We start from the raw sequence: 56,529 nt of genomic DNA, 5'->3' as shown, positions 1-56,529 counted from the left end.
ATTCCGGTCGCCGCGTTCACGGTGAATCAGTACCAGACGCTGCAGGGCCGCCTGTCGGCGCTGCGCTGGTCGCCAACGCTGCGTTTCATCGGCGTGGGCGGGCTCATGTACACCGCCAGCTCGGTGCAGGGCTCGTTCGAGGCGCTGCGCAGCATGAACGCCGTCACCCATTTCACCCACTACACGGTGGCCCATGCGCACCTGGGCCTGTACGGTTTCGTGAGCTTCGTGTTCTTCGGCGCGATGTACTTCGTGATGCCGCGCATCACGGCGCGCGAGTGGCCCTACCCGTGGCTGATCACGGCGCACTTCTGGCTCGCCAGCGGCGGCTTCGCCTTGTACTTCGTGAGCCTGACCACCGCGGGCTGGCTGCAAGGTGTGGCGATGTTGGACGCAGCGCGGCCCTTCATGGACTCGGTGGCGGTGACGCTGCCCTACCTGAAGGGGCGCAGCCTCGGCGGCGCCTTCATGGTGCTGGGCCACATCGTGTTTGCCGTGCACTTCGTCACCCTGGCCCTGGGCTTCGGGCCGAATCGTGACCAGCCGGCGCTGTTCCGGCACCTGTTCCGCAAGGCGGCTACGGCATGAACAACGAGATCAAGCTTGTCTCCGGCGCCATGGTGATGCTGGCGCTGTCCACCAGCGCGCTGGTCGTCCTGCCCTACCTGCAGGTGCACGATGCGCCGCCATTGCCCGGCCTCAAGCCCTACATCAGCGCCGAGCTGCGCGGCCGCGAGGTCTACATCGCCAACGGCTGCGTCTACTGCCACTCGCAGCAGCCGCGCGCCAAGGCCTTCGCGCCGGACTTCTCGCGCGGCTGGGGGCGGGCCACCGTGGCCGGCGACTACGCCTACGACCAGCCGCACCTGCTGGGCACCATGCGAACCGGGCCGGACCTGATGAACATCGGCGTTCGCCAACCCAGCGAGCAGTGGCACCTCGGGCACCTGTACCAGCCGCGCGCCTACATGCCGGGCAGCATCATGCCGAGCTACCCGTTCCTGTTCGAGGCCAAGGCCCAGGCGGACAGGGATGAGGTGGTCGTGAATCTGCCGCCGGGCTACGCGCCCGCCGGCCAGGTTGTGGTGGCGCGCCCCCAGGCCGTGGACCTCGTGAAGTACCTCCAGTCGCTGAATCGCAGCTACCCGGTGATCGCGGCACCCGCGGTGAAGCCATGACCATCGCCTTGCAGGAAGCGCCCCGATGAAGCCCGCCGAGATCCACCCCCAGCAGCAGCGCGAAAACCCCGAGCCGAAGGAAGGCGCGAACCCGATGCCGTGGTTCGTCATCGTCCTGACCGCGCTGCTGCTGGGGTTCGGCGTGCTCTACATCGCCCGATCGGCCATCGGCAATGCCCCGGCACTCGGCGATGGCCGCTCGACCGCCGAACTGCAGGGGGCCGCCCCTGCGGCGGCCGGCGCCGCGGTGGACGGTGCCGCGGTGGACGGTGCGGCGGTCTATGCGTCGCGCTGCGTGGCCTGCCACCAGGCCAGCGGCACCGGGCTGCCCGGGGTGTTTCCGCCCCTCGCGGGCTCGGAATGGGTCGCCGGCAAGGAGACGACGCTGGCGGCCCTGGTGCTGCACGGCGCCAGCGGCCCATTCACGGTCAAGGGCAGCACCTACAACGGCGCCATGCCCGCCTTCGGTGCCCAGCTGCAGGATGCGGAGCTCGCCGCCGTGCTCACGCATGTGCGCAGCCAGTGGGGCAACAGCGCGGCGCCAGTGACGGCCGACACCGTGGCCACGGTGCGCAAGGCAACGGCGGCGCGCACCGAGCCGTTCAAGGGCGACGCCGAGCTGATGCCGCTGAAGTGAACACGCGTCCCGCCACCGTGCATGCACCCGCGCTGGCCACAGAGGTGATGGCGCGCCGCGTCAGCGCCCTGCTGTGCCTCAGCCTGATGGCCGTGCTCGTCGTGGGGCTGGCGCACTGGACCCATGGCTTCGAGGTCTGGACCTTCGAAGGGCGGCGGCAGGCACAGGTACAAGCCGGCGAGCTGCGCGCGCGTCCGGTGCTTTTGCGTGCCAGCGACGGCAGCGTGCTTCGATGGTGGGGCGATGCCGACGCTGCGCCGGCCGCCTCTCTCGTCGCCTTTGTCTACACACGTTGCCCGAGCGTCTGTCGCGTGCTGGGCGATGAGTACCAGCAAATGCAGCGGGAGCTGGCCACGCGGCAAGGTGCGGGGCCGACGCGGCGCGACGTGCGCCTGGTGTCGATCTCGTTCGATGCAGAGCACGACGATCCAGCGCAGCTCGCGCGTTACGCCGCCAACATGCGCATCGACCCACGCTACTGGACGCTGGCGGTGCCCGCCACACACGACGACGCCAGCGCGTTGTTGCGCTCGCTCGGCGTCGTCGTGGTTCCGGACGGGGCGGGCGGCTTCGTGCACAACGGCGCCATCCATCTGCTGGACGAGCGCGGGCGCTTGCGGGGCCTGTACGAGTTCGACCAGTGGCCGCAGGCGCTGGAAGCCGCACAGCGGCTGGCGCTCACGCGGCCCGAGGCCTCGCGGTGAAGCACCTGCTCGCACCAAGTTACGGCGTCTGGCGGCTCGTGCTGGCCCTGCTGCCACTGGCGCTGCTGTGGCCGGCGTTGCGCCACACGGTCGAAAGCCGCATGTCGCTGCACATGCTGGGCGAGTTCCCGTTGCTGTTCATCGCCGGCTGGTCCGCCAGCAGCTTGGCCCTGTGCCGCCTGCAGTCGCGGCGGTGGCTGCGCGGGCAGCGCCTGCTGGACTGGCATGGCTGGACGGCAGCGACGCTGACCAGCGGCGTCGCCCTGGTCTGGATGCTGCCGTCGGCCCTGGACGCTGCGCTGCTGCTGCCCGAAGTTGCCGCGGCCAAGTGCGCCAGCTGGTGGCTGGCCGGCTGGCTGCTGGCCGACGGCTGGCGTCGCATGGACGCCGAGCTGCGGCTGTTCTTCGTCGGCAACCTGGCCTGGATGCTGGCGACGGCCGGCCTCCTCTTTCTCGATACGCCGGATCGTTTGTGCGTGAACTACCTGCAGGACGATCAAGGCCGCGCCGGCATCGGCCTGGTGCTGTCGGCCCCCGCCTTGATCGCGCTCGCCGCCGGTGGCTGCACGCGGCGCCTATGCCGTGTAGTCGCCGCTCGCCTCGGGCTGGAAAAGGATGGCCAGGATCTCGGCCCTTCGCTCGCTCCCCGCGGGGGTGGTCCATCGCGCCACGCTGCCGACCGTGAGACCGAGCAGGCCGGCGCCCACCGGTGACAGCACCGACACGAATCCCGCGGCAGGTTCCGCGTCCGCCGGGTAGCACAGCGTCAGCTCCTGGCGCTGGCCGGTCTCGAAGTCCTGCAACAGGACCTGCGAGTACATCGTCACCACGTCGGGCGGCGCCTGGCGCGACGGCACGATGGCGCAGGCGTCGAGCACCTGCTCGATCGCCAGCCGCGGTGTGGCCGGGCCTTCGCCGCGCCGATCGCGGCGCACGAGGTTCAGCAGTCGGACATGGTCCAGTTCAGTGAGCGTACGCTCGAGTGTCAGGGCTTCCACGAGGCATTCCTTCAGTCATCGCGTGCAGGCCGGCCAAGCGCCGACACACGCCTTCGCGCGGGCAGGTGGCCCGGCGATCTGAAGTTTGCGCAACAAGGGTGGAAGTGATCGCCGGGCTCAGTGATGTGCGGCCGGCAGACAGGTGCGTGTCCCTGCCCGGGCCCGCAGGGCGGGCGCATGCGGCCAGCACGCGACCGGCGCGGCCGCCTGGCAAGCTGCACCGCGTTGGGCGCCGGTGAAGGGAATGGAACACATGCGATGACTCTAGAGGCATCGCTCCGCCCCTGCAACCGATCGACGGCAAGTCGCACTCGGGCGTGGGCGTATTGCGCGGGCCGGGCCGGCAACATCGGGCGACCCACCCGGCGACCCATCGGGCGACAGCACGGATGGCGCGGGCTCACAGGCCGAGTGTCAGCATCGCGGCTTCGGACATCATCGAGCGGTTCCAGGGCGGCTCGAACACGATGTCCACGGTGGCTTCGCCCACGCGGGGCAGGGCCAGCACCTTGTCGCAGACTTCGTCGGCGATCACCTCGCCCATGCCGCAGCCCGGTGCGGTCAAGGTCATCTTGGTGGCGACGCGGATCGGACCGCCTTGGGCGCCTTCCATGGGCAGCACGTCGCAGACATAGACCAGACCCAGCTCCACGATGTCGACCGGGATCTCCGGGTCGTAGCAGGTCTTCAGGGTCTGCCAGACCAGGCTGCGCAGCTCATCGGGCCCGATGTCCGCCGACCCCGCGGTGGCGACGGCGGCATCGGGCACCGGCTTGCCGATGGCGTCCGCATCGGCGCCGCGCAGGCGCATCAACTGGCCTTCGACCCACAGCGTGAACGAGCCGCCGAGCGCCTGCGTGATCTGCGCCGGCGTGCCGGGCGGCAGGTCGGCCGGCCGGCCGTCGGGAATGCACTCGACGCGAACAGCGCGCGTGGTCACCACCGGTTCGCGCAAGGGTCTCACGGCGTGTCATCCAGCGCGTGCATCAGCGCGTGCCAGCCCAGCAGCGCGCACTTGATGCGCCCCGGATAGCGCCGCACGCCGGCCAGGCTGATCAACTTGCCCAGGTGCGCCGACTCGGGCTCGAGCTCGCCGGTGAGCACCGCACGAAAGCGCTGCTGCAACTGCCGTGCGTAGGCCACGTCGTGCCCGCGAACCGCTTCGGTCATCATCGACGCCGAGGCGATGCAGATTGCGCAGCCCTGGCCGCTGAAGCGAATGTCCTGCACCTGGCCCTGCGCCACGTCCAGCGTCACCTGCAGGTCGTCGCCACAACTCGGGTTGTGGCCGCGGGCCTGGTGCGTGGGCGACGCCAGGGTGCCGAAATGGCGCGGTGAACGCTTGTGGTCCATCACCACGTCCTGGTACAGGTCCAGTTCGGCGGCGGTGGTGGTGTTCATCGCAGCAACCTCAGGGCGCGCGCCACGCCGGCCAACAGGCGCTCGACCTCTTCATGGGTGTTGTAGAGCGCAAACGAGGCCCGGGTGGTCGGGCCCAGGCCCAGGTGGTCCAGCAGCGGCTGCGCACAATGGTGACCGGTGCGGACGGCGATACCCTGCTCGTCGAGCAAGGTGCCGATGTCGTGCGGATGCGCACCCTCGGCAGCGAACGAGACAATGCCCGATGCGCCCGCGCCTGCCGCCAGCACCGTGACGCCCGGCAGCGCAGCCAGGCCCGCAGCGGCATGACTACGCAGCGCGCTCACATGCGCGTCGATCCGGCCGCGCCCTGCGGCCTCGATGAACGAGGCGGCCGCCGCCAGGCCCACCGCGCCGGCCACGTGGGGCGTGCCGCCCTCGAGCCGCATCGGCAGCTCGGCAAAACTGGCCTCGGTGGCACTGACCCTGGCCACCATGTCGCCGCCGTAGCGCAGCGGCTGCAGCCGCTCCAGCGCAGCGCGCCGGCCGACCAGCACACCGGTGCCCATCGGGCCCAGCATCTTGTGGCCTGAGAAGGCCATGAAGTCGCAGTCCAGCGCCGACAGATCGGGCATCGCATGGGCGACCGACTGTGCGGCGTCGAGCACGGTGAGTGCCCCCGCCCCGGCCGCGAGCGCCAGCAAGGTCTCGTAGGGCGGCCTTTCGCCAGTGGCATTGGCGCAGGCCGTGACGGCGAACACCCGCGTGCGGGGTGTCAGCAGGCCGGCGAGGTCTTCAGGCTGCAGCCGCCCCCGCGCATCAGGCCGCAGGATCAGCAGACGCGCACCGCAACGCCGCGCCGCCTGCTGCCACGGCACCAGGTTGGCGTGGTGCTCCAGCAGGCTGACGATGATCTCGTCACCCGGCTGGATGACCACGGGTGCCGCCCCGGGGGTCGACAGGCCATGCGCCACCAGGTTGAGCGCGTCGGTCGTGCCCGAGGTGAAGACCAGCTCGTGCGCCGCACCGGCGCCGACGAAGCGCTTGAGGCCCTGGCGGGCGTGGTCGAAGGCGTCGGTGGCGCGCTGGCTCAGCGTGTGCACGCCGCGGTGAATGTTGGCCCGGTCGTGCAGCTCGAAGTGGCGCATGGCGTCCAGCACCGGCAGCGGCATCTGGGTGGTGGCGGCGTTGTCCAGGTAGGCCAGCGGCGCGCCGTTGACCGTCTGCGCCAACACCGGGAACATGGCGCGCAGGTCCGCCAGCGCCGCGGCGCCCAGGCCGGCGCGATCGATCACGGCCATCTCAGCCATGGCGGGCGCCCTCGCCGGCCGCCAGGTGGCGCGCCACCGCAGCCCGCAGCAGCGTGTCGATGTCCACAGCCTGCAGCAGATGGCTGTCGCTGAAACAGCGCTGCATCAACGCCCCGGCCATGCCCTCGACGATCAGGCCGCGTGCGCTGCGTTCGTCCAGGCCGCGCTGGCGGGCATAGAACAGGGCGTCTTCCGGCAGCGCGCCCCAGGTGGCGCCGTGGGTGGCCTGCACCTGGTCGTGGCAAATCTCCAGATGGGGCCGCAGCACCAGCTTCGGCTGGCCACCGGTGGGGATGCCGACCAGCCGTTGCCTCACCTCGGCCTCCGCGGCTGCAGGCGCGATCCGTGTGTGCGCGTTGGCCACGAGCCGCGCGGCCCCGCTGGCGAGTGCCAGGTCTTCGACGCTGCTGGTGGTTCGCGCAGCCGTGTGCGAGACGCGCACCTGGTGCTCCAGCACCGCGTCAGCCGCCGCCAGCATCAGCCCGGCGTGGCGCGCCACCGCGCCCTCGGCCTGCAACCCCAGCACGTTGCGCTGCAGGTGGTAGCCGCTGCCCAAGGCGATCACGGCCTGCTCGTAGCGGGCGCCGCGCGCCAGGCGGGCGTGCACATGGTGGGCGACGCGGTCGGCCGGGCTGGGTGCGGCGACCCGAAGATGCCGCAGCGTGGCGCCCTCGCCGAGCAGGACGTGGACCTGCAGGTTCTGGACGATCGGCTGCTGGCAGGCCAGGGACTGCCGGTCGTGCGTCTCGACCAGCACAGCCTGCACGCCGGCCAGCACCTCGATCACCAACAGAGGCGCCTCGACCGCGCTGCGCGGCTGGTGGCGCAGCTGCAGCCACACCGTGTCTGACGGGCCGCGCCCGGCCCCCGGTGTAGCGCCGATGCGCATGCGCAGCCCCTGCCGGCACAGCGCACGGTGCGCCCAGGCGAAGGGGGCCGCATCGTCACCGCCCGCTTCGCCCGCTCCCGCGGGCATCGGCAGCCCCGCGAACAGCTCGGCGCGCTGCAGCGCATCGCCCGCATCGAGCCAGCGGGCATCGACGCGCCCTTGCGGGCTCTGGCCGATCGGGTGCAGCGTCCACCCGGCACCCGCCAGCGGATGCGCGTGGCAGCCGACGGCCGGTGGCGCGTCGCCGAGCCAGATGTCGGCCGCCGGTGGCGGCAGATGGCGAAAGGATTCTGAATGGCGCGGGATCCAGCCCATCACGCCGAGTTGGTGGCGGGCGGCGAGCGCGTCGGCGCGGGCGAGGTCCATGGTGTCAGAGCTTGAGAGTTTTTCGGGCGCGCCCGAGCGGCGCGCCAAAGGGCGCCCGATCTAGGCGCGAAGCACAGCCATAGCCCGAGCTATGGCGAGCATTTGCAACGACGAGCGGGTGGCTTTTGGCGTGATGAGCGGGCATGACTGAAAGACTCTCAGGCTCTCAGGCCTCCAGCGCTTCGGGGGCGCGCGCGAAGCCGGTGCGCGCAATGTCCGCGGCCAGCGCCACGCTGCCGGTCTCGGCAATGCAGCCCTGGTCCAAGCGCAACACCGAGTCGGGCGCCAGCGATTCGATCAGCTCGAGGTAGTGCGAGACGACGATGAAGGCGGTGCCTTGCGCGCGCAGGCCCTGGATGAGCCGGACGACGGCGCGCACGCCGTCCACGTCCATGCCCGAATCGACTTCGTCCAGCACGGCCAGCCGCGGGCGCAGCAGCGCGAGCTGCAGCAGTTCGTTGCGCTTGCGTTCGCCGCCCGAGAAGCCGTCGTTCACGGGCCGCCCCAGCATCGCCTCAGGCAGGCCCAGCCGGGTGGCGGCCCCCCGCGCTTCGCCGAGGAAGTCGAAGGCATCGAGCGGGCTTTCGCCGCGCGCCGCGCGCACTGCGTTCAGCGCCGTGCGGATGAACAGGTTGTTCTTGACGCCGGGGATCTCGGGCGGCGCCTGGAACGACACGAACAGCCCGGCCCGCGCGCGGGCCTCGGGGCTCAGCGCGAGCAGGTCTTGGCCGGCAAAGCGCGCCGAGCCGCCGACGACGCGGTAGCGCGGGTGTCCGGCCAGCGTGAGGCCGAGCGTGCTCTTGCCGCTGCCATTGGCGCCCATCAACACCAGCAAGGCGCCGGCGGGAACGGTGAGCGACACCGACTTCAGCACGTTGCGCTCGCCCACGGCGACCCGCAGGTCGCGGACCTGCAGCAGGGGTTCGGGATGGGTCATGGCGGGTGTCCTCGGTTCGTTGTCCGTTCGTGCGATCAACCCACGGCGCCTTCGAGCGACACCGCGAGCAAGGCCTTGGCTTCGAGCGCAAACTCCATCGGCAGCTCGTCGAGCACCGCCTGGCAGAAGCCGCCGACGATCAGCGCCGTGGCCTCTTGCGCGTCGATGCCGCGCTGCTGGCAGTAGAAGAGGCGCTCTTCGGAGATGCGTGTGGTGGTCGCTTCGTGCTCCACGACGGCATCGTCGCGAGCCACGTCGACATAGGGGAAGGTGTGCGCGCCGCAGTCGGGCCCGATCAGCAGCGAATCGCACTGCGTGTGGTTGCGCGCGCCGGCCGCCGTGGGCGCCATGCGCACCAGGCCGCGGTAGCTGTTGTGGGCATGGCCGGCGCTGATGCCCTTCGAGACGATGCGGCTCTTGGTGTTGCGCCCCAGATGGATCATCTTGGTGCCGGTGTCGGCCTGCTGGCGATGGTTGGTCACCGCGATCGAGTGGAACTCGCCGCTCGACTCGTCGCCGCGCAGCACCACGCTCGGGTACTTCCAGGTGATGGCCGATCCGGTCTCGATCTGCGTCCAGGCGATGTGCGAGCGTTCACCGGCGCACAGGCCGCGCTTGGTGACGAAGTTGTAGATGCCGCCCCGCCCCTGCGCGTCGCCCGGGTACCAGTTCTGCACGGTCGAGTACTTGATGTGCGCATCGTCGTGGGCGACGAGCTCGACCACCGCGGCGTGCAGCTGGTGCTCGTCGCGCTGCGGCGCCGTGCAGCCTTCGAGGTAGCTGACGTGGCTGCCGGCCTCGGCAATGATCAGCGTGCGCTCGAACTGGCCCGTGTTGCGCGCATTGATGCGGAAGTACGACGACAGCTCCATCGGGCAGCGCACGCCCTTGGGGATGTAGACGAACGAACCGTCCGAGAACACGGCGGAGTTCAAGGCCGCGTAGAAGTTGTCACCCGGCGGCACCACCGTGCCGAGGTAACGCTCGATCAACTCGGGGTGGTGCTGCACCGCATGCGAGAACGAACAGAAGATGACGCCGGCCTTGGCCAGCTGTTCGCGAAACGTGGTGCCCACCGAGACCGAATCGAACACCGCGTCCACCGCCACGCCGGCCAGCCGGGCCCGCTCGTGCAGCGGCACGCCCAGCTTCTCGTAGGTTTCCAGCAGCTTGGGGTCGACATCGGCCAGGCTCTTCGGCCCGTCCTTCGCGGCGGTCAACGACTTGGGGGCCGAGTAGTAGCTGAGGGCCTGAAAATCGATCGGCGCGATGCGCAGGTGGCCCCAGCGCGGGTGGGTCATCGCCGACCAGCGCTCGAAGGCCGCCAGCCGCCACTTCAGCAGAAATTCGGGCTCGCGCTTGCGGCGCGAGATGGCCCGCACCGTGTCGGCGTCCAGCCCCCGTGGCAAGGCGTCGCTTTCGACGTCGGTGACGAAGCCATGCCGGTACGGAAGCTCCAGGGCCCGGACGAGGGGGGCAGCTTGCTCCGCGACGGTCATGAGTGCTCTCCGATGGCCCCAATAGATGCATATCGTATGCATCTTTAAGACCACGCACAAGCGCGCCCGCCCTTGCCCGCTGGCGCGCCGTGGGCATTCGGCGCCGAGGCAGATGGTGGCCGATCGAGCGGGCTTCGGTTTGAAATTTGACCGGGCACAAGGCAACTCGCCGGGATAGGCCCACGATGCGCTGTCGCTCGTCGACCTGGCTCGACCGAGCTGCGCACATAGCGACAAGACATCACTGACCATTCGAGGAGAACCCGATGAGCCATGAACTGCCTTCGCTTGCCCGCATGGGCGCCCCCTGGCTGGCGGCCGGCGCCTTGGTGCTGGCGGCCGCCGCCGCGCCGGCGCAGCCGGCCGACATCACCAGCTGGAATCGTTCGGCAGCGCCGACCGCCCCCTACGGCCCGTGCTACGACGGCCCGACGGCGGCGAGTTCGAAGCTGAGGTTGCCGGCCTACCTGAACGAAACGGCCGAGGGCATGGTGGCCATCCAGATCCTCGACTGCCTGCCCTACACCGCCGGCAGTGGCATCACCAAGGTACCGTGTGATCCCGACCGCACATCGGGCGTGCCCTATGCCTACTGCGCGCGCTCGCCCAACGACGGCCTGGGCAACGACGTGACCATCGGGGTGCTCAAGCACGACAAGACCACCGATGCCAACGGCCTGTACACCGGCTGCCCGGCCGGCGCCACGCTGCGCCCCAAGCTCGACCTGGTGCGAGCCGCCGGGCTGGACCCGCGGCGCTTCAACGCGGTTGTCACGGTGTCGTGCAAGCCGGCGACGGTGGCCGCGGAGACGGCGCCTGCGAAGGCCGACTGCCCGCGCGAGCCGCAGCCGTATGCCCACTGCGTGAGCACGCCCAACGACGGGTACGGCAATGCGGTGACGGTGGGCGTGGTGAGGGCCGATGGGGCCGGCGACCCCTACGGCCTGTATGGCGAGTGCGACCCGCTCAGCGGCATATTGCCCGGCTTTCTGCACAAGGCCGATGCGGTCACCAAGGTGGGCCGCTCGCTGGCCCATGTCACCGGGATCGAAATCAGCTTCTGCGCCCCCGGCTCCAAGAACGACCCGTTGAGAGTCGTCGACTGCGCCAGCATCCCGACCTACCCGGCCCCGCTGGCCACGCGCTACGACTATTGCATCACCGGGTCGGACAAGAACCGCAACAACGTGGTCTTCGGCGTCATTGGCCAGTGAGCCGAACCGGGCGGGAGGGTCACCCGCCCGCCCGCTTCACCGTGCGCCCGTCGGCCTGGATCAGCGCGATCACACGGTCGACGTGGTCGCCCTGCACTTCGACCACGCCGTCTTTGGTGGTGCCGCCGCTGCCGCAGGCGCTGCGCAGCTTGCGGCCGTAGGCGGCCAGGGTTTCGGCGTCGCCGCCCAGGCCGCGCACCACCGTCACCGTCTTGCCGCCGCGGCCCTGCTTTTCGCGGCTGACGCGCACGACGCCGTCGGTGGGCTGCGGGGCTGCGGTGCCGCAGCGGCACTGCGCCACGGGTTGCCGGCAGGTCGGGCACATGCGCCCGCTGTCGGTCGAGTAGACCAGGCCGCCGGTGGCTCGTTGTTTCATGGTGCAGATTGTCGCCGCGCCCGCCCCAGGCTCATGCCAACGAAGCGCGCAGCCGCCACGCCTTCTCGGCCTCGACCGCCAGCAGCACTGCCGCGGCCGTGGCCAGGCAGATCGCCAGTTCGCCGCCGCTCAGCGCCACCGTCTTGAACAGCGGCTGCAGCCAGGGCACGTAGATCGTCGCCAGCTGCAGCGCGGTGGTGAGCGCCACCGCGCCCAGCAGCGGCCGGTTCGAGCCCAGACCCAGCCGCCACAGCGACTCGCCCTCGCTGCGGATGGCCAGCACGTGCGCCATCTGCGTCAGGGTCAGCGCGGTGAAGACCATCGTCTGTGCGCTCGCGGGCGCATGCGCCAAGGCCCAGGCCTGCACCGCCAGGCACAACGCGCCGATCAGCAGCCCGCCGAACAGGATGTGTTGCCACATGCCGTGCGCGAACAGGCTCTCGTTCGGCGCCCGCGGTGGCCGCCGCATGATGCCGCGCTCGGCCGGCTCGGCGGCCAAGGCCAGCCCCGGCAGGCCGTCGGTCACCAGGTTGACCCACAGGATGTGGATCGGCAGCAGCGGGATCGGCAGGCCCAGCAGCGGCGCGAGAAAGATCGTCCAGATCTCGCCCGAGTTGCCGGTCATCGCATAGCGCACGAACTTGCGGATGTTGTCGTAGATGCGGCGGCCTTCGCGCACGGCCGCGACGATGGTGGCGAAGTTGTCATCGAGCAGCACCAGGCTCGATGCTTCGCGCGCCACATCGGTGCCGCCGCGCCCCATTGCCACGCCGATGTCGGCGCGCTTCAAGGCCGGTGCATCGTTGACGCCGTCGCCGGTCATCGCGACGAACTCGCCGTGCGCCTGCAAGGCCTGGACGATGCGGATCTTCTGCGCCGGGTCGACGCGCGCGTAGACACGCACCGCCCGCACACGCTCGCGCAGCGCGGCGTCGTCGAGCCGGGCCAGCTCGGCACCGGTGAGAACGCCCGCCGCGCCATCGTCGCCCGCCGTGGCCTCTGCCTGCGCGATCCCCAGCTTGCAGGCGATGGCCCAGGCCGTGGCCGGGTGGTCGCCGGTGATCATCACCGGCGTGATGCCGGCGCTGATGCAGTCGGCCACCGCGCGGGCCGCCTCGTCTCGCGGCGGGTCGATCAGGCCGACGAGCCCGATCAGCGCCATGCCGGCCTCGGCCGCCGCCAGCTCACCCGTCGCCGGCGCCCGCCCATGCTGGCGGCGTGCCAGCGCGAGCACCCGCAGCCCACGCGCCGCCATGGCCTGCGCGGTGGCCAGCACCTGCGCCGCGTCGAGCGGCCCGCACCCATCGGGCTGCCAATGGCTCGTGCACTGCGGCACCACCGACTCCGGCGCGCCCTTGGTGTAGGCCACCAGGCCGCCGCTGGCCTGGTGAAAGGTCGTCATGCGTTTACGGTCCGAGTCGAACGGCAGCTCCTGCACGCGCGGGTGTTGGCCGTCGACCTGCGCTTTCTCGATGCCGGCGTCGCTGGCCGCCTGCACCAGCGCCACCTCGGTCGGGTCGCCCTGCCAGCGGCCCTCAGCGTCGCGGCTGGCGTCGTTGCACAAGGCACCGGCGCGCAAGACCTCGAGCTGGCGCGCGCCCGCCGAGCCGGCGGCCCACACCTCGCCGGCGGCCACCACTTCTTCGACCCGCATGCGGTTCTGCGTCAGCGTGCCGGTCTTGTCAGAGCAGATGAAGGTCACCGAGCCGAGCGTCTCGACCGACGGCAGGCGGCGCACCAGCGCATTGAGCGACACCATGCGCCGCGCGCCCAGCGCGAGCAGCACGGTCACCACGGCCGGCAACGCCTCGGGGATCGCCGCCACCGCGAGGCTGACCGCGGTCAGCAGCATCTGCATCGGCAGCTCGCCCCGCAGCACCCCGATGGCGAAGATGAAGGCGCAGATGGCGAGCACCACGATCGCCAGCCGCCGGCCGAAGCCGGCCAGCCGCCGCTGAAGCGGCGTGTCGCGGTCGCCGCCGGCCGCCATCAGGCCGGCCACCTTGCCCAGCTCGGTCGACATGCCGATGGCGACCACCAGCCCGCGGCCGCGGCCGTGCGCCGCGGTGGTGCCCTTGTAGGCCATGTTCAGCCGGTCGCCCAGCGATGCCGCCTCGGCGCCCAGCACCCGCGCATGCTTCTCGACGTTGACCGACTCGCCGGTCAGCGTCGATTCGTCGACCAGCAGCCGCGCCACCTCGGTCAGCCGCAGGTCGGCCGGGATCTGGTTGCCGGCCTCGAGCAGCACCACATCGCCCGGCACCAGCGCACTCGCGGTGACGCGGCGCACCTTGCCGTCGCGCAGCACCATGGCGTGGGCCGCGGCCAGCTTCTTCAATGCGGCCAGCGCCCGATCGGCCCGCCACGCCTGCACGAAGCCGACCAGGCCGTTGAGCACCACGATGACCAGGATCGCCAGCGTGTCGACCCAGTCGCCGATCAGGCCCGAGATCACCGCCGCACCGGCCAGGACGAGGATCATGAAATCGCTGAACTGGTCCAGCAGCAGGCGCCAGGGGCTGCGGCGCGCCCCTTCGGCCAACTCGTTGGGGCCGTGAAGCTCCGCGCGGCGCGCGGCCTCGTCGTCGTGCAGGCCGAGGTGCATCTCGACACCATGCGCACGCGCCACGTCGGTCGCGTCGCGGCGGTGCCAATCGTCGGTCGGCGGCGTGGCCGGTTCGTTCATACGGTGGTCTGCACTCAAGCGGGGTGGCGCCTCAGCCGCGCGGCCAGCCCGAAGGTGATCGCGGCAATCAGGACGAACGCCGCGGCCACCAGCGCCCAGTCGTCGCCATGCAACGGGCGAAGGCTCAGCAGCTGGCTGACCATCGGGACCTGGACGAGAACAACCACCGACGCCAGCGTGCCGAAGGCCACCCAGCGGGGGGTGGCCTCGCGCAGCCGGGTCAGGCCGGCGGTGAAGGCGGCGCTGGCCAGCAGCAGCATCGCCAACGCCATCGCGCGGGCATGCTCGACATCGTGGTCGGCACCGAGCGCATGCAGGTAGCTCCAGACCACGGCCACGCTGACGAGCGCGCCCACCGCGCCGATGCCCACCCACGACGCGACCGAGAAGAAGCGCGCACGCCGGTGGCGCTGTACCGGCGCGAGCGGCCCTTGCACCGGCAGGTCCTGAAACGCCAGCATCGCGGTCGGGTGGATCACCAGCTCCAGCCAGACGATGTGGATCGGCAAGAACAGCAAAGGCAGGCCGATGAGCGGGATGACCGCCGCGCCGATCACCAGCGGCAGGTGCACCAGCAGCAGGTAGGCAAACGCCAGGCGCAGGTTCTGAAACAGCTGGCGGCCTTCGGCCACAGCGTCGACGATGGTCCGGAAGTTGTCGTCGAGCAGCACCACCGGCGCCACCTCGCGCGCGCTGCGCGTGCCGCGCTCGCCCATGGCCACGCCGATGTCGGCCAGGCGCAGCGCCGGCACATCGTTGACACCGTCGCCGGTGACGGCCACCAGCTCGCCGCCGGCCTGCAGCGCCTGCACCAGCGCCAGCTTCTGCGGCGGCGTGGCGCGGGCCACCACGTCGACACCGTCGTTGGCGACCAGCACGGCGCCGGCATCGTCGCTGGGCGCGAGCACCACGACCTTCGGCTGCGCGCCGCCGAGCCCGATCTCGCGCGCGATCGCCGCGGCCGTGGCCGGGTGGTCGCCGGTGACCATGATCACGCGCATGCCGGCGGCCATGCAGTCGGCGATGGCCTCGCGCACGCCGCCGCGCACCGGGTCTTCGAAGGCCAGCAGGCCGCCGAAGGTGAAAGCCTCGCCGGGTTCGACATCGAGGGGCGCCCCTGCAGGCAACTCGCGCAGGGCGCAGGCAATCACCTTGTGCCCCGACGCCGCATAGGCCTGCACCCGATCGAGCCAGCCGGCCCGGGCTTGCGCGGACAAGGCGCAAACGTCCATCACGGTCTCGGGCGCACCTTTGGTGAAGGCCGTCGGCCGGCCGCCCGCCGGCTGCCAGACCACCGTCTCGCGGCGCCGGGCTTCGGTGAACGGAAAGTCGGCCAGCCGGCTCGCCGGCGGCAGCGGGCCCGCCGCCGCGTGCAAGGCCTGGTCGAGCGGGTCGCCGCTGTCGGGCCGTGCCGCGAAGGTGGCCACCTGCAGCACCGACGCGTCGTCGTGCCCACCGGCCGGTGCCCGGTGGGCCAGCACCAGCGTGCCGGCGGTGATGGTGCCCGTCTTGTCGGACACGATGCAGCTGATGCGGCCGATGTTCTCGACCGCGACCGCGCGCCGCACCAGCGCCTTCTTGCGCGCCAGGCGAAACACGCCGACGCCGAGGAAGAACGTGTAGACGACCGGAAACTCCTCGGGCAACGCGGCCACGGCCAGCGTGACCGCGCTCAGGATCGCGTCGATCCAGCCATGGCCGTGCCACAGGCGCACCGCGGCGAGGGCGAGGCACATCATCACCGCCACGCCGAGCAGCACGTAGACGAGCTCGCCGATGGCCTTTTGCAGCGGCGTGGCGGCGTGGCTGCCTTCGGTGGCCGAGCGGGCGATCTCGCCGTAGCGTGTCTCGCTGCCGATGCAGGCGACGCGCAAGCGCGCGGTGCCGGTCAGCAGCCGTGTGCCGGCAGTGCCCCAGTGGTTGTCGGCCGCCTGGCCTGCCCGCAGGCCGGCTGGGCCCAACGCCTGTTTGGCCACCGGCAATGATTCGCCGGTGAGGGTGGACTCGTCGACCTGCAGGCCGCTGCCGGACACCAGCAGCCCGTCGGCCGGAAAGTACTCGCCCGGCGTGACCTCGGCCAGGTCCCCCGGCACCAGCTCGCGCGAGGGGATGTCCTGCCAGGCCCCGTCGCGCAGCACGCGAGCCGTGCTGGCCAGCCGGCTGGCCAGGCCGGCCGACGAAGCGACCGTGCGGCGGTGCAGGAAAGCGTCCATGCCCAGCAGCGGCGCCATCGCCACGAGCAGGGTCACCGATTCGGTGAACTGCCCCAGCAGGCCGAATAGGCCCGCCGTGAGCAGCAAAAACCACAGCATCGGGTCGCGCGCGGTGTCGCGGGCCACCACGCGCCAGCCGCTGGCGGCGTGGGCCACGATGTCGTTGAACCCGTAGGCGCGCTGCGCCGCGACCTGTGCCGCGCTGAGGCCTTCGTCGGCGGCGCCGAGCACCGGCAGCCTGTCGGTGGGAATGTCGCGAAGGCTCATGCGGGGGCAGTCTGCCATGGGCGCAGGCGCGCCCGTGTGTCATTTGGGCGGTGGCCGCGCTGCGCGCGAAGCAATGGTCGTCGGCTGGCGCTCGGCTTCATCGGTGTCAATCACGCTCGCGCCGTCGATCACCGCCCTCGCCGCGTTTGGCGTCGTCCTCGTCGGCGCTGCGGTGGCACTTCACGCAATTCTCGAAGTTGCGGATGCCTTCTTTCTCGTGCTCCGCGCGGATGTTGGCCGGCGTGTGCTCGTGGCAGCCGTAGCAGGTGTAGCGCTTGAAGTCATGGCCCTCGTGGCAGGTCACGCAGGTGGCGTCGTGGTCGCGGTCGAGGACGAAGAACTCGTCGTGCTCGAAGGTGGCCGGCTTCCACGCCGTGGTCGCATGGCACTGCCCGCAGTTGCCCTGGACCTGGCGGTGCAAGGTGTCCGACGGGGCCTTGTGGCAACCGGTGCACGAGGCGTTCTGGGCCAGCAAGGCGTGGTCGAAGGTGGCCGGCTTCCAGGCCTGCGTGCGGTGGCACTGCCCGCAGCCGACGCTGAGGTCGCGGTGGATCTCGTTCTTGGGCGTGGCGTGGCACGACTCGCAGCGCTCGCGCGCGGCCACGCGCAGCAGGTCGTGCGAAAACGGCTTGCGGCTGCGCCGTGTGAGCTTCGGGCCGGCGTGGTCGCTGTGGCAGGCCACGCAGTCTTGCTCGATCAACTCCTGGTGGAACGAGGTCTTCAGCCCCTGCTGCGCAATGGCCACGCCCTTGGTCGAGCGCAGGCCGATGTCGGCCACCGCGTGGCACTCGGTGCAGCGCTGCGCAGCGGCGCCGCGCCAGGGTGCGTGGCAGGCAAAGCAGTCGGTGGTCAGCTCGGCGTGCCCGCGCGACAGCGCGCCCGGGCTCACCATCAGGTGCGGGTAGACGAACGCCAGCGCCACCAGCACGACCAGGTTGGCCGCGATGACGATGAGCAGCCAGGGCGGGCGCTTCACTTCCAGCCCCAGAACAGGAACACCGCGATGATGTGGGCCAGCGCCAGCCCGGCGAAGGCCAGCGTGATCGGAAAGTGGATCACGCGCCACTTGCGAACGGCGTCGAAGGTCAGGCTGTCCCAGTAGCTGCGCTCTTCGAGCTCGGCGGCCGACAGGCCCTGCCGGCGCATGCGCTGCTGCGCCTCGGCCAGCCGTTGGCGCGAACGATCGAGCAGAAACTTGCCGGTCAGGCCGCTGATCACGTTGACCAGCATGGCCACCACCGCGAGCCAGCCGAGGATCGCATTAAAGTGGATGCCGGCATGCACCAGCACCAGCAGTGAGCCCAGCCAGGCCAGGCCCTCGTGCCAGCGCAGCAACTGCGCCGGCTGGCCCGACTGGATCAGCTTGCGCTTGCGCAACGAGTACACGGTGGACGCGATGATCAGCAGCGTGCCCGGGATGCCCAGGTAGCGGCCGACCCAGACCGCGTTGAACACGTGCAGCAGGGCATCCAGCAACAGCGTGGCGACCACCAGCGCGCTGATGCCCGCCAGGAAGGGCAACACCTCGCGGCGCAGCAACCGGGCTTGCATCAAGCCTCCAGCACCAGGGCCGACGAGGGCCGGCCGACGCACAGCAGGCAATGGCCCGGCGCCACGTCGTGATCGGGCGGGCTGGCGTAGTGCACGGCGCCGCTGGACAGCCGCGTCTCGCAGCTGCCGCAGCCGCCCGAGCGGCAGCCCGAGTCCACCACCACGCCGTGCCGCTCGGCAAAGTCGAGCAGGTTGGCGTCTTGCCCATCCCACACCAGCGAGCGGCCCGATCGGCTGAATCGAACCTCGACCGGGGCGGACACCCCCGGCGGCGGCACCTCGGCCGGCTCGCCGGGCAGCTCGATCGACGCCGGCCCGAAGGCCTCGAAATGCAGGTCCGCGCGCGGAACGCCCCATTCGACCAGGGCCGGCACCAGGCTTTGCATCATCGCCGGCGGGCCGCAGACGTAGAACTGGTGGCGGCCATGCGGCAGCGTGCGCTTGAGCAGGTCCACATCCACATGCCCGGTGTGCTGAAAGTCGGTGCCCAGCACGTCTTCGGGCCCGGGGCGGCTGTAGGCCACCGTGAGCGTGAGGTTCGAATGCGAGGCCGCGATCTGCTGCAACAGCGCCTTGAACGCATGCTCGCTGCTGTTGCGCAGCCCGTAGACCAGGTGCACGCGGCGCCCGGGCTGCTCGGCCAGGCACCAGCGCAGCATGCTCATCATCGGCGTGATGCCGATGCCCGCAGCCACCAGCACCGCGGGCACGCTGGCATCGGGGTCGATGAAGAAGTGGCCGGACGGCGCCTTGACCCTGACCACATCGCCGACCTGGACCCGGTCGTGAAAGTGGTTCGAGGCCACGCCGGGCGCCCACTCGGGGCGATCGGCCGGCGGCGGCACGCGCTTGACGGTGATGCGGTAGCCGGCCGGGTCGGGCCGGTCAGACAGCGAGTAGCAGCGTGTGACCGTGCGCTGGGCGCCGCCCGCACCGCGACCATCGTCGGGCACGTCGAGCGAGAAGGTCAAGAACTGGCCCGGCTTGAAGGCCGGCAATGCGGCACCGTCGACCGGCTCGAGGTAGAACGAGCACTGCGACCGCGCCGCGTCCTCGTGGTTGCGGGCGCGGACCCTGAACTCGCGCCAGCCGGCCCAGGCGGCGCCGGGCGCCAACGGCGCGGGGCCCGGCATCGCCGGCAGCGCCGCCACGGTGCCACGCCGCCGCCACAGCACCACGCCCACGCCCACTGCAATTTGCAGCAGCAGCGCAGCGGAGATCCAGGCCAGAAGCTGGGCGGCAGTCACTGGGGGATGTGTCGTCTACGCGAGGCAAACCATGCGGTCGATTCTGTCGGCCGGGTGGTCGCGCCCGCTTGACCTCCATCAAGCGCAGCCGGGCACAGCGTGAAACCCGCCCCACCGACCTAGTGTCCTGTCCCACAAATAACTGCCATTTGGATTCGGCCAGATGCTGATGATCGTGCGGTCGGGTGACGAGGCTGATACCGGGTGGTATCGGCCTTGGCGCACGGCCGCGCGAGGGCGGCATCTGGCCGAACTGCTGCGCAGCGGGCCGCAATGGGGTGCTCGCCGCGTTGCCAAGCCGGGCAGATACCACCCGGTATCTGCCCGGCTCGGCGCCTTGCGTTCATCCCCATTTCGGCCCGTCCAAATGTCAGTTATTTGCGGGACAGGACACTAGGGGCAGCGAACGGCCCGATTGCGGTGCGTCAAAGCCGCCGTCCAGCGCCGCCGCTAGGGTCACCCTCTTTGTCTGACCCAGGAAAAGCCCGCCGTGAATGCCATTGTCAAACCCGCCCTGCCCGCTTCGCTGGCCGGCTTGAGCCCCGCTGCCGCCGCGCGGGTGGAGCGTGTTCGTGAGATCGCCCGCCAAGTGGCCGGGCCCGCCGCCGCCGCGGTGGACCGCGACGCGCGCTTTCCGCACGAAGCGATCGACGCGCTGAAGGCCGAGCGCCTGCTGTCGGCCCATGTGCCCGAGCGCTTCGGCGGCCTGGGCGCCAACATCACCGAGCTGGGCCAGATGTGCGAGGCGCTGGGCCAGCGCTGCGCCTCGGCCGCGATGGTGTTCGCGATGCACCAGGTGCAGGTGGCCTGCCTGGTGCGCCACGGCAGCACGCCGTTCTTCGAGAACTACCTGCAAGAGCTGGTGCGCGAGCAGCGCCTGATCGCCTCGGTGACCAGCGAGGCCGGCGTGGGCGGCTCGGTGCGCACCAGCATCTGCCCGATCGAGACCGAGGCCGACGGCAGCTGCCGTGTGCGCAAGGAGGGCACGGTGGTGTCGTATGGCGACGCGGCCGACGATTTCTTGATCACCGTGCGGCGCAATGTCGAATCGGTGGCAGGTGACCAGGCCATGGTGTTGGCGCGCAAGCCGCAGTGCGAGATGCAGCTGGTGGGCACCTGGGACGCGATGGGCATGCGCGGCACCTGCAGCCCGGGCTACACCCTTACCGCGCGCTTCGGGCCCGAGCAGGTCGTGCCGGCGCCGTTTGCCGACATCAACGCCCACACGATGGTGCCGTGGGCGCACATCCTGTGGAGCTCGGCCTGGCTCGGCATCGCGACCGACGCGGTCGCCCGCGCCCGCGCGTTCGTGCGCGACACCGGCCGCCGCATGGCCGCCACCCCGCCCACCGCCACCCGCCTGAGCGACGTGTCGACCCAGCTGCAGCTGATGCGCGTGCACGTGCACGAATGGACACGCCGCTACGACCAGATGACCGCCGCCGCCGATGGTGGCGCGCAAGAGTTGTCGTCGGTGGCCTGCGCGGTGCAGCTCAACCACCTGAAGCTCGCCAGCTCCGAGCTGGTGGCCGAGATCTGCACCAAGGCACTTCGCATCGCCGGCACCACCGGCTACCGCAACGACTCGCCCTACAGCATCACCCGCCACCTGCGCGACGCGCATTCGGCGGCACTGATGATCGGCAACGAGCGCATCCACGCCGCCAACGGCGCGCTGCACATGGTGTACCGCGACGACGCGCTGTGACGAGGCCCTGACGGCCTCGCCCGGCGACTCGGGTCAGGAACCGGGTGGGGTGCTGCCCGGCTTCTTGTCTTCGGGCTTGGCGCCACCCTGCTCGGGGTGTGCGCGATCGACGTCGCCGGGCGACTCGGGCCCGGTCTGGCCGGTTTCGCCCAGGCGGTGGTCTTCATCGTCGTGTTCGAGACCACCCTGAAGACCCGGGGGGAAGTCTTGTGTCTTGCGTCCAACCATGAGCGGCTCCTTGGCGAATTGAAGAGCTTTCGCAGACCGACCTGATTTGCACCTGAACGGCGTGTGCGTGGGCCGGCGAAATTCTTCTTTGCGCATTTTGTCAGGTCACAGGGCCATGGCGAGCCTGCGGGCCCTTCGCATCTGCGTTGGCCTGCCGAAATGCCCTGAAGAATGCCGACTGCCCGCCTCTCACGCCTTGCGCTGGCCGCCCTTCTGGCAGGAACGATGAGCGCCACTTCGGCGGGATCACTGGTGTCAGAACAGGACAGGGCCGCCGCCCAAGACGCCATCGAGCAGTACGCGCGCGCCGCGTCGAACGCGCACGATGATCCTCGTGCGCTGCTCGCCATGCAAACGCGCAGACTGCAAGAACCTTCGACAAAGCCAGACGAACGCTTCTGGGCGCTGTTGCTTCAGGCGCGCGCCCTGTCGCTGCTCGAACAGCCTCGCGAACTGGAGCAGGCGTTGAATCAGGCCCAGCTCCAGCTGCAGGCTCTTTCGGCGCCCACTGCACTGCCCGGGCTCGCGCTGCGGGTGCTTCAGCTGCAGCTGGCAGCCCTTTCCGGCGACGCCGAAGCGCTGCGCGATCCAGCCCGCCAGTTGGCGAAAGACATCGACGAAGCGGGCTCGATGAAGTTGGCCTGCGATGTCGCGATCATGCGCGCCGAGATCGAATCCGAGACGGCTACCGTCGATGAGGCGTGGCGCCACGCAGAAATGGCCCTCGAATGCGCGACCTCGATCGACGACCCGGAGCTCAAGGCTTCGGCCTACCTGCAGATGGGGCGCCTGGCGCGCGGCACATCCGCCGGGCAGTCTTCAAGGCAGTCCGCTGCCACCTACTTTCGTCAAGCCAAGGAGGCCCTGGGTGCACACCCCGCTCGATACCTGCGCAGCATCATCGAGTGGGAGGCGGGCAAGACCCTCAAACGCGACGAGTTCGCGGCCAGCGAAGCCCATTTCAACGCGGCGCTCGCCCTCAGCAAGGAGATCGGCGACGAAGTCGGCGTCGCGGTCGCCTCGGTCGACCTGGCTGGCATCGCCCTGCAAAAGCGCCAGTTCTCGAATACCGTGGCGCTTGCGACACGCGCCCGCAAGACGTATGAGCGCCAGTCCATCCTGCAGCGCATTCCGTCGACCTACGCCATCACCATACCCGCGCTGGCTGCGATCAACTGGCCGGCGGCACAGCGCGACATCGAACGCGCGCGCGCGCTGCAGAGCGCCGCCATCGCGCCGCTGGAAAGAGCCCATCTGGCGAGGACGATCGCCCAGGTCTACGCGTCGAATCACCTGTTCGAGGACGCGTACCGCGAACTGACCCGAAGCAACGCGCTCGAGGCCACGGCGCGCCAGGACGAGTCCTCGAAGATGGTGATGCGCTTGCAGGCGGTTCACGAAGCCGCACAACGCGACGCCGAGAACGCGAAGCTTGCGCTTCGCAACGAGACGGCCCGGTTGGAGTTGGTGGCGGCAGGTGCGAGGCACGAGCGCCTGCTCGTGGCTCTCGGTGCGGCCGTGCTGATCCTGCTGTCCGGTGCCGCCGTCTTTGCCAGGGTGCTGCGCCAGCGGCGCAGCCTTTCGGTGTTGGCACTGCGTGACGAACTGACGGGCACGCCCAACCGCCGCGCCATCCTGGCCATGGCGGACACGCAATGGAATCACTGCAAGAGCCTGAACATGCCCTTGCTGGTCGCCATGATCGATCTCGACTATTTCAAGAAGGTCAACGACGTTCACGGCCATCCCGTGGGAGACCTCGTGCTGCAGGCTTTTGCCAAGGCGGCCACCGGTGCGCTGCGCTCGCAGGACCGGGTCGGCCGGTATGGCGGTGAAGAATGGCTCCTGGTCGCACCCAGCGCGAAGGAGGCCGATGTCCAGGCGATCTTCGATCGCATCCGCTCGCGCTACACCGAGCAAGCGATCCCGGGGTTGCCGTCACCGCACGGCTTGACCTTCTCCATGGGGGCGGCCCTGAGCCATGGCGGATCGGACGGGCTCGCCGCGATGATTGCCGAAGCGGACCGCTGCCTGTACGAGGCCAAGTCCGCAGGCAGGGACCGCGTCGTGCTGGCCTGCGCCGCGGTATAGGAGCGGCAGCCCCCCAAGAACAGCCGCCTGCGTCGAATCATGGCGGGCTGCGGCGAACCGGCCTGCGGCGCTGTTCAAACGTCACCTTGTGGCTGGCGCTTCTGCCTGCCCGCCTCGTCGTGCAGTTGGCCCAGGCTGTGTTCGAGCTCGGAATTGCGCTGGCGCAGCAGCGCGGTTTCGACCCTGCTGCGTTCCAGGTCCAGCCTCACGGCCATCGCCTGCGCACGATTGTCCGCTTGAGATTTGAGCAGCGCCTCGCGCATCTCGGCATACCGCTTGTGGCATTCGAGCGCGGCACGCCAGTGACACTGCGCTTCGTGCAGCAGGCAATTCTCCAAATGGGTGCGAGCGAGTTCGTCCTTGTCGTGGCCCTCGGCAAGAAGCTCCAAAGCCGAAGCGATGTGTGCTCCCGCTGCTCGATACTGGTGGCACAGCCGCTCGACTTTCGCCGCGCGGAGCTCCAGCGCGCCCCGTGCCGGGCGGGAGCCGATCTGCTGCGCCGAGCGCACACCGCGGCGCAGCAGCGCGCGCGCTTCGTCGTACCAACCCAGGTCGATCAAGGTGTCGCCGGCGGTCTCCACGCACTTGACGACAAGGTGGTGGTGGCCGGTGACTTCGAGGCTGCCAATGTGTTCCTGCAGATCTCCAATGCACCGTGCCAACGCCGACGTGATGCCCCCGCCGCCGCGCGCCAACTCGACCCGATAGACCAGCAGGTTTCCCATGCAGATGGCCGCGAGGTCCGGGTCGTCGAACCGATCGAGCAGCTTGATCGAATCCTCGGCGGCCTCGACCGAGCGCTGCAGTTGCCCCAATGCGTAGTAGGTCGCGCCCGCGTTGCTCCAGAAGATGCAGGTGTCGCGTGGCTGATCGACCAGGCGCGGGAGGATCTGCGTCGCGCGGTCCAGCAGCTCGAGCGCCTCACGGAATTCGCCGAGGCGCGCCAGGATCAGGGACTGCAGGGCCAGGATGCTGACCAGGCGCCCGGGGACGTCCGCGCGATCCAGCAGGTCAATCGCACGGTAGCCGGCAAGCATCGCTTCGTGCATGCGGCCAGCGTATTGGTGACTCAACGCCAGCACGTGATGACAAACGCCGAGCTGGAACAGGTCTGCGCTGGCCTCGAGCGTCTGCAGGCACGTCTGCGCAATCTCGATGGCCTCTTCGATCTGGCCGCTGCGCGCTGAGCGTTCCGCGCGCCCCAGGCGCTCGGCAAGCGTGGCGCCAGGTAGCGCGGGTGGCGCGGGTGGCGGCACCGACTCGACCGGCGGCGCCTTGCGCTGCGCCGCACGCGCGCGCCTGGCGTCGCTTGGTGCGCGTGTCGCCCCTTGCAGGACGCCGGTGATTTGAGCAAAACCGAGCTCGCCCGGTTGGGAATCGCCCCCACCCACCGGCCCTCCGCGAGTCGGCGCCAACGGTGCTGCGCGTTTCGTCTTGGGCGATGGTGGCATGTAGGAAGAAAAGAATCCAGCAGATGCCGTCGGGACGGCGTGCTGTCCATGATCAGGGAAGAACGCGAAAACACGAAAGCAAGCAGGGCACGAAGCGACGAATGTTGCCGCCTCGTGCCCTTGTCGCCCTTCTATTTCAAATGGCTACGTCAAATCGCCCCATGGGCATCTGCTCATCAGTAGTTGGTCGACAGGCTGAGGCCGGAATAGGCGGCCTTGCCGTGCACACTCAGGTAGACATAACCTGCGGTCGTGACCGGAACCGTGATGCTTTCGGCGTTGGTACCGCCGATCGATCGGTAGTCGTACTGGGTCGGGGTGGCCCAACCAGAGGTGCTGACGTACAGATCGGCATTGCCCGTTCCTGCACTGGTTCGGATGGCGAGCTGCGCATTCGGCTTGTCGACGTAGATGTAAAAGTACGCCACGTCATTGGCCGCGCCGGACAGGTCCTTGCGAACGCATCCATTCGCCATCTCGTCTGTCCGCTGCGGACAGGTATTCGACCCCCCACTGCTGACGGTGATTGTTTTCTTCACCTTCGACGTGAGACCCCCGTTGTCGGTCACCTTCAGCTGCACTGAATACTTGCCGGCGGCCGCATACGTCTTGCTGGGGTTTGGCGACGTCGACGTAGTGCCGTCGTGGAACGTCCATTTGCGTGAAGCAATGCTGCCATCCACGTCGGTGGAGCGGTCGGTGAACGTCGCGGTCAGGCCGTTGACGCCAGTATCGAAAGCGGCCGTCGGCGCCTGATTGGGTGAGGTGCCACCGTCGCAATTGACGCCCACGCTTGCCACATTCGCCAGCCAGCTGCGAAATTCAGCGTCATATCGGCTGCCAATGGTGCTCTTCAGCAACGTGCGGGCGCCGTTCCAATCGCCTGGCCTGTAGTCGCCCAGCAGCGTGGTGATGTCCGCCCGATGGCGCTCCATCATGAAGCTCACCGCCAAATAGCCCCAGTTGTAGATCCTCGTCTGGTCGTCGTTGTAGTCGGTGTCGAAAAGCTCGTTGAGGGTGTACGTCTGAAGACTCGCCTGAGCCAGGGCGTTGTCGTACCGAACCTGCCGGAAGCAGTAGGACATGTGCTCGGCGGACCCTTCTATCCACCACACCGTGGGCGTCGAGATGGCGGCATTGAAATCGCCGTACATGTTGAAGCGGCCATCCAGGTAATGGTCGTATTCATGGTTCAGGTTCCAAACCTCGAATGTCGGCCGCACCCATTCGGCCTCGTAGGCAATGAACCTCGCCTGATTTCCCGCCTTCGACGGGTCGCCTTCGAGGTACATGCCCCCGTTGTTCGTGTCGATGCCGTACAGCGGCCCCGCATACGTCTCATAGTCGGAGCTGCTATCGAATACGACGAGTTCCAGATTGGTGTTGTTGTCGTTGGCGACCGGAACCCGATTGGTCAGAAACTTGGTGTGGAAGTAGCTCTCTTCACTCAAGACACTGGTGCACACCCGCTGCATCTCGTCCGCCGTCATGCTTTGCGCACGCAGCGTCAGCGTGCTGCTGCAGATCTTCTTGAGCGGCAGCGCCGCGGCGTCGGCCTTGGTTTTCCAGCCGCAAAGGTTGTAGTAGGTGCAGTTGCCCGCGTCATAGTAGTCGGTCGAATCGCCCATGCTGACCCACACCGGCGCAGTGACACCCGTCACCGACGAGCGGTCCACGATGCTTTTCACCAGGGGGCGGACCTTGCTCTTCAGGCCGGCGTATTGAAGGAATCTGGCCAGTTCGCGGGAGGCATTGACCACCAGATAGGATTCGGTGCCGCCCAGCTTCCCCCAGTGGCGCGAACTGAAATTGCTCAGCGTGTCGGTGATTGACGGGTCTGTCTGCACCAGCGCCTGAAAATCCGCATTCTGATGCCCCCGGAACAGCACCGTGAAGGTGTTGTTGGCCGCATTCAGCATGCCCCAATAAGCGTCCCAGCTGTTGTCATAGGTGTCCAGCAGTTCCTGGACGGTCCCGAGATAGCGCGCGTTCTCGGTCGAAGAGTCGATGAGCGTCACCGCCTCCATCAAGATATTGCCGTTCGCATCGGAAACAATCCGCGACGCGGGATTGTTGAAGAACGCGTCCAGCCCCGACTCGATGGCATTCTTCAGGCCGCTTCCATAGCTCCCGACGTCGGCGGCGTTGTAGTACTGAACGTAGTAACCGGCCCGCAGATAGGTGACGATCTGCTCGGTGCTGTTCCGATTGTCGCCGGCATAGACATTGCCATCGTCGCGCAGGCCGTACGCGACATAGGTCATCTGGCTTTCGTTGAAAGCTCTTCTCGCATCGTCGCCGGTGAGGCTGTACAGGGTATTGATGCAGTCCGTGGTCGACGAGCGAATCGCGCTGACGAGCGCCCAGCCGGTATTGTTGGTGAAGGTGGAGACGTCACATGACGCGGCGCCGGTGTTGGGTTTTGATTTGTCGACGCGGCGTTTGGCGGGCGATTCGTCCGGGCGAAGCTTCAGGTGCTCGCGAGAAGATGAAAGCGGCGGCCTTTCCTTGCTCGAAAGGCTCTGGTGCCGGTGCTTGTCGAGCACCGTACTTTGGCCGTATCCGGCCGAAGGTGGCAGCGTTGTATGCGCTGGCGCCGCCGCCTGGGCAGTCAATCCTGCGCTCAACAGTAGGGTGCCCAAGGAAAATATATAGCCGCTCATTAAATGCCTCGCACAGAGGATTGAAAAGCGCAAACGCTGCGCCGGTACGCCCGGCAAGATCCGGGAATAGGTTGGTCGGGTTCTGGTATCGCGCTGGATCCACTCGGCCATGCCGGCCGATCCAACGCACGTTTCATTCGATGCCGGTGACGCGGGGCGCTGCAGACGTTGGGCGCTGATTCGTCCGCAACACGACGGCCGTTTCAAGGCTGTCTGTCGAGCCCAGAAATGACCATGGCGTCACGCCGCTGCTCTCATCAGCCCTGGAGTTTCAGGTCCACGATTTCCATGACTGACGCGAGGCGACGGGGTCAATGTATGGGTCACATGTCAAATGCATGACAGGGTTTGCAGCATTCGGGCAGTCATCTAGACGCCGCCCGTGTCGGGCGCTGCAACGGTGGCGCGGCGGGGCTACCGGGGCGGGAGCGGAGGCAGCGGCAACAGCCAGCCGCGCAGCGCAGGCACCGGCTGCGCAGGCTGGGGCGGCGGCGGCGCCGCGGGCGGTGTGGAACGGCCCCTAACGCGCAGGCTGCGCGTGCGCGACGGACATGGGCGACGCCGGGGCGCCCGGCCCCGCGTCGGTCGCCAGCTCGATCCCGGTCGACGCCACACTGACCCAGGTGCCGGCCGCGTGGTCCACCAGGCGCTCGATGTCGTCGAGCGAGCCGATCACCGCCGGCTGGGCGGTCGCGCGGGCAAATTCGCAGGCGGCCTCGACCTTCGGCCCGATCGAGCCTGCGGCAAAGGCGAGCGCCTGCAATGCGTCGGGCGCGGCGCTGCGGATCTCGCGCTGCGACGGCGTTTCCCAGTCCAGGCAGACCGCCGGCACGTCGGTGGCGATCAGCAGCAGGTCGGCCCCCAGCTGGCGCGCCAGCAGGCCGGCGGCCAGGTCCTTGTCGATCACCGCTTCGACGCCCTGCTTCTCGTGGCCGTGGCCGGTGGCCGCCACGGGGATGCCGCCACCGCCGGCGCAAACGACCACCGTGCCGTGTTCCAGCAGCGCCCGCACCGAGCGCAGCCCGATGATCTGGCGCGGCTTCGGTGATGGCACCGCGCGGCGCAGGCCGGCGCCGTCGGGCACCATGTGCCAGCCCCGCTCGGCGGCCAGCACGGCGCCTTGGGCAGCGTCGTAGACCGGCCCGATCGGCTTGCTGGGCCGGCTGAAGGCCGGGTCTGACAGATCGACCTCGACGCGGGTCAGCAACGTGGCCACGCTGCGCCCGGGCGACAGGCAGTTGGCGATCTCCTGCTCCAGCAGGTAGCCGATCATCCCTTCGGTCTGAGCGCCCAACACGTCGAGCGGGTACGGCCGCACATCGTGGAAGGCTTCGTTCTGCAACGCCAGCAGGCCCACCTGCGGCCCGTTGCCGTGCGCCACCACGAGCCGGTAGCGGTGGGCCAGCCGGGCGATCTGCCGCGCCGCATGGCGGATGTTGGCCAGCTGCGCCGCGGCCTCCAGCGGCTCGCCGCGGCGCAGCAAGGCGTTGCCGCCCAGCGCAACGACGAGCAGCGGCGCGTCACCGTCGATCGAGGTCGTGGTGCTCACAGCTTCAGGTCACCGGTCGACAGCATGTAGGCCGCCACGCCCGCGGCCGCCACCAGCACCGCCGCCACGCCCCACTCGGCCGCGTTGAACAGGCGCTGCTTCTGCTCGCGCCGAGCCCAGGCAAAGACGGCCAGGCCGGGTGCGTACAGCAAGGCGCTGAGCAGCAGGTATTTCGGCCCGGCGGCATAGAGCAGCCAGACGCAGTAGACGCTGGCGAACGCGGCGATCAGCAGGTCGCGCGTGCGGCCCCGCGTCTCGCCGTTGTAGCCGGTGCCTTGCCAGGCCGAGCGCAGCGCGTGCAGGCCGGTGAACAGGTAGGGCACGAGGATCATCGACGTGGCCAGCAGGATCAGCGCCAGGTAGGTCGCGTTGGCCCACAGCGTCATCAGCAAGAAGACCTGCGTCAGGCCGTTGGTGACCCATAGCGCGGCCGATGGCGAGGCGCTGGCGTTCTCGCGCGCCAAGGCCTGCGGCATCAGGTGTTCACGCGCCGGCGTGAACAGCGTTTCGGCGGCCAGCAGGATCCACGCCAGCAGCGCGCCCCCCACCGACACCAGCAGCCCGATGCTGACCAGCTTGGCACCCCACGGGCCGGCGGCCTTTTCGAGCACACCCGCCATCGACGGGTTCTTCAGCCCGGCCAGGTCGGCCTGCCCCATGACCCCGAGGGACAGCAGCGACACCGCCATCAGCAGCGCCAGCACGACACCAAAGCCGATCAGCGTGGCCCGCCCGACATCGGCTCGGTTGGCCGCCCGCGCCGAGTAGACGCTGGCGCCTTCGATGCCGATGAACACCCACACCGTGACCAGCATCGTGCTCTTGACCTGGTCGAACACCGAGCCGAGCGCGGGTGCGCCCCACATGCCGGCGGTGAAGGTGTCGACCTGGAACGCGGCCACCGCCAGCGCGACGAACATCACCAGCGGCACCAGCTTGGCCAGCGTGGTCAGCATGTTGGCGAAGGCGGCGCTGCGCACGCCCGCCAAGGTCAGGCCGTGCAGGGCCCACAGCAGCGCCGAGGCGCAGGTGATGGCGAGCACGTTGTTGCCCTCGCCGAACTGCGGGAAGAAGGTGGCCAGCGCCGAGAAGAAGATCACCAGGTAGCCGGCGTTGCCGATCCACGCGCTGATCCAATACCCCCAGGCCGAGCTGAAGCCGACCAGGTCGCCGCCGCTGGCGCGGGCGTAGGCGTAGACGCCGTTGTCCAGCGCCGGCTGCCGCGTGGCGAGTGTCTGGTAGACGAAGGCCAGCGCCAGCATGCCCGCGCCGGTGATCAGCCAGCCGAGCAAGATCGCGCCGGCACCGGCGCCCGCGGCCATGTTCTGCGGCAGGCTGAAGATGCCGCTGCCGATCATCGAGCCGATCACCAGCGCCGACAACGCGGCCAGGCGCAGGGGCCGTTTTTCCGCGGCTGCGGCGGGCGCCTTCGCGCCACCGCCCGCCCCTTGGTCGACGGGAACGCCCCGCCACGACGGATTCACGATACTCATCTCTTGTCTCCTCGGGTGGCCGCGGTGCGGCTCGTGGGGCGCAAGGTAGCGCTCGCGCCGGCCACCGGCCTTGCGCCAGCGCAAGTGCGCCGGCAGGTGGCGGCCCGGGTCGGCTTTGCGCTGCGTCAACTCCCGCCCCTTGCGCCGCGGCATGCTCTGGGCCATCGGCGTCCATACCTGGAGAGCACCATGCCCCGACGAGACGAGCACCACGATGCGGCCCGTGCCGCGCACATCCTGTGGTTCTCTGAACTCGGCGTGGGCGATGTGGCCTTGGTGGGCGGCAAGAACGCCTCGCTCGGCGAGATGTACCGCGAGCTCGCGGCCCAGGGCGTGCGCGTGCCCAACGGCTTTGCCGTCACCGCCGCCGCCTTTCGCCACGTGCTCGACGCGGCCGACGCCTGGCCGCGCCTGCACCGGGCGCTGGACGGGCTCGACACCCGCGACGTGGACGACCTGGCGCGGCGTGCCCAGCAGGCGCGCGAGATCGTCTACGGTGCGCCGCTGCCGCCCGGCCTGGTGGCCGAGATCACCGCCGCCTACGCGCAACTGCAGGCCGAATACGGCCAGCACGTGGCGGTGGCCGTGCGCAGCTCGGCCACGGCCGAAGACCTGCCCACCGCCAGCTTTGCCGGCCAGCACGAAACCTACCTGAACATCGCCGGCGAAGCCAAGCTGCTCGACAGCATCCGCCGCTGCTTCGCCAGCCTGTTCATGGACCGCGCGATCAGCTACCGGGTCGACAACGGCTTCGACCACTTCAAGGTGCTGCAGTCGGTGGGCGTGATGAAGATGGTGCGCTCGGACCGCGCCGCCAGCGGCGTGACCTTCACGCTCGACACCGAGACCGGCTTTCGCGACGTGGTGTTCACCACCGGCGCCTACGGCCTGGGCGAAAACGTGGTGCAGGGCACCGTCGACCCCGACGAGTTCTACGTCTTCAAGCCGACGCTGCGCCAAGGCCACCGCCAGGTGCTGCGGCGCAAGCTGGGCGGCAAGAAGATCCGCATGGTGTATGCCGCCGGCGCCGGGCGCGAAGCCACCCGCAACGTGCCCACACCGAAGGAAGACCGGGCGCGCTTTTGCATCACCGACGACGAGGTGCTGGCGCTGGCCGATGCGGCGCTGAAGATCGAGGCGCACTACAGCCGCAAGGCCGGCCGGCCGACACCGATGGACATCGAATGGGCCAAGGACGGCGTCGACGGCCAGCTCTACATCGTGCAGGCGCGGCCCGAGACCGTGGCCTCGCAACGGCCGGTGGGCCAGGTCGACGAATACCGCCTGACGGCCCAGGGTGAGCTGCGCGCCAGCGGGCGCGCCGTGGGCGGCAAGATCGCCACCGGCAAGGCGCGCGTGATCACCGATGTGGCGCAGCTGCATCTCTTTCAGCCCGGCGAGGTGCTGGTGGCCGACACCACGATGCCCGACTGGGGCACGGTGATGAAGACCGCCGCCGCGGTGGTCACCAACCGCGGTGGGCGCACCTGCCACGCCGCGATCGTGGCGCGCGAGCTGGGCATCCCGGCGGTCGTCGGCTGCGATGACGCGACCACCCGGCTGCGCACCGGCGACGAGGTCACCGTGTCGTGCGCCGAAGGTGCGGTGGGCCATGTCTACGCCGGCGCCCTGCCCTTCACCACCACCCGCACCGACCTGACCCAGCTGCCGCGCCCGCAGACGCACCTGATGGTCAACCTGGGCAACCCCGACACCGCTTTCCAGACCGCGATGCTGCCCACCGATGGCGTGGGCCTGGCGCGCATGGAGTTCATCGTCGCCGAGCACATCAAGGTTCACCCGATGGCGCTGGTGCACCCCGAGAAGATCGACGATGCGGCCGTGCGCGAGCAGATCGGCCGCCTGACCCAGGGCTGCGACCGACCGGCAGAGTTCTTCGTGCGCCAGCTGGCCGAAGGCGTGGGCACCATCGCGGCGGCGTTCTACCCGCAGCCGGTGATCGTGCGCATGTCCGACTTCAAGACCAACGAGTACGCCAGCCTGCTGGGCGGCCGTTGGTTCGAGCCGAAAGAAGAGAACCCGATGATCGGCTTTCGCGGAGCCTCGCGCTACACCCACCCGGCCTACGCCGAGGGCTTTGCGCTCGAGTGCGCGGCGATGAAGCGGGTGCGCGACGAGATGGGGCTGACCAACGTCAAGCTGATGATCCCGTTCTGCCGCCGGGTGCCCGAGGCCGAGCGCGTGCTGCAGGCCATGGCCGCCCAGGGGCTGGGGCGCGGCGTCAACGGCCTGGAGGTCTACGTGATGTGCGAGATCCCGAACAACGTGGTCCAGATCGACGCATTCGCCCGGCTGTTCGACGGCTTCTCGATCGGCTCCAACGACCTGACCCAGCTGGTGCTCGGCGTTGACCGCGACTCGGGCATCGTCGCTTTCGATTTCGACGAGCGCGATGATGGCGTCAAGGCGATGATCCGGCAGGCGATCGAGGGCGCACGGCGCAACGGCCGCCACGCCGGCATCTGCGGCCAGGCGCCGTCGGACCACCCCGAGATGGCCGAGTTCCTGGTGGAGCTGGGCATCGACTCGATCAGCGTGACGCCGGACACGCTGCTGAAGATCACGCGCGAGGTGCTGGCCGTCGAGCGGCGGCTGGGTCGGCCACCGCGCGCCCACCCTGTGAGGCAGGAGCCGTCATGAGCAGACTGATTTCGTCCCTGATGCAACCCCGGGTCTGGTCCATCGACATGGACGACACGATCTCCGAGGTCGAACGCCAGTTCGCCGAACAAGGGCTGACCTGGGCCCCGGTGCTCGAATCGAAACGCACGATCGTCGGCGTGATCAGCGCGGCCGACCTGCTGCAGTTTCACGCCCAAGAGCGCGACCCGGCGCGGGTGGCAGCCTGGCAGCTGTGCAGCTACAAGCCGATCAGCGTCGACGAACACACGCCGCTTGCCGAGGTGGCCCGGCAGATGACAGAGCAAGGCATTCACCACGTGGTGGTGACCCGTGGCGAATGCATTGCCGGTGTCGTGTCGTCGATGGACTTCGTGCGCACCTTCGTCGACGCGGGTTGACCGCGGATGGACCACCGATTGCCCCGGGGCACGCATGGAATTCAAGAACTACTACGCCACGCTCGGCGTCGAGAAGACCGCCACGCCGGACGAGATCAAGCGCGCCTACCGCAAGCTGGCGCGCAAGTACCACCCCGATGTCAGCAAGGAGCCTGACGCCGAGGCGCGCTTCAAGGAGGTCTCCGAAGCCTACGAGGCGCTGGGCGACCCCGAGCGGCGGGCCGCCTACGACGAGGTGGGCCAGCGCTACCAGCGCGGGCAGGAGTTTCGCCCACCGCCCGGCTGGGACAGCGGCTACGAGTTCAGCGGCGGTGGCGGGCCGGGCGACGGCATGGACTTCAGCGACTTCTTCGAGTCGCTGTTCGGCCGCCATGCCCAAGGCGGGCGCGCGCATGGCGCGCCGCACGCGACCGGCACCGACCACCACGCGAAGATCACGATCGATCTGGCAGACGCCTACCGCGGCGCGCGGCGCTCGGTGTCGCTGCAGGTGCCGGTGACCGATGCGCAAGGCCGTGTCGCCTGGCAAGAGCGCCAGCTCGACGTGAACATCCCCCAGGGTGTGCGCGAAGGCCAGCACCTGCGGTTGGCCGGCCAGGGCGCGGCGGGGCACGGCGGCGGGCCGGCCGGCGACCTGTACCTGGAGATCGCCTTCCGCCCGCACCCGCACTTTCGGGTCGACGGGCGTGATGTCTACCTGAACCTGCCGATCGCACCGTGGGAGGCCGCGCTGGGCGCCACCGTGACGGCGCCCACGCCCGATGGCAGCGTGCAGCTGACGGTGCCGCCCGGGTCGTCGTCGGGCCGCAAGCTGCGGCTCAAGGGCAAGGGGCTGCCCGGCAACCCCGCGGGCGATCTGTACGCCGTGCTCGGCATCACCGTGCCGGCGGCCGATTCGCCCGAAGCCAAGGAAGCCTACGCCGCACTGGCCCGCAGCTTCGCCCACTTCAACCCGCGCAGCACGCTGGAGGCTTGACGCGATGGCCCACGTACAACTGGTGATCGACGCCGTGGTGGTCGACGAGACGGTGCAGTTCAGCCTGGCCGAGCTGTGCCATGCCTGCCAGGCCGACAGCGCCAGCCTGGTGGCGCTGGTCGACGAAGGTGTGCTGCAGCCCGCCGGCCAACGGCCCGACGAGTGGCGCTTCAGCGGGGCGGCGCTGCAGCGCGCACGCGCCGCCCTGCGCCTGTCTCGCGACCTGGACCTGTCGGCCAGCGGCACCGCGCTGGTGCTCGACCTGCTGGACGAGATCGCCGCGCTGCGCGCGAAACTCCACCGTGCCGGCATGGCCTGAGAGGTTGAGAGTCTTTCACCCCTGCCCGCCCCCACTTCGACAACCAAGGACGACATGAACGACACCATCCAACTCGACCTGGTGCAGCAAGAGAACTACCGCTTCGAAGCCCGTTTCGACAACCCGGCGTTGCCGGCGCTGACCACCGACGAGCCGCCCCCGCTGGGCGCCGACGCCGGCCCCAACCCGACCCGCCTGCTGACCACCGCGGTGGCCAATTGCCTGTCGGCCAGCCTGCTGTTCGCGATGCGCAAGTTCAAGAACGAGCCCGGGCCGCTGCACACCCACGCGACGACCTCGCTGGTGCGCAATGAACAGGGTCGCCTGCGCGTGGGCGGCATCGCGGTCACGGTGCAGCTCGGCGTGCCCTGGGCCACGCTGAAGCAGCCCGCGCGCGTGCTGTCGCAGTTCGAAGAATTCTGCGTCGTGACCCAAAGCGTTCGCGCGGCGATCCCGGTCGAGGTGCGCGTGGTCGACAGCACCGGCGCGGTGTTGCCCGCCGGCGAACCCGAGCCGACGACTGTCGGCTGACAGGCCCGGCACCTTGGCCGGCGTTTGACCCGAATCAACGACGGCCGGGCCCGGCGCGCCCAGGATCGAGACTCCAGAAGAAGGAGTCTGCATGAAGGCAACGCTGAACAAGTCCCTCGCGGGCCGCGCGTCCCTGGTTTGGGCGCTCTGCTGCGTTGCAAATCCTCGCCATAGCACCAGCTATGGCTGTGGTTTGCGCCTTGCAGCCCATCCCAAACCAGGGCGCGCAGCCTCGCGGGGACTTGTTCAGCGTCGCCTGACGCTTTTTGCAAGCGTGGCGTTGCTGGCGCTGGCCGGGCCGGCCTGGGCCACCGACTTTCAACTGGCCCCGGTCAAGCTCCCGGGCGGGGTCACGATCTTCGGCACCCTGTCGACCGACGGCACAGTCGGGCCGCTGGCGCCCGGTCACATCACGGGCTGGCGCGTCACCGTTCGCACCACCACCCGCTACGGCTACAGCCCGGGCCAGCCGGGCGGCCCGGCGCTGATGGGCGTGTCCGTCACCCCCGATGGCCAGCGCCTTCGCGTCAAGACATCACCCGATGGCGTGCGCGACGGCGGCCTGCTGGCCTTCGGCTCGTTCGGGCCGGGGCCTGAGCATGGTGTGCAGGTGGCCAACTTCACCGGCCCCTATGCGGCCGGCGGCACGGCGTTCTACCTGTCCGGGCCGGCGTTCGAGTGGTACGACTACGCCGCACCCAACCACAGCCAGTGGACCGTGGCGAAGGCCACCGCCGGAAGCTCGGTCTACCGGCTGGTGCCCGTGGTCTTCCCGAGCGGGGCGACGATGGCGGGCCAGATCACCACCGACGGCAGCACCGGCCCGCTGGGCGCTTCGCAGCTGCTGGACTGGCAGATCACGGTGCGTGCGGTCGACGATCGCGTCTACTTCAAGACGGCCGACAGCGCGAACAGCGTGGTGCTGCCCGCCACGGCCGGGCTCAGCACGGACGGCCAGACGCTGTATGTGGACAGCGCGAACGGCTACCTCGGCGTGGGCATCCCGGCCGTGCCGCCACGGCGCCCGGAAGGTGCCGTGCTGGCGGACTTTGGCGACCTGGCGCCGCGCAAGGGCCAGGCCGGCTACTTCAACGCCTTCGCCGTTCAGTACGTGCCGCTGCGCTTCAGTGGCACGGCCTACCCGGTGGCGCGGGTGGCGCCTGCGTCTGCGATGCTGGCGCCTGAACAGGCACCGGCACTCGAGTAGCTCGTCACAAGGCGACAGGCCGCGGCTCGATCAGGCTCGCCAGCTCGACCCGGCCCTTGCCACCGCGCTTGGCCCGCAGCATCGCCTGGTCGGCCTTGGCCAGCAGCACCGAGGGCTCGACACCGTCCAGCGGCGCCAGCGCCACGCCAACGCTCGTTCCCACGCGCGCCAACGCGCCGCCGGGCAATGCGACAGGGGCTTGCAGCGTGTCGATCAGGCGCGGCACGATCTCCTGCCACTCGGTGGGCTCGGCGAGCATCGTCAGCAGCACCACGAACTCGTCGCCGCCCACGCGCCCGGCCGTGTCGTTGGCCCGCAGGCACGATTGCAGGCGCCGCCCGATCTCGACCAGCAGCGCGTCGCCAGCCTCGTGGCCGTGGTGGTCGTTGACCTGCTTGAACCCGTCCAGGTCGAGGTAGCAGACCGCCACGAAGGTGCCCGAGCGCTGGCACGACAGGATCGATTGCCGCATCCGGTCGGCCAGCAGCAGCCGGTTGGGCAGCCCGGTGAGCGCATCGTGGAACGCGATGTGCTCCATCTGGGCCTGCAGGTCTTTCATCGCGGTGATGTCCACCATCATCCACAGCGACAGGCCATCGCCGAGGCTGACGCCGCTCAGGTCGATCCACAGCAGGTGGCCGTCCTTGTGGCGCAGCTCCAGCTGGGTGCGAAAGTGCACCCCGGCGCCCAGCACCGGGTAGGCCTGCGCGCCCAGGGTCTCGTAGGTCAGGTCATCGGGGTACAGCAGCCGCGCGGACTGGTCGTCCAGCTCGCCCGGGGCGTAGCCGAACAGCCGGTCCAGCGCGCGGTTCTTCCAGACCATCACGCGGTCGCGCAGCTTGACCATCGCGACGATGTCGTTGTCGAGCATGGCCGTCTGCTCGCGCATCACCCGCGCGGTTTCGACCCAGGCCTCGTGCTGCGCGGTCACATCCTGGGTGACGCTGCGGCTGCTCACGTACTGCCCCGACGCATCGACGATGGCCGTCACGCTGGCCCGCAGGTACCGCACCGGCCCATGCCGCGGCACCAGCTTCAGCTCCAGGCCGTCGAGATGACCCTCTTTCTTCACCTGGGGGAAGTTGGCGGCGAAGATGGCGCGGCCCTCGTCGTCCAGATAGTCGACCAGCCGGGCATGCCCGATCACCTCGTCGGCGCTGCAACCCAGCCACTGCAGCATCGTCGCGTTGACGTGGACGAACACGCCGTCGGCGTCGAGCGAGTGGTAGCCGCAAGGCGCGTGGTCGTAGAGATCGCGGATGCGCGCCGCCGACTCCTCCAGCGAGGCCTGCAGCCGCTTCTTCTCGGTGATGTCGCGCGCCGACGCGAAGACGAAGCGTTCGCCCTCGATGTTGGTCACGCTGAGCTGCAGGTCGATGTCCAGGATGCGGCCGTCGCCCGCGCGGTGCTGCACCTCCATCCGCTGCCGGTCCCCGACATGAACCTGGGCCAGCCAGTCGGCCACGCGGCGCTCGTCGTTGTGCACGTCCCAGCTGCTGATGTGCTGGCCCATCAGCTTGTCGGGCGAGGTGCCCAGCATCTGCGCGAACGAATCGCTCATCGCGATGATGCGCCCGTCGTCGTCGATGATGTGGATGCCGTCGGCGGTGGTCCGCATCATGGCCTCCATCAGCCGGGTCTGCCGGGCCAGGGCCTGGATGCTGCGCCACTCCGAGCTCCAGGCAACATAGGCGACCAGCGTGGTGGCCAGGATCAGCAACCAGGCCGCCGCGGCCAGCGCAGAGATCTGGCGCAGCTCGGTGCGCCACGGCGCAAAGAAGCGCTCGTTGGCCACGCCCGCCAGCACCAGCAGCGGCCAGCCTTCGACGCGGCGGTAGGCCGTGGTCCGCTCGATGCCATCGAGCGCCACGCGCGAGACCAGCACGCCGCGCAAAGGGTTCGCCGTGACCGCGCCGCGCAGCTCGGCCGACATGGTGGTCGACCCGATGGCCACTTCGCCGGCGGTGCCCGGGGCCAGCCGGGCCAGCAGCTTCAGGTCCGCGGTGCGCAGCGCCATCGAGTCATGGGTGTTCAGTTGGTAGCGGGCAAACAGCTGCTGGAAATGATCCAGTGGCATCGCCGCATACAGCATGCCGTCGAAGCGCCCCTGCACGACCAGCGGGCGAGCCAGCGTCATGATCCAGTGGCCCGTCACGCGCGACCGCAGCGGGCCGGCCAGCGCCACGCCGGCATCGGGGTGCTCGCGGGCGTAGACGAAGTGAGGCTGGTCCGAGATGTCGGCGATCACCGAATCGCGCAGGTCATTGCCCCAGCGCACGATGCCCGACGCATCGGCGAGCCGCAGCCCTTCGGCACCGGTCAGCAGGCGGCCGTGGCTGACCAGCGCGTGGTGGATGGCCTCGTCGCCCAGCTCGCCCCGCACGCGCAGCAGGTCGAGGTCGCTCAGCGTGGCCCGCATCAGCACGTCGACCGCAGACAGCTCAGCCGCCAGGTTGTTCTGCGCGATGGCGGCCAGCCCCTCGGCGGTGTCACGGGCCTGCGCCTCGTAGGCGCGCCGGCTGGCGCCGGTGACCATCACGACGGCCACCACCAGCAGGCCGGCCACCACCAGGTTGGCCAGCGTCAAGGTCGCCAGCAAGCGGGTGCGCTTGGCGGCTGCATCGACCTTGACCCGGGCCATCGGAGCTATCGGTGCGCCGACGAGCAGGTGCTGATGCCGAACAGGCGGTAGGCCGGGCAGAAGCGGAACAGGCCCGTGGCCAGCCCGACCACGCCGATGTAGCCCCAAGGCCCGATGATGCCGGCCAGCGCCAGACCGACCAGCGCGGCCCCGGCCGCAATGCGGATCACCCGATCGGCCGAGCCGACATTGGATGGCATGTCCATGGCGGGCTCCCGATCAGTGCGGCAGGCCGGCGCAAGCGTCGCGGCGCGGCTTGGCGGGCAGGGTCACGCCCTTTTCCTTCGCCCGGTCGGCCATCTGCCGGTGGTGCTCGTCCATGTAGGTCTTGCACTCGTCGGCGTTGCCCATGCCGCGCATCTTCTCTTGGTGGTCTTTGCGCTCTTGCGGCGTCATCATCGACCAGCCGGGGGTGTAGTCGGTGCCCCAGCGGCCGCCACGGTGCATGGGCCCTGGCGCGCCGGCGCGGGGGGCGCTGGCGCTGGACGCCGCGGGGGCCGGCGCCGTCTGCGCGAACAAGGGACCGGCGGCCAACAGCATGGCGGCCAGCGCTGCGATCGACACGGGGGTTCTCATGGCGGTTCCTTTCAATGAAGATGCCTGAAGCGTCGACGATAGGCCTGCGGCCGGCACGCTCGATTGATGCCGGTCAATCCGTCGGCGGCGTGGTGCCGCCGCGGCTCACTGCTCCAGCCGCTCGATCCCGAGCAGCTTCAAGATGTGCTTCTCGTACACCGGCTCCGAGCTGCCGCTCTTCATCTTGAACAAGAAGTACTTCTCGTACGCCACCTTGGCCAGGTGCACCCACTTACCCTTGCGGAACCAGTTGACATTGCGTGGCGGGATCTGCGGCAGCGCGACGAAGGCCGCGCCGGTGTCGCCCATGTCGGCCAGGCAGATGGCGTTCCAGCTGCCCTTGTGGCTGGCCTTGCCGCCCTCCAGCTCGGCCGCGATGTTGCGCACGATCGCGGTCACCATCGTCTCGATCATGTAGCCGGTCTTCGGCGCCCCGGTGGCCACGGGCGTGGCCTCGACCGGCGGAATGGCGATGCACACGCCGGCCGCGAAGATGTTGGGGTACTTCTTGCTGCGCTGGTGCTCGTCCACCTGCACGAAGCCGCGCGGGTTGCACAGGCCCTCCACCGCGGCCACTGCGTCCACGCCCCGGAAGGCCGGCAGCATCATGCTGTACTTGAACGGCAGCTCGTGCTCCTTGACCACGGCACCCTGGTCGTTCACCTCGGTGACGAACATCTTGCCGGCCTCGACCCGCGTCACCTTGGCGTTGGTGATCCACTTGATGTCGTTGTTGCGGAACTCGCTCTCGAGCATCGACTTCGAATCGCCCACACCGCCCAGGCCCAGGTGGCCGATGTAGGGCTCGCTGGTGACGAAGGTGATCGGCACCTTGTGGCGCAGCTTGCGGCGCTGCAGGTCTTTGTTGAAGATGAAGGCGAACTCGTAGGCCGGGCCGAAGCACGACGCGCCCGGCATCGCGCCGATCACCGCAGGCCCCGGCTCTTGCACGAAGGCCTGGTAGGCCGCGAGCGCGGTCTGCGCATGGTCGACCGAGCAGATCGACTGCGTGTGCTGCTGCGGGCCCGCGCCCGGCACCTCGTCGAAGGCCAGCTTGGGCCCGGTGGTGATGACCAGGTAGTCGTAGGCGAGCCGGGCGCCGTCTTCCAGCACCAGCGCGTTGCCGGCGGCGTCGATCGTGTCGACCCGCTTGGCGACGAACTCGATGCCCTTCTTTTCGAGGTAGGGCCGGATCGGGAACGTGATCGCCTCGCGCTCGCGCCAGCCCACGGCCAGCCAGGGGTTCGAGGGCACGAACTGGAAATAGTCCTGCGCGTTGACGACGGTCACTTGGTGTGAACGGCTCAGCGCCGCTCGCAACTCGTAGGCGGCGGGCATGCCGCCGATGCCGGCGCCCATGACGACGATATGAGCCATGGTGGTGTCTCCTCGGTGGGGTGTGGCGTGGGTGCGGGTGGGTCAGCAGCCGCTGCGCACGCCCAGGCGCCGCAGGATGATCTCGAGCGGGCACCAGCGGGTCAGCGCGCTTTGCAGCAGGTTGGCGCCGACGAAGGCGGTGAGCGCCAGCCACCAGCCACTGACGAACAGCGGGCTGGACGGGACGCCCAGCGCCAGCGAGACGAGGATGAATGTGCCTGCGAACAGGCGGACGATTTGCCAGCTGGTCATGCTGATGCTCCTTCAGGGGGTGGGGTGACGGGGGTTTGGGCCTCGGCGCGGCGATAGGCGACGAAATACAGCAGCGGGATCACGACCAGCGTCAGCACGGTGCTGACCAGGATGCCGAAGATCAGCGAGATCGCCAGGCCGTTGAAGATCGGGTCGTCGAGGATGAAGAAGGCGCCCAGCATCGCGGCCAGGCCGGTCAGCACGATCGGCTGGGCCCGCGTGGCCGCCGAGTGCATGACGGCCGTCTTCAGCGGCACGCCCTGCGACTGCTGCAGCTTGATGAAGTCGACCAGCAGGATCGAGTTGCGCACGATGATGCCGGCCAGCGCGATCATGCCGATCATGCTGGTGGCGGTGAACTGCGCGCCCAGCAAGGCGTGGCCCGGCATCACGCCGACGATCGTCAGCGGGATCGGCGCCATGATGATCAGCGGCGTGAGGTACGAGCCGAACTGCGCCACCACCAGCAGGTAGATCAGCACCAGGCCCACCGCATAGGCCGCGCCCATGTCGCGGAAGGTGTCGTAGGTGATCTGCCACTCGCCGTCCCACTTGATCGCGTAGCTGCGGTAGGGGTCGTCGGGCTGGTGGATGAAGTATTCGTCCAGCGTGCCACCGCCCGGGGTCACCAGCGCGGCCAGCGCGCGGCGCATGCTGAACATGCCGTACAGCGGGCTGTCAAGCGTGCCGGCCATGTCGGCCACCACGTAGTGCACCGGCAGCAGGTCCTTGTGGTGGATCGGCTGTTCGCGCTGGGTGTCGCTCAGCGTCACCAGCTCGCGGATCGGCACCAGCTGGCCCGCCGCGCCGCGCACGCCCAGCTGCAGCAGCGCGTCGAGCTCGCCCTGCTGCTCGGCGGGTAATTGCAGCACCACCGGCGCCGGGTACTTGCTCGCGTCGTGCAGATAGCTCACCGCCTCGCCGGCCTGACCGGCACGCAGGGTGCTGACGATCGCGCTCTGCGGCACGCCCAGCATCGCGGCCTTGCGGCGGTCCACCAGCAGCAGCTTCTTCGGCGCGGCCGTGATGCCGCTGTCGTCCACGTCGACGATGCCGGCGGTCTTCTCGAACACGCCGCGCACCGCCCGCGCCACCTGCAGCCGCCCTTCGGCCTCGGGGCCGTAGACCTCGGCGACGATCGGGGCCAGCACCGGCGGGCCCGGCGGCACCTCGACCACCTTCACGTTGGCGCCGAAGCGTTGGCCGATTTTCTGCAGCTCGGGCCGCAGCCGCATCGCGATCGCGTGGCTCTGCTCGTGGCGGGCGTGCTTGTCGACCAGGTTGACCTGCAGGTCGCCGACCTCGCCGCCGGCGCGCAGGCCGTATTGCCGCACCAGGCCGTTGAAGTTGATCGGCGCCGCCGTGCCGGCGTAGGCCTGGTAGTTCGTCACCTCGGGCTGGCGGCCCAGGTAGACGCCCAGCTCGTGCAGCACCGCCGCGGTCTTTTCCACCGGCGTGCCGGCCGGCATGTCGACGATGACCTGGAACTCCGACTTGTTGTCGAACGGCAGCATCTTCAGCACCACCAGGCCGACGGCCGGCAAGGCCAGCGACAGCACGATCAGCGCGACGACACCGCCGCCGAGCAGCGCGCGGTTGCGCCGCCCCCGCACCTCGTCGAGCAGCGGGCCGAACAGCCGCTCGAACAGCGGGCCGAGGCGGGCCGACAGGCCGTGCGGCGCCGCATGGCCCCCGCCGGCCGGCACGTGGCGCATCCACAGGCGGGCCAGCCACGGCGTGACGACGAACGCGATGGCCAGCGACAGCAGCATGCCCATGCTCGCGTTGATCGGGATCGGGCTCATGTACGGCCCCATCAGGCCGGAGACGAAAGCCATCGGCAGCAGCGCGGCAATCACCGTCAGCGTCGCCAGGATCGTCGGGCCGCCCACTTCGTCGACCGCACCGGGGATCAGCTCGGCCAGCGGCCGGCCCGGGTGCAGCGCCTGGTGGCGGTGGATGTTCTCGACGACGACGATCGCATCGTCGACCAGGATGCCGATCGAGAAGATCAGCGCGAACAGCGACACGCGGTTCAGCGTGAAGCCCCAGGCCCAGGAGGCGAACAAGGTCACCGTCAGCGTCAGGATCACCGCCGTGCCGACGATCGCCGCCTCGCGCCGGCCCAGCGCCAAGAACACCAGCGCCACCACCGAGGCGGTCGCGAACAGCAGCTTCTGGATCAGCTTCTGCGCCTTGTCGTTGGCGGTCGCGCCATAGTTGCGGGTCTCGGCCACCTCCACGCCTTGCGGGATGACGGTGTTGCGCAGCCCGTCGACCCGGCGCATCACGGCATTGGCGACGTCGATCGCGTTTTCGCCGGGCTTCTTGGTCACGGCGATGGTGACGGCCGGGTACTCGGCGCCGCCGGTGCCGTGCCACACATAGCGCTGCGGCCGCGCCGGGCCATCGCGCACCAGGGCCACGTCTTGCAGAAACACCGGCTTGCCGGCGTGCACGCCGACCACCAGCTCGCCCACCTCGCGCGCACTGGCCAGCCAGGGGCCGGCGTCCAGCGCGATGGCCTGGTTGCCGCTCAGCAGTTCACCCACCGGCAGGCCGAGATTGGCCGACTGCAGGGCACGGCGCAGGTCGTCCACCGTGGCGCCCACGCTGGCCATGCGGGCGGGGTCGAGCGCCACCGTCACCACCCGGCCCGGGCCGCCGGTGGTGACCACCTCGCGTGTGCCGGGCACCCGCTTCAGGTCGGCCTCCACGCTGTGGGCCACGCGCTCCAGGTCGAAGGCATTGCCGGCTTCTTGCTTGGCCCACAGGGTCAGCGTGACGATCGGCACGTCGTCGATGCCACGCGGCTTGATCAGCGGCTGGCCGACGCCCAGGCCGGCCGGCAGCCAGTCGGCGTTGGCCTGCACCGTGTCGTGCAGGCGCACCAGCGCCTCGGTGCGCGGCACGCCGACCTTGAACTGCACGGTGACGATCGCGATGCCCGGCCGCGAGACCGACATCACATGCTCCACACCGGCGATCTGCGACAGCACCTGCTCGGCCGGCGTGGCCACCGTCTGCTCGACCTCGCGCACCGAGGCCCCGGCGAACGGGATCAGCACGTTGGCCATCGTCACGTTGATCTGCGGCTCTTCTTCGCGCGGCGTGACGACGACGGCGAACGCCCCCAGCAGCAGCGCCACCAGCGCCAGCAGCGGCGTGATCTGGGCCGACTGGAAGAACGCCGCGATGCGGCCCGAGATGCCGATGAGCGGTTTCACGTCGGTCTTCACGGCGTGGCCCCCAGGCTGGCGCGCGCGGCCGCCTGCGGGTCGAGCGCAACGCGCTCACCGGCCGACACACCCGCCAGCACCTCGACCTGCTCGCCCACGGTGGCACCGCGCCGCACCTGGCGCAGCGACACGCGCCCGTCGGCCCCGACGACGTACACCGCCGTCAACTCGGCGCGGGTGACGATGGCCCGGGCAGGCACATAGAGCCGGGCACTCGGCCCCGCACTCGAACCGGCCTCGCTGGCCCCTGGCAGCCACGCACGCGCGAACATGCCCGGCCGCACGCCGGCCAGGCCGGCCGGCAGGTCCAGCTGCAGCTCCAGCGTGTGGGTCGCCGGGTCTACCGCCGGCAGCAGGCGGGTCTTGGCCGGCGTGACGGCGCGGCCGCCCGGCAAACCCGGCAGCTCGATCTGCACCGCCGCGTCGGGCGACCAGCGGGTGGCCACCGTTTGCGGCACCGCCACGCTGACCCGCATCGCCAGCGGGTCGTACAGCGTCAACAGCGGCGTGCCGGGCATCGCCATGTCGCCCAGCACCACCGCCACGTCGGCCACCACGCCGGCGTACGGCGCCTTCACGACATAGAAGCCCGACTGGGTGCGCGCCGCGCCGGCATTGGCCAGCTGCGCGCCGGCCTGCGCCTGGGCCGACTTGTACTGCGCCTCGGCCCGGTCGAGGGCCGCGCGGCTGATGTAGTGCTGCTCGTACAGCTGCTGCTGGCGCGCGAATTCCTTGGTGGCTTCGTCTTGCGCGGCGCGGGCGGCCTGCGCCTGCGCGGCACCGGCGGCGGCCGTCTGCTCGGCGGCGCGCGCATCGAGCCGGGCCAGCACCTGGCCTGCCTTGACGCTGTCGCCCGCCCTCACCTCCAGCGCCACCACGGCGCCCGGCACCTGCGCGGCGACGGTGGTCTGGCGCACGGCCTGGACCACCCCGTCCCAACCTGCGCTGCCGGTGGCGCTGCTGGACACGACCGGGGCCGTGGCCAACGGCGGCGAGGCGCCCGGTGCGGCGGCATGGGCGCCGGCGACGACAAGCCCCAGGGCGGCCCAACCAAGCGCATGGCGCAGCGCACGGCCCAGGGTGACGAGCGGTTCACGAACGGGCGCGAACCAGGCGATGGAGGGGTGGACGAAGTTCATATTGGTCGCTATTATTAACTACGTAGCTAAATAGTCAATCACAAACTTGCCTAATGTCGCACACAGCCACAGGGTCAATGAGGCATCATCCGTGTTCACCAACTGCTCCGCATCCAGCATGCAAGACCTGCCCCCCGAGGCGCTCGAACAAGTGGCGGCGTATTTCCAGGCGCTGTCGGAGCCGACTCGCCTGCAGATCCTCAACCTGCTGCGCAGCGGCGAGCGCAGCGTCGGCGAGCTGGCGCAACTGTGCGGCTACACCTCGGCCAACATCTCGCGCCATCTGTCGTTCCTCACCCGCCACGGCCTCGTGCAGCGCGAAACCCGCGGCACCAGCGCCTACTACCAGATCGCCGACGACTCGGTCTATGCGCTGTGCGACCTGGTCTGCGGCAACATCGCCCGCCAGCTCGACCGCAAGGCCGGCGAGCGCCAGCTGTTCAAGCCGCCGGCACGCGTGGCCGCCAAGACCAGCACCCCCAGCACCCGCAAGCCCTGACCCGCCCCCGCGGCCAGGCGGTCAGTGCGACATCAGCACCGGCACGGTCATCGAATCGAGAATGCCGCGCGTGGCACCGCCCAGCACGCGCTGGGCCCAGCGCGGGTGGCCGTAGGCGCCCATCACCAGCAGGTCTGCACCGAGGTCGGCCGCGCGTGACAGCATCGCCTCGGCCACCGGCACGTCGCTGACCTCGGTGCGCACCTCGGCCTGCACGCCGTGCCACAACAACCACTTCGAGAACGCCGCGGTGCGCTCGGCCAGCGCCGGGTCGTCTGGCTGGCGGGCCGTGCGCCAGGTCGTCAGCTGCACGTTGTCCATGCGCACCAGCAACGGCAGCGCGTCGGCCACGGCCCGCGCCGACTCGCGGCCTTCGTCCCAGGCCACCATCGCGCGGCGCTGCGGCGGCGCAAATTGGCCGGCGTACGGAACGATCAGCGTCGGCCGCGCGCTCAGCAGCACCATCTCTTCGAGCAGCGCCCGCGCCTCGGCGTAGCCGGCCGAGCCCGGCTCGGGCTGGCTCATGATCGCCAGGTCGCAGCAGTTCGAATGCCGGATCAGCGCCACCGCGTGGTCGTCCTCGACCACCAGCGATTCGTGCGAGGCGAACCCGGCCGCCGAGCAGGTGCGGCGAAACAACTCCACCGCGTCGTCGGCCCGCTCGCGCATCAGCCGCCAGGCCTGGCCGGCCAGCTCGCCCATCGCGCCTGACGAGCCCTGCAGCATCGGCACCTCGAGCAAGCCGGTGGGCGCCAGGCCGATCAGGTGGCCATCGAGCGCCTGCGCCAGCTTGATCGCGTAGTGCACACGGGCGACGTGGTGGGCGTCTTGCGCCAGCAGCACCATCAGGCTTCGGTAGGCCATCGCAGGCTCCTTCCATGGCAGATCGGCCGATTCTTCGGCGCCACGGCCGGCCCTGGCTTGATCTGGCGCAACCGGTGCCGCGGCCCGTCCGGCCCCGGGCCGCCCGCCACAGGCTTGCGCTTTGTCAAGCCTTGGCGCCGGGTGCTGCATAGCATCGGCCCAAGGCGGTACTTCTACCGCTTGCCTGACGAAAGGAACCCCGATGGACACCGTCGCCGACGCCAAGCAAGGCCTCGCCACCAACCTGCGCCGCATGATCGAAGAAGCCGACCACCTGCTGTCGTCGGCCGCCGACACCGGCGACCAGGCTTTCGACGCCGTGCGTGACCAGTTCTCCGACCAGGTCCGCAAGATGCGCGACCAGCTCGACGACCTCGAAGACGCCGCCCTGTACCGCGCCAAGCGCGCCGCGCGGGCCGCCAACCACACCGTGCACGAGCACCCCTACAGCGCGATGGGTGTTGCCGCCGCGGTCGGGCTGCTGATCGGCTTTCTCGCGGCACGGCGCTGATGGGTGCGCTGGGCGACGCCGCGCGGCAGGTGCTGGCCGACGTGCTGGACATCGGCCGCACGCGGCTGGAGCTCGCGACCGTCGAGATCGAAGAAGAGCGGCTGCGCCTGGCGCAGCTGCTGCTAGGCGCCACGATGACGCTGTTCCTGCTGCTGGTGGCCGTGCTGCTCGGCGCGGCTTGGCTGGTGCTGTGGTGCCCGGCTGAACACCGCGTCACGCTGCTGGGCGCGCTGGCGGGCGGTTTCCTTGCCGCCTCTGGCGCGGTCGGCTGGCGCTGGCGCCAGCTGGCGCACGCCAAGCCGCCGCTGCTGCACGCGACGCTGGCCGAACTGCAGCGCGACCGTGCCGCCCCTGCCCCCGCGGCCCATGGCGGAGGCTGAGCGCCCGGCCGGCGCGGCGCCGCTGTTCAGCGCTCGGGGCATCGGCAAGACCTACCGCACCGGCGATGTCGAGGTCGTCGCGCTGCGCGATGTCGACCTCGACGTCGCCGAGGGAGAGTTCGTCGTGCTGCTCGGCCCGTCGGGCAGCGGCAAGTCGACGCTGCTCAACATCCTGGGCGGGCTCGACGTGGCCAGCAGCGGGCGGCTGCTGTTCTGCGAGCAGAACCTCAGCGAGGCCGACGAAGCCTCGTTGACGGCCTACCGCCGCCGCCATGTCGGCTTCGTGTTCCAGTTCTACAACCTGATCCCCAGCCTGACGGTGCGCGAGAACGTGGCGCTGGTGACCGACATCGTCGAGGCGCCGATGCCCGTCGACGAGGCGATCGACCGGGTCGGGCTGACGCCGCGGCGCGATCACTTTCCGGCCCAGCTCTCGGGGGGCGAGCAGCAACGCGTGGCGATCGCGCGCGCCATCGTCAAGCGACCCAAGGTGCTGCTGTGCGACGAGCCGACCGGCGCGCTCGACTACCAGACCGGCAAGCTGGTGCTCGAGGTGATCGCCGACGTGAACCAGCAGATCGGCACCACCGCGATCGTGATCACCCACAACGCGGCGATCGCCGGCATGGCCGATCGCGTGGTCTACCTGGGCGACGGGCGCATCCAGCGCATCGTGCCCAATGCCCACAAGCTGCGGCCGGACGAGCTGGCCTGGTGAACCCATGAAGGCACTCGACCGCAAGCTGCTGCGCGACCTGCGCCTGATGTGGAGCCAGGCGCTGACGATCGCGCTGGTGGTGGCCAGCGGCGTCGGCGGCTTCATCACCAGCCTGTCGGCGGTCGATTCGCTGGCGCTGGCGCGCGACCGCTTCTACACCACCGCCCGCTTCGCCGATGTGTTCGCCAGCGTCAAGCGGGCCCCCAGCGCGCTGGCCGACAGCCTGCGCGACACGCCCGGCGTGGCCGACGTGCAGGTGTCGATCGAGCAGATCGTGCGGGTCGAGCTGGCCGGCGTGACCGACCCGATCATCGGCCAGCTGATCGGGCTGGACGCGCGCCAGCCGGCGCGCCTGAACCAGCTCAGCCTGAGCAGCGGGCGGCGGCCCGATCCCGGCCGCAGCGACGGCCTGCTCGAAGCCCTGGTCTCCGAGGCCTTCGCGCAGGCCCACCACTTGCGCGCCGGCGACCGGGTGCAGGCGCTGGTCAACGGCCGCCAGCGCACGCTCGAACTGACCGGCACCGCGCTGTCGCCCGAGTTCATCTTCGCCGGCCTGTGGGGCATGCCCGACACGCGCGGCTTCGGCGTCTTCTGGCTCGACCGCGACGCGCTGGCCGCCGCCTACGACATGCAGGGTGCCTTCAACCGCGTCACGCTGAAGCTGGCGCCGGGTGCGTCGGAGCAGGCGGTGATCGACAGCGTGGGCCGCCAGCTGGCGCGTTATGGCGGGCGCGAGGCATATGGCCGCGCCGACCAGACCTCGCACGCGATGCTCGACAACGAGATCAAGGAGCAGCGCGTGCTCGGCACCGTGCTGCCGGCGATCTTTCTCGGCGTCGCGGCCTTCTTGCTCAACGTCGTCGTGTCGCGGCTGGTGTCGACCCAGCGCGAGCAGATCGCGGCGCTGAAGGCGCTGGGCTACCCGAACCTGACGATCGGCATCCACTACTTGAAGCTGGTGCTGGTGATCGTGGCGCTCGGGCTGGTGCTGGGCGTGTTCGCCGGCGACCAGCTGGGCACGATGTTCACCGGCCTGTACGCCGAGTTCTTCCACTTCCCGACCTTCGAGCACCGCGTGGCGCCCTGGCTGCTGGTGGTCAGCGCCGGCCTGACCGTGCTGACCGCGGTGCTCGGCACGCTGAACGCGATCATCGCCACCGTGCGCCTGCCGCCGGCCGAGGCGATGCGCCCGCCGGCACCCGGGCACTACCGGCGCACGCTGCTCGAACGGCTGGGGCTGCAGACGATGCCGCCGGCGCTGCGGATGATCGTTCGCAACATCGAGCGGCGGCCGATCCGCTCGGTGCTGTCGATCACCGGCGTGGCCGCGGCGGTGGCCATCGTCATCATGGGCAACTTCTTTCGCGACGCGATCGAGGTCGTCGTCGACACCCAGCTGCAGCTGGGCCTGCGCGGCGACCTGACGGTGTGGACGGCCGAGCCGGTCGACGACGCCACCGTGAGCCACGAGCTGGCCCGCCTGCCCGGAGTGACGGGGGTCGAATCGACCCGCTTCGTGCCGGTGACCTTCGTCAACGGCCACCTGCGCGAGCGCAGCATGATCCGCGGCTATGCGGGCCGGCCCGACCTGTACCGCGTGATCGATGTGGACCGCCGTGAAACGCTGCTCGAAGGCCGTGGCCTGGTCATGACCGACCGGCTGGCCAACAAGCTGGCGCTCAAGCCCGGTGACCCGGTGCAGATCGAGCTGCTCGAAGGCCGCGAACGCACGCTGACCGTGCCGCTGGGCGGCACCGTGCGCGAGATGATGGGCCTGAACGCCTACATGGAGCGCGGCGAGCTGAACCGCACGCTCGCCGAGGCCGACCTGTCGACCGGCTTCGTGCTGTCGGTCGAGCGCGGCCGCGAAGGCCTGGCGCTCGAAGCCAGCAAGGCGCTGCCGCGCGTGGCCGGCGCCTGGAGCAAGGCCACGATGCTGCGCAACATGGAAGAGATCAGCGCCCGCAACGTGCGCATCATGAGCAGCATCCTGACCGCCTTCGCCAGCATCATCGCGATCGGCGTGGTCTACAACAACGCGCGCATCGCCCTGGCCGAGCGCGCCTGGGAGCTGGCCAGCCTGCGCGTGCTGGGCTTCACGCGCGGCGAGGTCTCGGGCCTGCTGCTGGGCGAGCTGGCCATCGTCATCGGCGTGGCGCTGCCGATCGGCATGCTGATGGGCTGGGCCCTGGTCCACACGGTGACCGAGCTGCTGAAGTCCGACCAGTTCTACTTTCCGGTGGTCATCCGTGCCCGCACCTACGCCTGGGCCGCGCTGTGCGTGCTGGCCGCCGGCACCGCCAGCGCGCTGATCGTTCGGCGCCGCATCGACCGGCTGGACATGGTGTCGGCCTTGAAGACGAGAGACTGAACATGCACCTGAGCAAACGATGGATCTATGGCGGCGCCGCGGCCGTGGCCACGGCCGCGCTGCTGGCGTGGGCGTTCGCGCCGCGGTCGGTCGAGGTGGAGGTGGCGGCGGTGTCGCAGGGCCGCTTCGAGAGCAGCATCGACGAAGACGGCAAGACACGCCTGCGCGACCGCTACGTCGTCTCGGCGCCGCTGGCGGGCCTGTTGACGCGCATCGCGCTGCGCGAGGGCGACCCGGTCGAGGCCGGCGCCGTGGTGGCCACGCTGCAGCCGGTGCTGTCGCCGATGCTCGACGAGCGCACGCTGCGCGAGCAGCAGCTGCGGGTCGACATCGCGCAAGCGCAGGTGCAGCGGGCCGCGGCGCGGGCCGGCGCCGCCCGGGTACAGCTGCAGCAGGCACGCAACGAGGTGCGCCGCAGCGAGCTGCTGGCCAGCCAGGGCTTCATCTCGCCCAACAAGTTCGACAACGACCGGCTCGGCGTCGAGGCCGCGCAGAAAGAGCTCGACGCCGCCAACGAAGACCGCCACATGGCCGACCACGAGGTCGAGCAGGCGCGCGCCGCGCTGATGGCGGTGCGCAGCCCCACGCAGGCCGGTGCGCGCAGCTTTGCGTTGCGTGCGCCGATCGGCGGCCGGGTGATGCGCGTGGTGCAGGCCAGCGAGACCGTGGTCACGCTCGGCACGCCGCTGCTTGAGATCGGCGACACGCGCAACCTCGAGGTCGTTGCCGAGCTGCTGACCGCCGACGCATTGCGCATCGGCCCCGGCAGCCGTGTGCTGATCGAGCGCTGGGGCGGCCCCACGGCGCTGGAGGGGCGGGTGCGCCAGATCGAGCCGGCGGCGTTCACCAAGGTCTCGGCGCTGGGGGTCGAAGAGCAGCGCGTGAAGGTGCTGATCGACATCGCCAGCCCGGCGGCCGAATGGGCGGCGCTGGGCGACGCGTTTCGCGTCGGCGTGCGGATCGTGACGCAATCAGTCGACAGCGCGGTCAAGGTGCCGGTGGGGGCGGTGTTCCCGGTGGCGGCTGCGGCGGCGGCGAGCGGGTCGGGCGCGGCCGATGGCGGCTCGGCCGTCTTCGTGTTCCGCCAGGGCCGCGCGCACCTGGTGCCGGTGCAGCTGGGCGGCCGCCACGGCGGCGAAGCGTGGGTCAGCAAGGGGCTGACACTGGACGACGTGGTGATCGTCTACCCGAGCGCCGCCGTGAAAGACGGGGCGAGGGTCTCGCGGCGCGCCGTGTAGCTTGAGATCGATCAAGCGCCCCGCCACACGCCGGCCGAACAATGGGCAGGCACGTTTGACTCGGAGGCCCCCATGTACCAGCGCATTCTCGTGCCGATGGACGGCAGCGACACCGCCGAGCGCGGCCTGCGCGAGGCGATCCGCCTGGCCCGTGGCCAGGGCACGCAGCTGGTGTTGCTGCATGTGATCGACGACTTTCCGAACGTGCGCCAGCTCGCCGCCAGCGAGCCGCTGGACGAGCAGCGCGCGCGGCGCCGCCACGCTGCCGAGCAGATGCTGGCCAAGGGCGTGCACCTGGCCGACGCGGCGGACGTGGCATGCCGCACCGAGGTCTGCACCGCGATCGAAACCGCGGCGAACAGCATCGTCGAGACGGCCGTGACGATGCAGTGCGAACTGATCGTCATCGGCACCCATGGCCGCAGCGGCGTTCGCCGCGCGGTGCTGGGCAGCGTGGCCGAGCAGGTCAGCCGCCACAGCCCGCTGCCGGTGCTGCTGGTGCCGCCGGCCGCGGACCAGCCCGTCTGAATACCCCCACACCCCGAGGCCTCACCATGTACGAACGAATCCTTTGCCCCGTCGACGGCAGCGCCACCTCCGACAAGGGTCTTGAAGAGGCCATCAAGCTGGCCCGCCTGACGGGCGCCAAGATCAAGCTGCTGCACGTGGTCGACATGTGGGCCTTCGCCGCCACGCCCTACACCGGCATGGCGATGACGCCCGAGTTGCTGAATCAACTGAAGGAAGGCGGCCAGGCCATCCTCGACGCCGCCAAGGCCCGCATCGATGCCGCCGGTGGCCAGGCCGAGACCCAACTGATGGACAACCTCGCCGGCCGAGTGTGCGACGTCGTCGTCGACGACGCCAGGAAGTGGAAAGCCGGCCTGATCGTCATCGGCACCCACGGCCGCCGCGGCGTAGGCCGGCTGGTGATGGGCAGCGACGCCGAGCAGATCGTGCGCTCGTCGCCGGTGCCGGTATTGCTGGTACGCGGCACCGAATGACCGGCGGCCGGCGCCGCTTCATCACGCTGCTGGGCGGCGCTGCCTGGGCCGGGCCGTTCGCGCAGGCCTCGGCGGCTGCGGCGCCACGGGTGCCGGTGCTGGTTTACCACCGCTTCGCCGCCACCGTGGCCGACAGCATGACGGTGCGCGAGACCACCTTCGAGGCGCACCTGCGCGTGCTGCGAGAGTTGCGCTGCACGGTCGTGCCGCTGACCGACGTGGTCGCGTGGCGCCGTGGCGAACTGGCGCAGTTGCCGCCACGCGCGGTGGCGCTGACGGCCGACGACGCCCACCGCAGCCAGGCCGAGGTGATGGCGCCGATGCTGCGCGACACCGGTTGGCCGGTCACGCTGTTCGTCTACCCGTCGGCCGTGTCGAACGCCAGCTACGCGATGACCTGGGACCAGCTCGCGGCGCTGCAGGCCACCGGCCGCTACCGCATCGAATCGCACACCTACTGGCACCCGCACCTGCCGCGCGAGCGCCGCGCCCGCACGGCCGCCGATTTCGAGCGCTTCGCCACCAGCCAGCTGGTGCAAAGCCGCGACCGCCTGCGCGAGCGGCTGGGCGCCCGGCCCACACTGCTGGCCTGGCCTTTCGGCATGACCGACGATGGGCTGATGGCGCTGGCCGCGCGGCTGGGCTACGAGGCCTCGTTCGCGCTCGGCAACCGCGATGTGTCGCTGCACGACGAGCTGCAGGCCCTGCCCCGCCACCTGGTGACCGACGCGATGGGCGCCGGGCCGCTGACACGCCTGCTCGAACAAGCCTTTGCCACCGACCGAGACCGATGACCCCACGCACCCTGGCGCCTCTGCGCCGCCTGGCTACTTTCGTCCTCACCCTGGCACTGACACTGGCCTGCGGTGCCGCCGTTGCACTCGAAGGCAAGGTCGTCGACGCCACGACCGGTGGGCCGATCGCCCGCGCGCACGTCGTGGCCGGCACGCAGTGGGCGGTGACCGACGACCAGGGCAGCTTCAACCTGCCCGGCAACGCGCCCTCGGTGTCGGCACGGGCGCCCGGCTACCGGCGCCAGATCCAGGCAGCACCGCCTGGCGACGCCACGGTGCGCGTGGCCTTGACGCCTTTCCACCCCAAGGCGCTGTACCTGTCGGCCTACGGCATCGGCGATGCCGGCCTGCGCAACGGCGCCCTGGCGCTGGCCGAGAGCAGCGAAATCAACGCACTGGCGATCGACATCAAGGGCGACCGCAGCATCGTGCCCTACCCCAGCGCGGCCTACGCCGCGGCCGGCATCGGCGCGCAAACCCCGATCACCGTGCGCGACATGGCCACGATGGTCGAGCAGTTGCATGCGCGCGGGCTGTACCTGATCGCTCGCATCGTCGTGTTCAAGGACGACCGGCTGGCCAACGCGCACCCCGAATGGGCGGTGCACAACGCCGCCGGCGCGGTCTGGACCGATCGCGAAGACCTGGCCTGGATCGACCCCTTTCGCACCGAGGCCTGGGGCTTCAGCCTCGACGTGGCCGAGGAAGCCGCCCGCCTGGGCTTCGACGAGGTGCAGTTCGACTACCTGCGCTTTCCCGATGCCGCCGGCCTGCGCTTCTCGCAGCCCGACGAGGAGCCGGGCCGCATCGCCGCGATCACCGGCTTTCTCGACGCGGCGCGTAACCGGCTGGCGCTGTACAACGTGTCGATCGCGGCCGATGTGTTCGGCTACATCTGCTGGAACGAGAACGACACCCGCATCGGCCAGCAGCTCGAGGCCATCATCGGCCATGTCGATGTGCTGTCGCCGATGCTGTACCCGTCGGGCTTCAGCTTCGGCATCCCCGGCTTCACGCAACCGGTGGCCGCGCCCTACGAGATCGTGCACCGCTCGCTGCAGCGCGCCTTGCAGCGCACCAAGGTCAGCGGCGTGCGCTTTCGGCCCTGGCTGCAGGCCTTTCGCGACTACGCCTTCGACCACCGGCCGTTCGATGCCGACGAGATCAAGGCGCAGATCGACGCCGCCGAAGCGTCGGGCACCGATGGATGGATGCTGTGGAACGCGCACAACCAGTACACCGCCGCCGGCCTGAAACTTGCCGCGCCGCGTTGAGCATCGCGCGGTGCCTGGCCATCGGGCTGCTGTCGCTGGCGGCAGGGGTCGGTGCCGAGCCGGTGCCCACCGACTGGTCGCCGCTCGACGCCGCGGTGCGCGGCCAGATCGCCGCCGGCAAGGTGCCGGGGGCGGTGGCGGTCATCGGCGATGCGCAGCACATCTGGCTGCGGCGCGCCTGGGGCCTGCGCGCGGCCGGCCCCCAGCCCGAGCCGATGACGCCGGACACGGTCTTCGATCTCGCTTCGCTGACCAAGGCCATCTGCACCACGACCGCGGTGCTGCAGCTGGTGGAGCGCGACAGCCTGCAGCTCGACGCCCCCGCGGCCCGCTACTGGCCGGCCTTCGCAGCCGGCGGCAAGGGTGCGATCACTGTGCGCCAGCTGCTGTCGCACAGCTCGGGCCTGCGGCCGGGGCTGACGCTGCGCCCAAGCGACGGCGCGGCCGACGTGTGGCGACGGCTGCTGGCCGAGACGCCGGTCAACCCGCCCGGCACCCGCTATGTCTACAGCGACCTGAACTTCCTCACGCTCGGCGTGCTGGTGCAGCGGGTGGCCGGCCGCTCGCTCGATGCGCAATGCGAGCGGCGGGTCTTCGAGCCGCTGCAGATGCACGACACCGGCTTTCGCCCGCCCCAGCGCCTGCGGCCCCGCATCGCCCCCACCGAGCCGGCCGGCAACGGCTGGCTGCGCGGCACGGTGCAAGACCCGACCGCTCGCCGCGCCGGCGGCGTGGCCGGGCACGCGGGCCTGTTCGGCACCGCCGACGACCTGGCCCGCTTCGCCCAGGCCCTGCTGCGCGCCGGGCCGGACGCGCCGCTGTTTCGCGGCACGATCCAGGACCTGCAGCGCCCGCAAGGCGCCGCCTCGGCCACCGCCTGGCACGGCCTGGGCTGGTCGCTGATAGCGCCGCTTCAGGCCGAGCGCGACGCGCTGCCGTCGCTGGGCGCCGTGGGCCACACCGG

50 protein-coding genes (2 of these 50 cut by a window edge) are annotated in these 56,529 nt (G+C 70.0%); 24 read left to right on the top strand and 26 right to left on the bottom strand.

The window, feature by feature from the left end; all coding sequences use genetic code 11:
- The 4 genes in view from ACE3SG_RS10805 to ACE3SG_RS10790 are tightly spaced (at most 25 nt apart) and all read left to right on the top strand, a layout consistent with a single transcriptional unit that may run on beyond the window.
- Window positions 1-588: the end of a cbb3-type cytochrome c oxidase subunit I gene (locus tag ACE3SG_RS10805; RefSeq protein ID WP_374564887.1), read on the top strand. The gene continues 1,059 nt to the left of window position 1, outside the view; the window shows 588 of its 1,647 coding nt (coding positions 1,060-1,647); its start codon lies off the left edge, out of view; its stop codon occupies window positions 586-588.
- Complete coding sequence (locus ACE3SG_RS10800) at window positions 585-1,178, top strand: cbb3-type cytochrome c oxidase subunit II (protein ID WP_374564886.1); 594 nt, start codon at window positions 585-587, stop codon at window positions 1,176-1,178. The genes ACE3SG_RS10805 and ACE3SG_RS10800 overlap by 4 nt, the downstream gene beginning before the upstream one ends.
- A 25-nt stretch (window positions 1,179-1,203) precedes the next feature.
- Complete coding sequence (locus ACE3SG_RS10795; RefSeq protein WP_374564885.1) at window positions 1,204-1,815, top strand: cytochrome c; 612 nt, start codon at window positions 1,204-1,206, stop codon at window positions 1,813-1,815.
- Entirely contained in the window at window positions 1,812-2,519 is a 708-nt protein-coding gene (locus ACE3SG_RS10790) for an SCO family protein (protein WP_374564884.1), read from the top strand. The genes ACE3SG_RS10795 and ACE3SG_RS10790 overlap by 4 nt, the downstream gene beginning before the upstream one ends.
- 575 nt (window positions 2,520-3,094) lie before the next feature.
- Here ACE3SG_RS10790 and ACE3SG_RS10785 read toward each other — a convergent pair.
- The 7 genes from ACE3SG_RS10785 to sufB all read right to left on the bottom strand — a co-directional run bounded on the left by ACE3SG_RS10785 (window position 3,095) and on the right by sufB (window position 9,877).
- Window positions 3,095-3,517, bottom strand: a complete 423-nt coding sequence (locus tag ACE3SG_RS10785) for a GreA/GreB family elongation factor (protein ID WP_374564883.1) — start codon at window positions 3,515-3,517, stop codon at window positions 3,095-3,097.
- A 400-nt stretch (window positions 3,518-3,917) separates the two neighbouring features.
- Window positions 3,918-4,481 (bottom strand): putative Fe-S cluster assembly protein SufT, encoded by a 564-nt coding sequence (gene sufT, locus ACE3SG_RS10780; RefSeq protein ID WP_374564881.1) that lies wholly within the window; start codon window positions 4,479-4,481, stop codon window positions 3,918-3,920.
- Window positions 4,478-4,918, bottom strand: coding sequence for a Fe-S cluster assembly sulfur transfer protein SufU (gene sufU / locus ACE3SG_RS10775; RefSeq protein ID WP_374564880.1), 441 nt, complete (start codon window positions 4,916-4,918; stop codon window positions 4,478-4,480). The genes sufT and sufU overlap by 4 nt, the downstream gene beginning before the upstream one ends.
- Window positions 4,915-6,177 carry an aminotransferase class V-fold PLP-dependent enzyme gene (locus ACE3SG_RS10770; RefSeq protein WP_374564909.1) on the bottom strand — a complete coding sequence of 421 codons (1,263 nt, stop codon included), beginning with the start codon at window positions 6,175-6,177 and terminating at the stop codon, window positions 4,915-4,917. The genes sufU and ACE3SG_RS10770 overlap by 4 nt, the downstream gene beginning before the upstream one ends.
- 1 nt (window position 6,178) lies before the next feature.
- On the bottom strand, window positions 6,179-7,441 hold the full coding sequence (locus ACE3SG_RS10765) for a SufD family Fe-S cluster assembly protein (RefSeq protein ID WP_374564878.1): 1,263 nt from the start codon (window positions 7,439-7,441) through the stop codon (window positions 6,179-6,181).
- Between the two features lie 166 nt (window positions 7,442-7,607).
- On the bottom strand, window positions 7,608-8,378 hold the full coding sequence (sufC, locus tag ACE3SG_RS10760) for a Fe-S cluster assembly ATPase SufC (protein ID WP_374564877.1): 771 nt from the start codon (window positions 8,376-8,378) through the stop codon (window positions 7,608-7,610).
- A 35-nt stretch (window positions 8,379-8,413) separates the two neighbouring features.
- Window positions 8,414-9,877, bottom strand: coding sequence for a Fe-S cluster assembly protein SufB (gene sufB / locus ACE3SG_RS10755; RefSeq protein WP_374564876.1), 1,464 nt, complete (start codon window positions 9,875-9,877; stop codon window positions 8,414-8,416).
- Window positions 9,878-10,143: 266 nt separating this feature from the next.
- Here sufB and ACE3SG_RS10750 point away from each other — a divergent pair, with 266 nt between their 5' ends.
- The gene (locus ACE3SG_RS10750) at window positions 10,144-11,091 is read left to right on the top strand and encodes a hypothetical protein (protein WP_374564874.1); all 948 of its coding nucleotides are present in this window, start codon (window positions 10,144-10,146) and stop codon (window positions 11,089-11,091) included.
- A 19-nt stretch (window positions 11,092-11,110) separates the two neighbouring features.
- Here the strand turns inward: ACE3SG_RS10750 and ACE3SG_RS10745 are convergent, their stop codons facing one another.
- The 6 genes from ACE3SG_RS10745 to ACE3SG_RS10720 form a co-directional block, all read right to left on the bottom strand.
- Entirely contained in the window at window positions 11,111-11,467 is a 357-nt protein-coding gene (locus tag ACE3SG_RS10745; RefSeq protein ID WP_374564873.1) for a translation initiation factor Sui1, read from the bottom strand.
- A gap of 31 nt (window positions 11,468-11,498) precedes the next feature.
- Window positions 11,499-14,153 (bottom strand): cation-translocating P-type ATPase, encoded by a 2,655-nt coding sequence (locus tag ACE3SG_RS10740; protein WP_374564872.1) that lies wholly within the window; start codon window positions 14,151-14,153, stop codon window positions 11,499-11,501.
- 14 nt (window positions 14,154-14,167) lie between these two features.
- On the bottom strand, window positions 14,168-16,633 hold the full coding sequence (locus tag ACE3SG_RS10735) for a cation-translocating P-type ATPase (protein ID WP_374564871.1): 2,466 nt from the start codon (window positions 16,631-16,633) through the stop codon (window positions 14,168-14,170).
- A gap of 106 nt (window positions 16,634-16,739) precedes the next feature.
- Window positions 16,740-17,609 (bottom strand): cytochrome c3 family protein, encoded by an 870-nt coding sequence (locus ACE3SG_RS10730; protein ID WP_374564870.1) that lies wholly within the window; start codon window positions 17,607-17,609, stop codon window positions 16,740-16,742.
- Window positions 17,606-18,184: a hypothetical protein gene (locus tag ACE3SG_RS10725; RefSeq protein ID WP_374564869.1), complete on the bottom strand. Its 579-nt coding sequence runs from the start codon at window positions 18,182-18,184 to the stop codon at window positions 17,606-17,608. The genes ACE3SG_RS10730 and ACE3SG_RS10725 overlap by 4 nt, the downstream gene beginning before the upstream one ends.
- A complete protein-coding gene (locus ACE3SG_RS10720; protein ID WP_374564868.1) occupies window positions 18,184-19,431 on the bottom strand; it encodes a 2Fe-2S iron-sulfur cluster-binding protein in 1,248 nt (415 codons plus the stop codon). Before ACE3SG_RS10720 ends, ACE3SG_RS10725 begins: the two co-directional genes overlap by 1 nt.
- A 490-nt stretch (window positions 19,432-19,921) precedes the next feature.
- Here ACE3SG_RS10720 and ACE3SG_RS10715 point away from each other — a divergent pair, with 490 nt between their 5' ends.
- The gene (locus tag ACE3SG_RS10715) at window positions 19,922-21,139 is read left to right on the top strand and encodes an acyl-CoA dehydrogenase family protein (RefSeq protein WP_374564867.1); all 1,218 of its coding nucleotides are present in this window, start codon (window positions 19,922-19,924) and stop codon (window positions 21,137-21,139) included.
- Window positions 21,140-21,172: 33 nt separating this feature from the next.
- Here the strand turns inward: ACE3SG_RS10715 and ACE3SG_RS10710 are convergent, their stop codons facing one another.
- Window positions 21,173-21,367: a hypothetical protein gene (locus tag ACE3SG_RS10710; protein ID WP_374564866.1), complete on the bottom strand. Its 195-nt coding sequence runs from the start codon at window positions 21,365-21,367 to the stop codon at window positions 21,173-21,175.
- Between the two features lie 225 nt (window positions 21,368-21,592).
- On the opposite strand from ACE3SG_RS10710, the gene ACE3SG_RS10705 reads away from it, so the two are divergent.
- On the top strand, window positions 21,593-23,458 hold the full coding sequence (locus ACE3SG_RS10705) for a diguanylate cyclase (protein ID WP_374564865.1): 1,866 nt from the start codon (window positions 21,593-21,595) through the stop codon (window positions 23,456-23,458).
- Between the two features lie 74 nt (window positions 23,459-23,532).
- Here ACE3SG_RS10705 and ACE3SG_RS10700 read toward each other — a convergent pair whose 3' ends face one another.
- From ACE3SG_RS10700 to arcD, 4 genes are all read right to left on the bottom strand, one after another.
- Window positions 23,533-24,849 carry a hypothetical protein gene (locus ACE3SG_RS10700; RefSeq protein ID WP_374564863.1) on the bottom strand — a complete coding sequence of 439 codons (1,317 nt, stop codon included), beginning with the start codon at window positions 24,847-24,849 and terminating at the stop codon, window positions 23,533-23,535.
- Between the two features lie 236 nt (window positions 24,850-25,085).
- Entirely contained in the window at window positions 25,086-27,683 is a 2,598-nt protein-coding gene (locus ACE3SG_RS10695; RefSeq protein ID WP_374564862.1) for a collagenase, read from the bottom strand.
- Between the two features lie 409 nt (window positions 27,684-28,092).
- The gene (gene arcC / locus ACE3SG_RS10690; protein WP_374564861.1) at window positions 28,093-29,121 is read right to left on the bottom strand and encodes a carbamate kinase; all 1,029 of its coding nucleotides are present in this window, start codon (window positions 29,119-29,121) and stop codon (window positions 28,093-28,095) included.
- On the bottom strand, window positions 29,118-30,614 hold the full coding sequence (gene arcD / locus ACE3SG_RS10685) for an arginine-ornithine antiporter (RefSeq protein WP_374564860.1): 1,497 nt from the start codon (window positions 30,612-30,614) through the stop codon (window positions 29,118-29,120). The genes arcC and arcD overlap by 4 nt, the downstream gene beginning before the upstream one ends.
- 189 nt (window positions 30,615-30,803) lie before the next feature.
- Here arcD and ppsA point away from each other — a divergent pair, with 189 nt between their 5' ends.
- The 6 genes from ppsA to ACE3SG_RS10655 all read left to right on the top strand — a co-directional run bounded on the left by ppsA (window position 30,804) and on the right by ACE3SG_RS10655 (window position 36,688).
- Window positions 30,804-33,275: a phosphoenolpyruvate synthase gene (gene ppsA, locus ACE3SG_RS10680; protein ID WP_374564859.1), complete on the top strand. Its 2,472-nt coding sequence runs from the start codon at window positions 30,804-30,806 to the stop codon at window positions 33,273-33,275.
- Complete coding sequence (locus ACE3SG_RS10675) at window positions 33,272-33,655, top strand: cyclic nucleotide-binding/CBS domain-containing protein (protein ID WP_374564858.1); 384 nt, start codon at window positions 33,272-33,274, stop codon at window positions 33,653-33,655. Before ppsA ends, ACE3SG_RS10675 begins: the two co-directional genes overlap by 4 nt.
- Window positions 33,656-33,689: 34 nt before the next feature.
- Complete coding sequence (locus tag ACE3SG_RS10670; protein WP_374564857.1) at window positions 33,690-34,631, top strand: DnaJ C-terminal domain-containing protein; 942 nt, start codon at window positions 33,690-33,692, stop codon at window positions 34,629-34,631.
- Between the two features lie 4 nt (window positions 34,632-34,635).
- Complete coding sequence (locus tag ACE3SG_RS10665; protein WP_374564856.1) at window positions 34,636-34,950, top strand: chaperone modulator CbpM; 315 nt, start codon at window positions 34,636-34,638, stop codon at window positions 34,948-34,950.
- Between the two features lie 54 nt (window positions 34,951-35,004).
- Window positions 35,005-35,481, top strand: coding sequence for an OsmC family protein (locus ACE3SG_RS10660; protein WP_374564854.1), 477 nt, complete (start codon window positions 35,005-35,007; stop codon window positions 35,479-35,481).
- Window positions 35,482-35,755: 274 nt separating this feature from the next.
- The gene (locus ACE3SG_RS10655; protein ID WP_374564853.1) at window positions 35,756-36,688 is read left to right on the top strand and encodes a hypothetical protein; all 933 of its coding nucleotides are present in this window, start codon (window positions 35,756-35,758) and stop codon (window positions 36,686-36,688) included.
- Between the two features lie 4 nt (window positions 36,689-36,692).
- On the opposite strand, the gene ACE3SG_RS10650 is transcribed toward ACE3SG_RS10655, so the two are convergent.
- From ACE3SG_RS10650 to ACE3SG_RS10620, 7 genes are all read right to left on the bottom strand, one after another.
- Window positions 36,693-39,329 (bottom strand): diguanylate cyclase domain-containing protein, encoded by a 2,637-nt coding sequence (locus ACE3SG_RS10650; RefSeq protein ID WP_374564851.1) that lies wholly within the window; start codon window positions 39,327-39,329, stop codon window positions 36,693-36,695.
- A 5-nt stretch (window positions 39,330-39,334) separates the two neighbouring features.
- Complete coding sequence (locus tag ACE3SG_RS10645; protein ID WP_374564850.1) at window positions 39,335-39,535, bottom strand: DUF2892 domain-containing protein; 201 nt, start codon at window positions 39,533-39,535, stop codon at window positions 39,335-39,337.
- Window positions 39,536-39,548: 13 nt separating this feature from the next.
- Window positions 39,549-39,905 (bottom strand): hypothetical protein, encoded by a 357-nt coding sequence (locus ACE3SG_RS10640; protein WP_374564849.1) that lies wholly within the window; start codon window positions 39,903-39,905, stop codon window positions 39,549-39,551.
- Window positions 39,906-40,010: 105 nt separating this feature from the next.
- The gene (locus tag ACE3SG_RS10635; RefSeq protein ID WP_374564848.1) at window positions 40,011-41,282 is read right to left on the bottom strand and encodes an NAD(P)/FAD-dependent oxidoreductase; all 1,272 of its coding nucleotides are present in this window, start codon (window positions 41,280-41,282) and stop codon (window positions 40,011-40,013) included.
- A 42-nt stretch (window positions 41,283-41,324) separates the two neighbouring features.
- Window positions 41,325-41,534: a DUF2892 domain-containing protein gene (locus ACE3SG_RS10630; RefSeq protein ID WP_374564847.1), complete on the bottom strand. Its 210-nt coding sequence runs from the start codon at window positions 41,532-41,534 to the stop codon at window positions 41,325-41,327.
- The gene (locus ACE3SG_RS10625) at window positions 41,531-44,761 is read right to left on the bottom strand and encodes an efflux RND transporter permease subunit (RefSeq protein WP_374564846.1); all 3,231 of its coding nucleotides are present in this window, start codon (window positions 44,759-44,761) and stop codon (window positions 41,531-41,533) included. The genes ACE3SG_RS10630 and ACE3SG_RS10625 overlap by 4 nt, the downstream gene beginning before the upstream one ends.
- Window positions 44,762-44,769: 8 nt before the next feature.
- Window positions 44,770-45,912: an efflux RND transporter periplasmic adaptor subunit gene (locus tag ACE3SG_RS10620; protein ID WP_374564845.1), complete on the bottom strand. Its 1,143-nt coding sequence runs from the start codon at window positions 45,910-45,912 to the stop codon at window positions 44,770-44,772.
- A 118-nt stretch (window positions 45,913-46,030) separates the two neighbouring features.
- Between ACE3SG_RS10620 and ACE3SG_RS10615 the strand changes: the two genes are divergently transcribed.
- Window positions 46,031-46,411: an ArsR/SmtB family transcription factor gene (locus tag ACE3SG_RS10615; protein WP_374564843.1), complete on the top strand. Its 381-nt coding sequence runs from the start codon at window positions 46,031-46,033 to the stop codon at window positions 46,409-46,411.
- Window positions 46,412-46,432: 21 nt separating this feature from the next.
- Here the strand turns inward: ACE3SG_RS10615 and ACE3SG_RS10610 are convergent, their stop codons facing one another.
- A complete protein-coding gene (locus ACE3SG_RS10610) occupies window positions 46,433-47,275 on the bottom strand; it encodes a universal stress protein (protein WP_374564841.1) in 843 nt (280 codons plus the stop codon).
- 202 nt (window positions 47,276-47,477) lie between these two features.
- Between ACE3SG_RS10610 and ACE3SG_RS10605 the strand changes: the two genes are divergently transcribed.
- The 10 genes from ACE3SG_RS10605 to ACE3SG_RS10560 all read left to right on the top strand — a co-directional run.
- Complete coding sequence (locus ACE3SG_RS10605) at window positions 47,478-47,786, top strand: YqjD family protein (protein WP_374564840.1); 309 nt, start codon at window positions 47,478-47,480, stop codon at window positions 47,784-47,786.
- Window positions 47,786-48,166: a phage holin family protein gene (locus ACE3SG_RS10600; protein WP_374564839.1), complete on the top strand. Its 381-nt coding sequence runs from the start codon at window positions 47,786-47,788 to the stop codon at window positions 48,164-48,166. The genes ACE3SG_RS10605 and ACE3SG_RS10600 overlap by 1 nt, the downstream gene beginning before the upstream one ends.
- Window positions 48,153-48,884, top strand: a complete 732-nt coding sequence (locus ACE3SG_RS10595) for an ABC transporter ATP-binding protein (protein ID WP_374564838.1) — start codon at window positions 48,153-48,155, stop codon at window positions 48,882-48,884. The genes ACE3SG_RS10600 and ACE3SG_RS10595 overlap by 14 nt, the downstream gene beginning before the upstream one ends.
- Window positions 48,885-48,888: 4 nt before the next feature.
- The gene (locus ACE3SG_RS10590) at window positions 48,889-51,255 is read left to right on the top strand and encodes an ABC transporter permease (RefSeq protein WP_374564837.1); all 2,367 of its coding nucleotides are present in this window, start codon (window positions 48,889-48,891) and stop codon (window positions 51,253-51,255) included.
- Between the two features lie 2 nt (window positions 51,256-51,257).
- A complete protein-coding gene (locus tag ACE3SG_RS10585) occupies window positions 51,258-52,493 on the top strand; it encodes an efflux RND transporter periplasmic adaptor subunit (RefSeq protein WP_374564836.1) in 1,236 nt (411 codons plus the stop codon).
- A 72-nt stretch (window positions 52,494-52,565) separates the two neighbouring features.
- Entirely contained in the window at window positions 52,566-53,021 is a 456-nt protein-coding gene (locus ACE3SG_RS10580) for a universal stress protein (RefSeq protein ID WP_374564835.1), read from the top strand.
- Window positions 53,022-53,047: 26 nt separating this feature from the next.
- Window positions 53,048-53,497, top strand: coding sequence for a universal stress protein (locus ACE3SG_RS10575; protein WP_374564834.1), 450 nt, complete (start codon window positions 53,048-53,050; stop codon window positions 53,495-53,497).
- A complete protein-coding gene (locus ACE3SG_RS10570; RefSeq protein WP_374564833.1) occupies window positions 53,494-54,291 on the top strand; it encodes a polysaccharide deacetylase family protein in 798 nt (265 codons plus the stop codon). The genes ACE3SG_RS10575 and ACE3SG_RS10570 overlap by 4 nt, the downstream gene beginning before the upstream one ends.
- Window positions 54,288-55,565 carry a putative glycoside hydrolase gene (locus tag ACE3SG_RS10565; protein ID WP_374564832.1) on the top strand — a complete coding sequence of 426 codons (1,278 nt, stop codon included), beginning with the start codon at window positions 54,288-54,290 and terminating at the stop codon, window positions 55,563-55,565. Before ACE3SG_RS10570 ends, ACE3SG_RS10565 begins: the two co-directional genes overlap by 4 nt.
- Window positions 55,562-56,529 carry the 5' end (the start) of a serine hydrolase gene (locus ACE3SG_RS10560; RefSeq protein WP_374564831.1) on the top strand. It continues 1,528 nt past the right edge of the window, so 968 of the gene's 2,496 nt are visible here — the first part of the coding sequence; it begins with the start codon at window positions 55,562-55,564; its stop codon lies off the right edge, out of view. The genes ACE3SG_RS10565 and ACE3SG_RS10560 overlap by 4 nt, the downstream gene beginning before the upstream one ends.

It is taken from the genome of Ideonella sp., from assembly GCF_041914305.1.
GTDB lineage: Bacteria > Pseudomonadota > Gammaproteobacteria > Burkholderiales > Burkholderiaceae_C > Ideonella.
This window is presented reverse-complemented; position numbering and strand designations above follow the sequence as displayed.

What these genes read in the sequence shown, in the direction of transcription:
- ACE3SG_RS10645 (WP_374564850.1), bottom strand. Translation starts at nt 39,535, where the DNA reads ATGGACATGCCATCCAATGTCGGCTCGGCCGATCGGGTGATCCGCATT.
- ACE3SG_RS10600 (WP_374564839.1), top strand. Translation starts at nt 47,786, where the DNA reads ATGGGTGCGCTGGGCGACGCCGCGCGGCAGGTGCTGGCCGACGTGCTG.
- ACE3SG_RS10745 (WP_374564873.1), bottom strand. Translation starts at nt 11,467, where the DNA reads ATGAAACAACGAGCCACCGGCGGCCTGGTCTACTCGACCGACAGCGGG.
- ACE3SG_RS10570 (WP_374564833.1), top strand. Translation starts at nt 53,494, where the DNA reads ATGACCGGCGGCCGGCGCCGCTTCATCACGCTGCTGGGCGGCGCTGCC.
- sufB (WP_374564876.1), bottom strand. Translation starts at nt 9,877, where the DNA reads ATGACCGTCGCGGAGCAAGCTGCCCCCCTCGTCCGGGCCCTGGAGCTT.
- ACE3SG_RS10710 (WP_374564866.1), bottom strand. Translation starts at nt 21,367, where the DNA reads ATGGTTGGACGCAAGACACAAGACTTCCCCCCGGGTCTTCAGGGTGGT.
- ACE3SG_RS10620 (WP_374564845.1), bottom strand. Translation starts at nt 45,912, where the DNA reads ATGAACTTCGTCCACCCCTCCATCGCCTGGTTCGCGCCCGTTCGTGAA.
- ACE3SG_RS10575 (WP_374564834.1), top strand. Translation starts at nt 53,048, where the DNA reads ATGTACGAACGAATCCTTTGCCCCGTCGACGGCAGCGCCACCTCCGAC.
- ACE3SG_RS10610 (WP_374564841.1), bottom strand. Translation starts at nt 47,275, where the DNA reads ATGGCCTACCGAAGCCTGATGGTGCTGCTGGCGCAAGACGCCCACCAC.
- ACE3SG_RS10670 (WP_374564857.1), top strand. Translation starts at nt 33,690, where the DNA reads ATGGAATTCAAGAACTACTACGCCACGCTCGGCGTCGAGAAGACCGCC.
- ACE3SG_RS10615 (WP_374564843.1), top strand. Translation starts at nt 46,031, where the DNA reads ATGCAAGACCTGCCCCCCGAGGCGCTCGAACAAGTGGCGGCGTATTTC.
- ACE3SG_RS10800 (WP_374564886.1), top strand. Translation starts at nt 585, where the DNA reads ATGAACAACGAGATCAAGCTTGTCTCCGGCGCCATGGTGATGCTGGCG.
- ACE3SG_RS10565 (WP_374564832.1), top strand. Translation starts at nt 54,288, where the DNA reads ATGACCCCACGCACCCTGGCGCCTCTGCGCCGCCTGGCTACTTTCGTC.
- ACE3SG_RS10630 (WP_374564847.1), bottom strand. Translation starts at nt 41,534, where the DNA reads ATGACCAGCTGGCAAATCGTCCGCCTGTTCGCAGGCACATTCATCCTC.
- ACE3SG_RS10695 (WP_374564862.1), bottom strand. Translation starts at nt 27,683, where the DNA reads ATGGCCGAGTGGATCCAGCGCGATACCAGAACCCGACCAACCTATTCC.
- ACE3SG_RS10705 (WP_374564865.1), top strand. Translation starts at nt 21,593, where the DNA reads ATGAGCGCCACTTCGGCGGGATCACTGGTGTCAGAACAGGACAGGGCC.
- ACE3SG_RS10675 (WP_374564858.1), top strand. Translation starts at nt 33,272, where the DNA reads ATGAGCAGACTGATTTCGTCCCTGATGCAACCCCGGGTCTGGTCCATC.
- ACE3SG_RS10635 (WP_374564848.1), bottom strand. Translation starts at nt 41,282, where the DNA reads ATGGCTCATATCGTCGTCATGGGCGCCGGCATCGGCGGCATGCCCGCC.
- ACE3SG_RS10595 (WP_374564838.1), top strand. Translation starts at nt 48,153, where the DNA reads ATGGCGGAGGCTGAGCGCCCGGCCGGCGCGGCGCCGCTGTTCAGCGCT.
- ACE3SG_RS10735 (WP_374564871.1), bottom strand. Translation starts at nt 16,633, where the DNA reads ATGAGCCTTCGCGACATTCCCACCGACAGGCTGCCGGTGCTCGGCGCC.
- ACE3SG_RS10665 (WP_374564856.1), top strand. Translation starts at nt 34,636, where the DNA reads ATGGCCCACGTACAACTGGTGATCGACGCCGTGGTGGTCGACGAGACG.
- ACE3SG_RS10750 (WP_374564874.1), top strand. Translation starts at nt 10,144, where the DNA reads ATGAGCCATGAACTGCCTTCGCTTGCCCGCATGGGCGCCCCCTGGCTG.
- ACE3SG_RS10770 (WP_374564909.1), bottom strand. Translation starts at nt 6,177, where the DNA reads ATGGCCGTGATCGATCGCGCCGGCCTGGGCGCCGCGGCGCTGGCGGAC.
- sufU (WP_374564880.1), bottom strand. Translation starts at nt 4,918, where the DNA reads ATGAACACCACCACCGCCGCCGAACTGGACCTGTACCAGGACGTGGTG.
- ACE3SG_RS10795 (WP_374564885.1), top strand. Translation starts at nt 1,204, where the DNA reads ATGAAGCCCGCCGAGATCCACCCCCAGCAGCAGCGCGAAAACCCCGAG.
- ACE3SG_RS10640 (WP_374564849.1), bottom strand. Translation starts at nt 39,905, where the DNA reads ATGAGAACCCCCGTGTCGATCGCAGCGCTGGCCGCCATGCTGTTGGCC.
- ACE3SG_RS10585 (WP_374564836.1), top strand. Translation starts at nt 51,258, where the DNA reads ATGCACCTGAGCAAACGATGGATCTATGGCGGCGCCGCGGCCGTGGCC.
- sufC (WP_374564877.1), bottom strand. Translation starts at nt 8,378, where the DNA reads ATGACCCATCCCGAACCCCTGCTGCAGGTCCGCGACCTGCGGGTCGCC.
- ACE3SG_RS10660 (WP_374564854.1), top strand. Translation starts at nt 35,005, where the DNA reads ATGAACGACACCATCCAACTCGACCTGGTGCAGCAAGAGAACTACCGC.
- ACE3SG_RS10650 (WP_374564851.1), bottom strand. Translation starts at nt 39,329, where the DNA reads ATGGCCCGGGTCAAGGTCGATGCAGCCGCCAAGCGCACCCGCTTGCTG.
- ACE3SG_RS10580 (WP_374564835.1), top strand. Translation starts at nt 52,566, where the DNA reads ATGTACCAGCGCATTCTCGTGCCGATGGACGGCAGCGACACCGCCGAG.
- ACE3SG_RS10765 (WP_374564878.1), bottom strand. Translation starts at nt 7,441, where the DNA reads ATGGACCTCGCCCGCGCCGACGCGCTCGCCGCCCGCCACCAACTCGGC.
- ACE3SG_RS10725 (WP_374564869.1), bottom strand. Translation starts at nt 18,184, where the DNA reads ATGCAAGCCCGGTTGCTGCGCCGCGAGGTGTTGCCCTTCCTGGCGGGC.
- arcD (WP_374564860.1), bottom strand. Translation starts at nt 30,614, where the DNA reads ATGAGTATCGTGAATCCGTCGTGGCGGGGCGTTCCCGTCGACCAAGGG.
- ACE3SG_RS10605 (WP_374564840.1), top strand. Translation starts at nt 47,478, where the DNA reads ATGGACACCGTCGCCGACGCCAAGCAAGGCCTCGCCACCAACCTGCGC.
- ACE3SG_RS10590 (WP_374564837.1), top strand. Translation starts at nt 48,889, where the DNA reads ATGAAGGCACTCGACCGCAAGCTGCTGCGCGACCTGCGCCTGATGTGG.
- ACE3SG_RS10740 (WP_374564872.1), bottom strand. Translation starts at nt 14,153, where the DNA reads ATGAACGAACCGGCCACGCCGCCGACCGACGATTGGCACCGCCGCGAC.
- ppsA (WP_374564859.1), top strand. Translation starts at nt 30,804, where the DNA reads ATGCCCCGACGAGACGAGCACCACGATGCGGCCCGTGCCGCGCACATC.